Source organism: Crenobacter intestini, assembly GCF_004919095.1.
GTDB classification, from domain to species: Bacteria; Pseudomonadota; Gammaproteobacteria; order Burkholderiales; family Chromobacteriaceae; genus Craterilacuibacter; species Craterilacuibacter intestini.
In genome coordinates, this window is the sequence record NZ_STGJ01000002.1 from 1 (window position 1) to 55,610 (window position 55,610).

54 protein-coding genes (1 of these 54 running past the window's edge) are annotated in these 55,610 nt (G+C 69.1%); 24 read left to right on the forward strand and 30 right to left on the reverse strand.

Annotation, left to right across the window (positions count from 1 at the left end; translation table 11 throughout):
* The coding region (locus tag E5K04_RS02490) for an MFS transporter (RefSeq protein WP_136551337.1) at positions 1-244 on the forward strand (244 nt) is incomplete at its 5' end.
* A 63-nt stretch (positions 245-307) separates the two neighbouring features.
* Here E5K04_RS02490 and E5K04_RS02495 read toward each other — a convergent pair.
* A complete protein-coding gene (locus E5K04_RS02495; RefSeq protein WP_136551338.1) occupies positions 308-859 on the reverse strand; it encodes a YaeQ family protein in 552 nt (183 codons plus the stop codon).
* A gap of 86 nt (positions 860-945) precedes the next feature.
* Positions 946-3,651, reverse strand: coding sequence for a phosphoenolpyruvate carboxylase (ppc, locus tag E5K04_RS02500; protein WP_136551339.1), 2,706 nt, complete (start codon positions 3,649-3,651; stop codon positions 946-948).
* Positions 3,652-3,702: 51 nt separating this feature from the next.
* Here ppc and E5K04_RS02505 point away from each other — a divergent pair, with 51 nt between their 5' ends.
* From E5K04_RS02505 to E5K04_RS02515, 3 genes are read left to right on the forward strand one after another with little or no spacing between them, the layout of a single operon-like run.
* Positions 3,703-4,596: an AEC family transporter gene (locus tag E5K04_RS02505; RefSeq protein ID WP_136551340.1), complete on the forward strand. Its 894-nt coding sequence runs from the start codon at positions 3,703-3,705 to the stop codon at positions 4,594-4,596.
* Positions 4,597-4,656: 60 nt separating this feature from the next.
* Positions 4,657-5,583: a hydroxymethylbilane synthase gene (hemC, locus tag E5K04_RS02510; RefSeq protein WP_136551341.1), complete on the forward strand. Its 927-nt coding sequence runs from the start codon at positions 4,657-4,659 to the stop codon at positions 5,581-5,583.
* Positions 5,580-6,308 (forward strand): uroporphyrinogen-III synthase, encoded by a 729-nt coding sequence (locus E5K04_RS02515; RefSeq protein ID WP_136551342.1) that lies wholly within the window; start codon positions 5,580-5,582, stop codon positions 6,306-6,308. Before hemC ends, E5K04_RS02515 begins: the two co-directional genes overlap by 4 nt.
* A gap of 56 nt (positions 6,309-6,364) precedes the next feature.
* Here E5K04_RS02515 and E5K04_RS02520 read toward each other — a convergent pair whose 3' ends face one another.
* A complete protein-coding gene (locus E5K04_RS02520; RefSeq protein ID WP_136551343.1) occupies positions 6,365-7,180 on the reverse strand; it encodes a LysR family transcriptional regulator in 816 nt (271 codons plus the stop codon).
* A gap of 112 nt (positions 7,181-7,292) precedes the next feature.
* On the opposite strand from E5K04_RS02520, the gene E5K04_RS02525 reads away from it, so the two are divergent.
* The 4 genes from E5K04_RS02525 (at position 7,293) to E5K04_RS02540 (ending at position 11,355) form a co-directional block, all read left to right on the forward strand.
* Positions 7,293-8,015, forward strand: coding sequence for an SDR family oxidoreductase (locus E5K04_RS02525; protein ID WP_136551344.1), 723 nt, complete (start codon positions 7,293-7,295; stop codon positions 8,013-8,015).
* Between the two features lie 96 nt (positions 8,016-8,111).
* Entirely contained in the window at positions 8,112-8,978 is an 867-nt protein-coding gene (locus E5K04_RS02530) for an NAD(P)-dependent oxidoreductase (protein ID WP_136551345.1), read from the forward strand.
* A 110-nt stretch (positions 8,979-9,088) separates the two neighbouring features.
* On the forward strand, positions 9,089-10,156 hold the full coding sequence (locus tag E5K04_RS02535; protein WP_235844229.1) for a uroporphyrinogen-III C-methyltransferase: 1,068 nt from the start codon (positions 9,089-9,091) through the stop codon (positions 10,154-10,156).
* On the forward strand, positions 10,153-11,355 hold the full coding sequence (locus E5K04_RS02540; protein WP_136551346.1) for a heme biosynthesis HemY N-terminal domain-containing protein: 1,203 nt from the start codon (positions 10,153-10,155) through the stop codon (positions 11,353-11,355). Before E5K04_RS02535 ends, E5K04_RS02540 begins: the two co-directional genes overlap by 4 nt.
* Before the next feature lie 58 nt (positions 11,356-11,413).
* Here the strand turns inward: E5K04_RS02540 and aroG are convergent, their stop codons facing one another.
* From aroG to E5K04_RS02570, 6 genes are all read right to left on the reverse strand, one after another.
* Positions 11,414-12,484, reverse strand: coding sequence for a 3-deoxy-7-phosphoheptulonate synthase AroG (aroG, locus tag E5K04_RS02545; protein ID WP_136551347.1), 1,071 nt, complete (start codon positions 12,482-12,484; stop codon positions 11,414-11,416).
* A 244-nt stretch (positions 12,485-12,728) separates the two neighbouring features.
* The gene (dksA, locus tag E5K04_RS02550; RefSeq protein WP_136551348.1) at positions 12,729-13,139 is read right to left on the reverse strand and encodes an RNA polymerase-binding protein DksA; all 411 of its coding nucleotides are present in this window, start codon (positions 13,137-13,139) and stop codon (positions 12,729-12,731) included.
* A gap of 160 nt (positions 13,140-13,299) precedes the next feature.
* Entirely contained in the window at positions 13,300-13,605 is a 306-nt protein-coding gene (locus tag E5K04_RS02555; RefSeq protein ID WP_136551349.1) for a c-type cytochrome, read from the reverse strand.
* 53 nt (positions 13,606-13,658) lie between these two features.
* A complete protein-coding gene (locus tag E5K04_RS02560; RefSeq protein ID WP_136551350.1) occupies positions 13,659-14,240 on the reverse strand; it encodes a YggT family protein in 582 nt (193 codons plus the stop codon).
* Position 14,241: 1 nt separating this feature from the next.
* A complete protein-coding gene (proC, locus tag E5K04_RS02565) occupies positions 14,242-15,048 on the reverse strand; it encodes a pyrroline-5-carboxylate reductase (RefSeq protein ID WP_136551351.1) in 807 nt (268 codons plus the stop codon).
* The gene (locus tag E5K04_RS02570) at positions 15,045-15,770 is read right to left on the reverse strand and encodes a YggS family pyridoxal phosphate-dependent enzyme (protein WP_136551352.1); all 726 of its coding nucleotides are present in this window, start codon (positions 15,768-15,770) and stop codon (positions 15,045-15,047) included. Before E5K04_RS02570 ends, proC begins: the two co-directional genes overlap by 4 nt.
* Before the next feature lie 153 nt (positions 15,771-15,923).
* On the opposite strand from E5K04_RS02570, the gene E5K04_RS02575 reads away from it, so the two are divergent.
* From E5K04_RS02575 to thpR, 3 genes are read left to right on the forward strand one after another with little or no spacing between them, the layout of a single operon-like run.
* Entirely contained in the window at positions 15,924-16,961 is a 1,038-nt protein-coding gene (locus tag E5K04_RS02575) for a type IV pilus twitching motility protein PilT (protein WP_136551353.1), read from the forward strand.
* Between the two features lie 16 nt (positions 16,962-16,977).
* Positions 16,978-18,114, forward strand: coding sequence for a PilT/PilU family type 4a pilus ATPase (locus tag E5K04_RS02580; RefSeq protein WP_136551354.1), 1,137 nt, complete (start codon positions 16,978-16,980; stop codon positions 18,112-18,114).
* Between the two features lie 8 nt (positions 18,115-18,122).
* A complete protein-coding gene (gene thpR / locus E5K04_RS02585) occupies positions 18,123-18,686 on the forward strand; it encodes an RNA 2',3'-cyclic phosphodiesterase (RefSeq protein ID WP_136551355.1) in 564 nt (187 codons plus the stop codon).
* Here the strand turns inward: thpR and E5K04_RS02590 are convergent.
* Positions 18,640-20,076 carry an aminotransferase-like domain-containing protein gene (locus E5K04_RS02590; protein ID WP_136551356.1) on the reverse strand — a complete coding sequence of 479 codons (1,437 nt, stop codon included), beginning with the start codon at positions 20,074-20,076 and terminating at the stop codon, positions 18,640-18,642. The genes thpR and E5K04_RS02590 overlap by 47 nt on opposite strands.
* A 150-nt stretch (positions 20,077-20,226) precedes the next feature.
* On the opposite strand from E5K04_RS02590, the gene E5K04_RS02595 reads away from it, so the two are divergent.
* Entirely contained in the window at positions 20,227-20,817 is a 591-nt protein-coding gene (locus E5K04_RS02595) for a LysE family translocator (protein ID WP_136551357.1), read from the forward strand.
* An 8-nt stretch (positions 20,818-20,825) separates the two neighbouring features.
* Here E5K04_RS02595 and E5K04_RS02600 read toward each other — a convergent pair whose 3' ends face one another.
* The 4 genes from E5K04_RS02600 to edd all read right to left on the reverse strand — a co-directional run bounded on the left by E5K04_RS02600 (position 20,826) and on the right by edd (position 26,811).
* Positions 20,826-22,514, reverse strand: a complete 1,689-nt coding sequence (locus tag E5K04_RS02600) for an AMP-binding protein (protein WP_136551358.1) — start codon at positions 22,512-22,514, stop codon at positions 20,826-20,828.
* A 28-nt stretch (positions 22,515-22,542) separates the two neighbouring features.
* The gene (locus E5K04_RS02605; RefSeq protein ID WP_136551359.1) at positions 22,543-24,204 is read right to left on the reverse strand and encodes an AMP-binding protein; all 1,662 of its coding nucleotides are present in this window, start codon (positions 24,202-24,204) and stop codon (positions 22,543-22,545) included.
* Between the two features lie 128 nt (positions 24,205-24,332).
* The gene (gene eda, locus E5K04_RS02610) at positions 24,333-24,962 is read right to left on the reverse strand and encodes a bifunctional 4-hydroxy-2-oxoglutarate aldolase/2-dehydro-3-deoxy-phosphogluconate aldolase (RefSeq protein ID WP_136551360.1); all 630 of its coding nucleotides are present in this window, start codon (positions 24,960-24,962) and stop codon (positions 24,333-24,335) included.
* 19 nt (positions 24,963-24,981) lie between these two features.
* A complete protein-coding gene (edd, locus tag E5K04_RS02615) occupies positions 24,982-26,811 on the reverse strand; it encodes a phosphogluconate dehydratase (RefSeq protein WP_136551361.1) in 1,830 nt (609 codons plus the stop codon).
* A 136-nt stretch (positions 26,812-26,947) separates the two neighbouring features.
* Here edd and zwf point away from each other — a divergent pair, with 136 nt between their 5' ends.
* The gene (zwf, locus tag E5K04_RS02620; protein WP_136551595.1) at positions 26,948-28,408 is read left to right on the forward strand and encodes a glucose-6-phosphate dehydrogenase; all 1,461 of its coding nucleotides are present in this window, start codon (positions 26,948-26,950) and stop codon (positions 28,406-28,408) included.
* 1 nt (position 28,409) lies between these two features.
* On the forward strand, positions 28,410-30,065 hold the full coding sequence (gene pgi, locus E5K04_RS02625) for a glucose-6-phosphate isomerase (RefSeq protein ID WP_136551362.1): 1,656 nt from the start codon (positions 28,410-28,412) through the stop codon (positions 30,063-30,065).
* Between the two features lie 46 nt (positions 30,066-30,111).
* Here the strand turns inward: pgi and E5K04_RS02630 are convergent, their stop codons facing one another.
* The 9 genes from E5K04_RS02630 to cyaY form a co-directional block, all read right to left on the reverse strand.
* Positions 30,112-30,840 carry an amino acid ABC transporter ATP-binding protein gene (locus E5K04_RS02630; protein ID WP_136551596.1) on the reverse strand — a complete coding sequence of 243 codons (729 nt, stop codon included), beginning with the start codon at positions 30,838-30,840 and terminating at the stop codon, positions 30,112-30,114.
* A gap of 5 nt (positions 30,841-30,845) precedes the next feature.
* Positions 30,846-31,511 (reverse strand): amino acid ABC transporter permease, encoded by a 666-nt coding sequence (locus tag E5K04_RS02635; RefSeq protein WP_205700281.1) that lies wholly within the window; start codon positions 31,509-31,511, stop codon positions 30,846-30,848.
* Positions 31,511-32,257: an amino acid ABC transporter permease gene (locus E5K04_RS02640; protein ID WP_136551364.1), complete on the reverse strand. Its 747-nt coding sequence runs from the start codon at positions 32,255-32,257 to the stop codon at positions 31,511-31,513. The genes E5K04_RS02635 and E5K04_RS02640 overlap by 1 nt, the downstream gene beginning before the upstream one ends.
* A 58-nt stretch (positions 32,258-32,315) precedes the next feature.
* Positions 32,316-33,218 (reverse strand): glutamate/aspartate ABC transporter substrate-binding protein, encoded by a 903-nt coding sequence (locus E5K04_RS02645; RefSeq protein WP_136551365.1) that lies wholly within the window; start codon positions 33,216-33,218, stop codon positions 32,316-32,318.
* 262 nt (positions 33,219-33,480) lie between these two features.
* Positions 33,481-34,386 (reverse strand): glutamate/aspartate ABC transporter substrate-binding protein, encoded by a 906-nt coding sequence (locus tag E5K04_RS02650; protein WP_136551366.1) that lies wholly within the window; start codon positions 34,384-34,386, stop codon positions 33,481-33,483.
* 87 nt (positions 34,387-34,473) lie between these two features.
* Positions 34,474-35,202, reverse strand: coding sequence for an amino acid ABC transporter ATP-binding protein (locus E5K04_RS02655; protein ID WP_136551367.1), 729 nt, complete (start codon positions 35,200-35,202; stop codon positions 34,474-34,476).
* A gap of 179 nt (positions 35,203-35,381) precedes the next feature.
* Positions 35,382-36,152: a 16S rRNA (adenine(1518)-N(6)/adenine(1519)-N(6))-dimethyltransferase RsmA gene (gene rsmA / locus E5K04_RS02660; protein WP_136551368.1), complete on the reverse strand. Its 771-nt coding sequence runs from the start codon at positions 36,150-36,152 to the stop codon at positions 35,382-35,384.
* A gap of 115 nt (positions 36,153-36,267) precedes the next feature.
* Positions 36,268-36,684 (reverse strand): YqaA family protein, encoded by a 417-nt coding sequence (locus E5K04_RS02665; protein WP_136551369.1) that lies wholly within the window; start codon positions 36,682-36,684, stop codon positions 36,268-36,270.
* A gap of 4 nt (positions 36,685-36,688) precedes the next feature.
* On the reverse strand, positions 36,689-37,006 hold the full coding sequence (cyaY, locus tag E5K04_RS02670; RefSeq protein ID WP_136551370.1) for an iron donor protein CyaY: 318 nt from the start codon (positions 37,004-37,006) through the stop codon (positions 36,689-36,691).
* A 100-nt stretch (positions 37,007-37,106) separates the two neighbouring features.
* Here cyaY and lptM point away from each other — a divergent pair, with 100 nt between their 5' ends.
* Genes lptM through E5K04_RS02685 form a run of 3 tightly spaced genes read left to right on the forward strand, consistent with a single transcriptional unit; the run spans position 37,107 to position 38,955 of the window.
* Positions 37,107-37,226, forward strand: a complete 120-nt coding sequence (gene lptM / locus E5K04_RS02675) for an LPS translocon maturation chaperone LptM (RefSeq protein ID WP_136551371.1) — start codon at positions 37,107-37,109, stop codon at positions 37,224-37,226.
* Between the two features lie 26 nt (positions 37,227-37,252).
* Entirely contained in the window at positions 37,253-38,473 is a 1,221-nt protein-coding gene (lysA, locus tag E5K04_RS02680; RefSeq protein ID WP_235844246.1) for a diaminopimelate decarboxylase, read from the forward strand.
* Positions 38,470-38,955: a GNAT family N-acetyltransferase gene (locus E5K04_RS02685; RefSeq protein ID WP_235844231.1), complete on the forward strand. Its 486-nt coding sequence runs from the start codon at positions 38,470-38,472 to the stop codon at positions 38,953-38,955. Before lysA ends, E5K04_RS02685 begins: the two co-directional genes overlap by 4 nt.
* Here the strand turns inward: E5K04_RS02685 and E5K04_RS02690 are convergent.
* The 3 genes from E5K04_RS02690 to E5K04_RS02700 form a co-directional block, all read right to left on the reverse strand.
* Positions 38,945-40,366, reverse strand: coding sequence for a basic amino acid/polyamine antiporter (locus E5K04_RS02690; protein ID WP_136551373.1), 1,422 nt, complete (start codon positions 40,364-40,366; stop codon positions 38,945-38,947). The genes E5K04_RS02685 and E5K04_RS02690 overlap by 11 nt on opposite strands.
* A 93-nt stretch (positions 40,367-40,459) precedes the next feature.
* A complete protein-coding gene (ddaH, locus tag E5K04_RS02695; protein WP_136551374.1) occupies positions 40,460-41,221 on the reverse strand; it encodes a dimethylargininase in 762 nt (253 codons plus the stop codon).
* 339 nt (positions 41,222-41,560) lie between these two features.
* Entirely contained in the window at positions 41,561-43,441 is a 1,881-nt protein-coding gene (locus E5K04_RS02700; protein ID WP_136551375.1) for an RNB domain-containing ribonuclease, read from the reverse strand.
* Positions 43,442-43,602: 161 nt separating this feature from the next.
* Here E5K04_RS02700 and E5K04_RS02705 point away from each other — a divergent pair, with 161 nt between their 5' ends.
* The 4 genes from E5K04_RS02705 (at position 43,603) to E5K04_RS02720 (ending at position 47,857) form a co-directional block, all read left to right on the forward strand.
* Positions 43,603-44,400 carry a mechanosensitive ion channel family protein gene (locus tag E5K04_RS02705; protein WP_136551376.1) on the forward strand — a complete coding sequence of 266 codons (798 nt, stop codon included), beginning with the start codon at positions 43,603-43,605 and terminating at the stop codon, positions 44,398-44,400.
* Positions 44,401-44,542: 142 nt separating this feature from the next.
* Complete coding sequence (locus tag E5K04_RS02710; protein ID WP_136551377.1) at positions 44,543-45,904, forward strand: DEAD/DEAH box helicase; 1,362 nt, start codon at positions 44,543-44,545, stop codon at positions 45,902-45,904.
* A gap of 96 nt (positions 45,905-46,000) precedes the next feature.
* Complete coding sequence (locus E5K04_RS02715; RefSeq protein WP_136551378.1) at positions 46,001-47,119, forward strand: GGDEF domain-containing protein; 1,119 nt, start codon at positions 46,001-46,003, stop codon at positions 47,117-47,119.
* 27 nt (positions 47,120-47,146) lie between these two features.
* Positions 47,147-47,857, forward strand: coding sequence for a pseudouridine synthase (locus tag E5K04_RS02720; RefSeq protein ID WP_136551379.1), 711 nt, complete (start codon positions 47,147-47,149; stop codon positions 47,855-47,857).
* 64 nt (positions 47,858-47,921) lie between these two features.
* Here E5K04_RS02720 and E5K04_RS02725 read toward each other — a convergent pair whose 3' ends face one another.
* From E5K04_RS02725 to E5K04_RS02735, 3 genes are read right to left on the reverse strand one after another with little or no spacing between them, the layout of a single operon-like run.
* Positions 47,922-48,776 (reverse strand): septal ring lytic transglycosylase RlpA family protein, encoded by an 855-nt coding sequence (locus tag E5K04_RS02725; protein ID WP_136551380.1) that lies wholly within the window; start codon positions 48,774-48,776, stop codon positions 47,922-47,924.
* Positions 48,777-48,812: 36 nt separating this feature from the next.
* Entirely contained in the window at positions 48,813-49,277 is a 465-nt protein-coding gene (locus E5K04_RS02730; RefSeq protein WP_136551381.1) for a tRNA (cytidine(34)-2'-O)-methyltransferase, read from the reverse strand.
* A 39-nt stretch (positions 49,278-49,316) separates the two neighbouring features.
* Positions 49,317-50,054, reverse strand: a complete 738-nt coding sequence (locus E5K04_RS02735; protein WP_136551382.1) for a ComF family protein — start codon at positions 50,052-50,054, stop codon at positions 49,317-49,319.
* A gap of 29 nt (positions 50,055-50,083) precedes the next feature.
* Here E5K04_RS02735 and bioB point away from each other — a divergent pair, with 29 nt between their 5' ends.
* The 3 genes from bioB to E5K04_RS02750 all read left to right on the forward strand — a co-directional run bounded on the left by bioB (position 50,084) and on the right by E5K04_RS02750 (position 55,089).
* A complete protein-coding gene (gene bioB / locus E5K04_RS02740) occupies positions 50,084-51,067 on the forward strand; it encodes a biotin synthase BioB (RefSeq protein WP_136551383.1) in 984 nt (327 codons plus the stop codon).
* Positions 51,068-51,164: 97 nt separating this feature from the next.
* Positions 51,165-52,337, forward strand: coding sequence for an 8-amino-7-oxononanoate synthase (bioF, locus tag E5K04_RS02745; protein WP_136551384.1), 1,173 nt, complete (start codon positions 51,165-51,167; stop codon positions 52,335-52,337).
* A gap of 58 nt (positions 52,338-52,395) precedes the next feature.
* Positions 52,396-55,089, forward strand: coding sequence for a putative bifunctional diguanylate cyclase/phosphodiesterase (locus E5K04_RS02750; protein WP_136551385.1), 2,694 nt, complete (start codon positions 52,396-52,398; stop codon positions 55,087-55,089).
* Between the two features lie 63 nt (positions 55,090-55,152).
* On the opposite strand, the gene E5K04_RS02755 is transcribed toward E5K04_RS02750, so the two are convergent.
* Positions 55,153-55,610, reverse strand: partial view of a CHASE4 domain-containing protein gene (locus E5K04_RS02755; protein WP_136551386.1) — the final stretch only. 1,069 nt of this gene lie beyond the right edge of the window; only the last 458 of its 1,527 coding nucleotides appear in the window; its start codon lies off the right edge, out of view; its stop codon occupies positions 55,153-55,155.

Here is a 55,610-nt window from a genome sequence, read left to right on the forward strand (position 1 = left end):
GACCACCGCCGACTTCTACGGCCTGAAGAACTACGGCGCCAACTACGGCGTGCTGTACACCGCTTGGGGCGTGTCCGGCTTCGTCGGCCCGCTGCTGGCTGGCTGGGCGGTGGACACCACCGGCACCTACAGCCTGGCGTTCACGATCTCGGCAGGCCTGCTGGCCGTCGCCATCGTGCTGGGCTTCATGACCAAGCCGCTGAAGCTGGCCAAGGCGGAAGAAACCGCTGCCGCCAACGCTTGATTCAAGGCGCAGCCATGAAAAAAGCCGACCCGCGGGTCGGCTTTTTTTTGTCTGGTGCCAGGCTCACGCGTGGGCGGCAGACTTCAGGCGCACGCCCTCGACCAGCACGTTGTGCGTGCCGTCGGATAGCCACAGCTGGCCGTCCTGCAAGGTGGCGGAGAACTGCATGCTGCGCTCGGCCATCGCCGCCAGTTCGGACAGGGTCTCGGGGCCGATGCCGACCACCGACAGGTTGTCGAAGCGGGACACCTTGTTCTCCATAGCCTGCCACCACACGTCGGACGCGCGGCCACCGTGGCTGTACACGATCACCTGTTCTGCGCGCGAGCACGCCTTCTTGATGCGCTTCTCGTCAGGCTCGCCCAGGTCTATCCACAGCTCGATCTCGTCCGAATAGTTCTTCTGCCACAGCGCGGGCTCGTCGTCGGCGCAGATGTCCTTGGTGAAGGCCAGCGTCTCGCTCGCGTTGAGAATGAAAGCGACCATGCGCAGCATCATGCGCTCGACGGTCTCGGAGGGATGGCAGGCCAGGGTCAGGTTGTGGCTGGCGTAGTAGCTGCGGTCCATATCGGAGATGTCGATATCGGCCTTGTAGATGGTGGCTTTGAGTGCCATGGGCGCGTCCGCAAAAGCACGCAGTGTACCGCATCTCGCGGCCCCGGGCCGGCAGGGGCTTGTCGCCTTGCCGGCCCGCCTTGCGTTTAGCCGCTGTTGCGCAGCCCGGCGGCGACGCCGTTGATGGTCAGGTGGATCGCGTACAGCGCCTCGGCGTCGTCGCTCTCCTCGCGCAGGCGCCGCAACAGCTCGACCTGCAGCACGCCCATCGCGTCGAGGTAGGGCAGCCGGGTGTCCAGGCTGCGTGCCAGCGTCGGGTTGTGCTCGAGCAGGCGGCTTTGCCCGGTGATCGCGTAAAACGCGGCCAGCGTATGCTGCCATTCGGCTTCGATGGTCGAGAACACCGCGTCCGATAGCGCCCGGTCGGCGACCAGCGACGCGTAGCGGCGGGCGAGGTCGAGGTCGGCCTTGGCCAGCACCTGTTCCATGTTCGACAGCACCACGCGGAAGAACGGCGAGTCGCGGTACAGCGCGCGCAGCGCGTCGGCGCCGGCGTCGCCGTGCCGTTCGAGGTAGGCCTCGACCGCCGAGCCGACGCCGTACCAGCCCGGCAGCATCAGCCGCGACTGCGACCACGAGAACACCCAGGGGATGGCGCGCAAATCGCGGATCGAGGTCAGGCTCTTGCGCGAGGCGGGGCGGCTGCCGATGTTGAGCTTGGCAATCGCCGTCACCGGCGTCGCCTCGAGGAAGTACTGCATGAAGCCCGGCATCTCGACCAGCGCGCGGTACGCCGCGTAGGCGTCGGCCGACAGCTCGGACAACAGCGCGGTATCTGTGGCGTCGCGGCGGTCTTCGGCGAGCGTCGCCTCCAGCGTCGCCGCGACCAGCGCCTCCAGGTTGCGCGCAGCGATGTCCGGGTCGGAGAACTTGGCGGTGATCACCTCGCCCTGCTCGGTGATGCGGATGCGCCCGGCGACCGAGCCGGCCGGCTGCGCGATGATCGCCTCGTAGCTCGGGCCGCCGCCACGGCCGACCGAGCCGCCGCGGCCGTGGAACAGCTGCAGGCGCACGCCGGCGCCGGCGAACACTTCGACCAGTTGCTGCTCGGCGCGGTAGAGCTCCCACTGGCTGGTCAGGTAGCCGCCGTCCTTGTTGCTGTCCGAGTAGCCGAGCATCACTTCCTGCAGCATGCCGCGGCTTTGCAGAAGCTGGCGGTACCACGGCAGCGCGAACAGCTCGCGCATGATGCCGGCGCCGGCGCGCAAGTCGCCGATGGTCTCGAACAGCGGCACGATGTTGACGCTGCCGACCGGGCTGCCGTCGACGATGCGAAGCAAGCCGGTCTCCTTCATCAGCAGCGCCAGCGCCAGCAGGTCGCTGACTGCCGCGCAGTTGGAGATGATGCTCTGCGTGATCGCGCCGTCGCCAAGCGCCATCTTGACGCGCGCGGCCTCGCGGAAGATCGCCAGCTCTTTCTGTACCGGCGCGCTGTACTCGAGGAAGGGCGAGTACAGCAGGCGCGGCGTCGCCAGCTCGCGCCGGAGCACGCGCACGCGTGCCGCCTCGTCGAGCGCGAGGTATTCCTCGAGGCCGGCCTGCGCGAACAGCTCGGCGACGGTCGACGCGTGGATGTCGGCGTGCTGCCTGAGGTCGAGCGGCATCAGGTAGAAGCCGAACACGTCGAGCGCGCGGCGCAGCCTGAGCAGGCGGCCGCCGGCGAGGATGGCGCTGCCGTGCGCCTCGAGCGAGTCGGCGATCAGCGCGAGGTCGGCGATCACCGCCTGCGCGTCGGCGTAGGGCTCGCCCGCGCACCAGCGCCCGCCCACCGGCAGTTGGAGCGCGCGCGCGGTCGCGCCCAGGCGCCCTTCGATGGTCGCCAGCGCGCGGCGGTATGGCTCCTCGCGGCGGCTCTCGGCGTCGTCGGGCGACACCGCCGACAGCGCGTCGACCGCGGCCGACACGCTGACCATGCGGCTGGACAGCGACAGCTCGCGGTAGAGGCCGGAGAGTTCGTAGAAATAGTGGGCGAACGCGGTCTCGGCCTGGCGGTCGCTCGCCAGGCGCAGTACCGACGCGTCGACGTTGGGGTTGCCGTCGCGGTCGCCGCCGATCCAGCTGCCGACGCGCAGGAAGGACGGCAGGCGCGGGCGCTCGCCCCAGCGCTCGGCGATGCCGCGGCCGAGCGCGTCGTAGATGCGCGGCAGCGCGGTGAAGAACGACAGCGGGTGGTAGGCGACGCCGTTCTCGATCTCGTCGGCGACCGACATCCGGAAATGGCGGATCTCGGAGGTCTGCCACAGCGCGAGGATGGCGCGCCTCAGGCGCAGTTCGAGGTCGGCCTCGTCGTCGGGCGTCACGTCCGGGTAGTGCAGGCGGGAGAGGAAGCGGCGCACCGCGCGGTGCGCGTCGAGCACGCTCTGGCGCTGCACCTCGGTCGGGTGCGCGGTGAGCACGGCGGTGACGTTGGCATCGGCCAGCATCGCAGTCAGGCGCGCCAGCGGCAGGCCTGCGCCGTGCAGCGCCGACAGCGCCCGGCTCAAGCTACCCTGCTGCGGCGCGGAGCCGGCCTGGCGGTGCGCGCGGCGGCGGCGGGTGTGGTGCAGGTCTTCGGCGATGTTGTAGAGCTGCGCGTACAGGCTGCACGCACGCACCAGCGCGGTGGTCGCCGCCGGCGACAGGCGCTCGAGCATGGGCAGCGCGCCCGCGGTGGCGTGCACCTCGAGCGGGATCGCGCGCACTTCATGGTAGGTCTCGTCGCCGGCCTGCTCGCGCAGCACCTCGCCCAGCAGCCGGTCGAGCCGCGCGAGGTCTTCGCGCAGCGGTAAATCCTTGTCCAGTTCTTGTGTCATTGGCGTTTTCCACCCTTGAGTCGGCTTGCGGGGTCAGGCCATGATATATGGATGAATGCCGCCCATGTCCTGTTACCCGACTTCGCCCTGATTGTGTCCGGGTTCCTGTTGCGCCGCGCCCACGTGGTCGGCGGCGCCTTCTGGCCCGAACTGGAAAAATTCGTCTACTTCGTGCTGTTCCCGCCGCTGCTGTTCTGCGCGCTCGCGCGCGCCGAACTCGACGTCGCCTCCAGCGTGCCGATGCTGGCCGCCGGCGTGCTGTTCACCGTCGCCGGCTTCGTGCTGGCGATGCCGGCCGGCCGGCTGTTTGCGCTGCCGCCGCCTGCGTTTGCCGCCGGCCAGCAGGCGGCGTACCGCTTCAACTCCTACGTCGGCTTCGCGGTGATCAGCACGCTGGCCGGCGACGCCGGCATCGCGACCATCGCGCTGCTGTTCGGCGCGCTGATCCCGCTAGTCAACCTGATGGCGGTCTGGCAGCTCTCGCGTGCCGGCGACGGCCGCCTGCTCGCCGAGCTTGCGAGCAACCCGCTGATCTGGGGCATTGTCGCCGGGCTCACGGTCAACCTCGCCGGTGTCGCCGTGCCCGATCCGCTGTTCGACGCGGCGCGCCTGCTCGCCGACGCCGCGCTGCCGCTGGGGCTGATCGCGATCGGCGCCGGCCTGCGCTTTGCCGGCGCGCGCCGCCACCTGGCGCCCGTCGTCTACTGGACGGTGGTCAAGCTCGCGCTGCTGCCGCTGATGGCGTACGCGCTCGCCGCGTGGTTCGGCATCGGCGGCGTCTACCAGAGCGCGCTGATCGTGATGGCCGCGCTGCCGACCGCGACGTCGACCTACATCCTCGCCGTGCGCATGGGCGGCGACGGCCCGCTTGCCGCGCTCCTGGTCACCGTCTCCACGCTGTCGGCGATGCTGACGCTGCCGGTGGTGATCTCGACCCTGCTCTAGGCGGGGGCAAGCCCCTGCCATGCTAGAATCATCGCCAAATCCATACCTTCAGGAACGGCGATGAAAAAGATCGTGATCGCCAGCCGCGAGAGCCGGCTGGCCATGTGGCAGGCCGAGCATATCAAGGCCAGGCTCGAGGCACTGTACCCGGAACTGACGGTCGAGATCCTCGGCATGACCACCCGCGGCGACCAGATCCTCGACGTCACGCTGTCGAAGATCGGCGGCAAGGGTCTGTTCGTCAAGGAACTCGAGGTCGCGATGCTCGAGGGCCGCGCCGACCTGGCCGTCCATTCGATGAAGGACGTGCCGATGCACCTGCCCGAAGGCTTCGCGCTCGCCGCCATCTGCGAACGCGAAGACCCGCGCGACGCCCTCGTCTCCAACCGCTACGCGAGCCTCGCCGAACTGCCCGCCGGCGCCGTGGTCGGCACCGCCAGCCTCAGGCGCGAGTCGCAGATCCGCGCGCGCTACCCGCACCTGACGGTGAAGCCGCTGCGCGGCAACGTGCAGACCCGCCTCGCCAAGCTCGACGCCGGCGAGTTCGACGCGATCATCCTTGCCGCATCCGGCCTCAAGCGGCTGGGCCTCTCCGGGCGCATCCGCACCGAGCTTGCGCCGTCGGAGAGCCTGCCCTCGCCGGGGCAGGGCGCGCTGGGCATCGAGATCCGCGCCGACCGCGCCGACCTCGCCGAACTGCTCGCGCCGCTCGATCACGCCGACACCCGCGACTGCGTGACCGCCGAGCGCGCGCTGTCGCGTCAGCTGGGCGGCAGCTGCCAGGTGCCGCTGGGCGGCTTCGCGACGCTCAGCGACGACGTGCTCACCCTGGGCGGATTCGTCGCCCACCCCGACGGCTCGGTGATGCTGACCGCGACCGCCAGCGCGCCGCGCGGCTACGCCGACGCGCTGGGCCGCGCGGTCGCCAAGCGGCTGGTCGACGACGGCGCGCAGCAACTGGTCGACGCCGTCCTCGCCGGGGCATGAGCGGCCCGCTCGTCCTCGTCACCCGGCCGGCCGCGCAGTGCGCGGCGCTGGCCGCGCGGCTGGCGGCGGCCGGCTATACGCCACGGCCGTTCGCGCCGCTCGAACTTGTCCCCGACCCGGTGGCGCTCGCGCGCCTGCCGGCTCAGCTTGCCGATGCCGACTGGCTGATCCCGGTCAGCCCCGGCGCCGTCGACATCCTGTTTTCCATCCCGCAGCTGGCACTGCCCGCCACGCTCAGGCTCGCCTGCGTCGGCCGCGGCAGCGCCGCGCGGCTGGCCGAGTTCTCCGGCTGGCCGGTGCTGCACCCGGCCGCGGGCAGCGACAGCGAGGCGCTGCTCGCGCTCCCCGAACTGCAGGCGCTGGATGGCGCGCGCGTGCTGATCGTGCGCGGCGACAGCGGCCGTGCGCTCATGGCCGACACGCTGGCCGAGCGTGGCGCCGAGGTGACGTTTGCCGCGCTGTACCGGCGCGTGCCGGTCGACCCGGGCTGGGCCGTGCTTGCCGCCGAGCAAACTGTCGCCGCGCTGGTGGTGACCGCCAGCGAGATCGCGACCGCGCTGTTCGCGTCAGCGCCGCCGGCGCGCCGCGACTGGCTCGCCCGCCAGCGTTTCGTCGCGCTGCACCCGCGTGTCGGAGAATGCCTCTACGCGCTTGGCGCAGAGCAGGTGACGGTCGCGGCCCGTGCCGACGACGCGGCGCTGGTCGAAGCGCTCGACCGCGTTTGATTGTGCGGCAAGCGGCGCACGCCGGCGATACGGGTTGCCCCGCACCCGGGCGCACCTCAGGCGCCGGACTCCGCGAGCCTCGCCAGTAAGGCCGCCAGCGCCGGCTGAGCCAGCGCGTCCGGCGCGAAACACAGGCCGATGCGGCGCTTGAGTGGCGGCGCGTCAAAGCGCGCGCTGCCGCAGCCGGCCGGCAGCAGCCCCTCGGGCAGCCAGGCGACGCCGACGCCGGCACCGGCCATCGCGGCGGCGAGCGCGAGCGACGCCGCGCGTTGCGGGTGCGCCGGCGCGTACTCGCCCAGATGCGCGAGCAGCTTTTGCTGCGAGGCGTGTGGCGGACACATCACCCATTCCTCGCCGGCGAGCGCCGCGGGCGAGAGCACGCGGCCGGACAGCCGGTGGCCCGGCGGCAGCGCCAGCACGAATTCCTCCTCCCACAAGGGCTCGAACAGCTCGTCCTCGCAGCGCAGGCTCTCGCAGCCGACGCGCGCGTCGCCGGTGCAGCCGTCGGCCAGCGTCAGCAAGAGCGCGGGCGTGGCCGCCGCGACGCGGGCGAGTGCGCCGACCCGGCGCGGGTCGAGGTCGGCCTCGACGCCGAGCGTCAGCGCGAGGCAGGCGTCGTCCTCGCGGAAGCGGCGGGCGAGCGCGTCGGCGTCGGCGATCAGCCGCTTGGCCTGCGGGTAGAGGCGGCCGGCGGCGTCGGTCGGCGCGACGCCACGCGGCTGGCGGACGAATAGGCTGACGCCCAGCTCTTCCTCCAGCGCGCGCAGTGACGCCGACAGCGTCGGCTGCGTCAGGTGCAGCAGTTGCGCGGCCTGGGTGATGTTGCGCGCGTCGAAGACGGCGACGAAGGCGCGCAGGGCGCGAATATCCATAGAAAAATCCGATGGCAGGAAGCGAAACAAACGATTTTTCGCCGAGGCAAGCGCTGACTATAGTGCAGTGCGTGGCGCTTGCCATCCCGGATTTCTATTTCAGGAGACAATGATGGATAAACCTCTGGTCGTGATCACCGGTGCCAGCTCCGGTTTCGGCGAGGCCTGTGCCCGCCTGTTCTCGTCGCGCGGCTACCCCTTGCTGCTGCTGGCGCGCCGCCTCGAGCGACTCGAGGCGCTCGGCCTGCCCAATACGCTGTGCCGCCGCGTCGACGTGACCGACCGCGCGGCGCTCGCCGCGGCGCTGCTTGAAGCCGAGGCGCTGTACGGCCCGGCCGACCTGCTGGTCAACAACGCCGGGCAGATGCTGCTGGGCAAGCTCGCCGGGCAGGACCCGGCCGAGTGGGAGCGCATGCTCGACGTCAACGTGCTGGGCGTGCTCAACGGCATCCACACGGTGCTGCCGGGCATGCTGGCGCGCCGCCACGGCACCATCGTCAACATCAGCTCGATCGCCGGGCGCAAGACCTTCCCCAACCACGCCGCCTACTGCGGGACCAAGTTCGCCGTGCACGCGATCTCGGAAAACCTGCGCGAGGAAGTTGCGCTGCAGGACGTGCGCGTGATCACCATCGCGCCGGGCGCCGCCGAGACCGAACTGCTCAGCCACACCACCGACGAGGGGATCAAGCAGGGCTACGACGCGTGGAAGGAGCAGATGGGCGGCGTGATCTCGGCGGGCGACATCGCCGAGGCGGTGCGCTACGCGTACGAGCAGCCGCAGGACCTGTGCATCCGCGAGATCGTGCTGGCGGCGACGCGGCAGGAACCGTAAGGCAGGGCAAGCGGGCAGCCAAGCTGCCCCTTGCTACCCGGGCGGAGCGTTCCGCCCGTTTTTTTTTGCGGCGCCCAAGGGCGCAGGAGTCAGGAAATGCATGAAGTTTCGGTCATCGGCCTCGGGGCCATGGGGTCGGCGCTGGCGCACGTCATGTGCGCGGCCGGCTGGCAGGTGACGGTGTGGAACCGCAGCGCGGACAAGGCACGCGCCCTGCAGGCGCAGGGCGCACGGGTGGCCGGCACGGCGGCGCAGGCTCTCGCGGCCAGCCCGCTGACCCTGATCTGCGTCGACAACTACCCGGCCAGCTTGTCCACCCTGGAAACGGCGCAGGCCGCGGTGTCCGGCCGCCTGCTGGTGCAGCTGTCGACGGGGGCGCCGCAGGGCGCTCGCGAGCTGGAGGCCTGGGCGCATGCGCACGGCGCGTCCTACCTGGACGGCGCCATCCTCGCCTTTCCCGAGCAGATGGGAACGGCCGACGCGTCCATCATCGCCTCCGGCGCCGAGGCGGCGTTCCGGGCTGCCGAACCCTGCCTGCGCCAATTGGCGCCGGCGCTAGACTATCTGGGCACCGCCGTCGGCGCCGCGTCGGCGCAGGACTGCGCGGTGGCGACCTACTTTGCCGGCGGCCTGATCGGCGCGTTGCACGGCGCGCTGATCTGCGAGGCCGAAGGGCTGCCGGTGGACGCGTTTTGCGCGCAACTGGCCGAGTTGTCGCCGATTCTCGGCGGCGACGTCCGCCATCTGGGCGCGACGCTGGCGCGCGGCGAGTTTGACGCGCCTTACGCTTCGCTTAAAACGTGGAGCGCGGCCATTACCCGGCTGCGGGTGCACGCCGAGAGCAGCGGCATCAATGCGGACTTCCCGTCGTTTGCCGCCGCCCTGTTCGAGCGCGGGGTTGCCGCCGGTTACGGCGCACAGGAGGTCTCGGCGCTGATCAAGGTGTTGCGCGCGCAAGGCTGAGCGCCCGGCGGCCGCGCCCGTGCTGGCCGCTGGCGCGGCCTTGAAGTTACAATGACATAACCGCGCGGACGCCTGCGCCGCGATGTCGAACTTCAGCATGGGCCCGTAGCATGAGCGACACTCCGATGACCGACCCCACTCCTTCCGCCGGCCAGAGTGCCCCTGCGGCACAGCCCGCACCTCGTCACGGCACGCTCAACGTCGCGCTGCTGGTCGCGCTGGCCGCGCTGGGCGTCTCCGGCTGGCAGTTCTACCAGACCCAGACCCAGCTGGCCGAAACCCGGCTCGAGCTCGCCCGCCAGATCGCCAGCAGCGGCATCGGCGAGCGCGCGCTCAAGGTGCAGGCCGACGCGACCGCCAAGGCGCTGCGCGACACCGAGACCCGCCTCGTCCAGATCGAGGCGCGCGTCAACGAGTCCGCCGGCCAGTATGCGACGCTCGAGGGCATGTACCAGTCGCTGACCAACAACCGCAGCGACTGGCTGCAGGCCGAGGTCGAGCATTCGCTGACCATCGCCAGCCAGCAGCTCCTGCTGGCCGGCAACGTCGGCGCCGCGGTGTCGGCGCTGGAAATGGTCGAGGCGCGGCTCGCCCGCTTCGACAACCCGCAGCTGATCGCGCTCAAGCGCGCGGTCAGCAAGGACCTCGCCTCGCTCAAGTCGCTGCCCTACGTCGACAGCGTCGGCGTCACCCTCAAGCTTGACCAGCTGATGCTGGCCGTCGACGCGCTGCCGCTGGCGGTCGACCACCACCGGCTGGGTCCGGCCAAGGTCGCGCAGCGCGCCGCGCTGCCTCAGACCGCGCCGTGGTGGGAGCGCGCGCTGTCCGACTTCACGCACAGCATCGGCGAGCTGGTCAATATCCGCCGCATGGACAAGCCCGAGGCGCTGCTGCTGTCGCCCGAGCAGGCCTTCTTCCTGCGCGAGAACCTGAAGATGCGTTTGCTGGACGCGCGCATCGCGCTGATGGCGCGCCAGGGCTCGACCTTCGCCACCGACATCGCGGCGGCCGAGAGCTACGTCGCGCGTTACTTCGACCGCGACGCGCCGGCGACCCGCCAGTGGCTGGCCACGCTCGCCACCCTCAAGGATGTGCCGCTCGACGTCGAGCTGCCCGAGCTGACCGGCAGCCTCAAGGCCGTGCATGACCTGCAGGGACAGGCGGAGGTGAAACCGTGAAATTCGTCCTGTGGATCGTCGGCCTGTTCGCGCTGGCCGTGCTGCTCGGCCTCGCCGCGACCGTCAACAACGGCTACGCCATCCTGTTCTTCCCGCCTTACCGGCTGGAGGTGTCGTTCAACCTGATGATCATCTCGGTCTTCGTGCTGATCGCCGTCGCGCACGCGCTGCTGCGCCTGCTGTCGCTGGCGGTGCGCCTGCCCGAGGAGGTGCGCCAGTTCCAGCGCCAGAAGAAGCTGAAGGCGTCGCGCCACGCGCTGCGCGAGGCGGCGCTGTCCTTCTTCGAGGGGCGTTACCAGAAGGCCGAGCGCGAGGCTGCGCGCGCGATGGAGGACGAGTTCGCCGTCGAAAACCGCGCGCTCGCGCTATTGATCTCGGCGCGTTCTGCCGCGCAGACGCAGGACAAGGCCCGGCGCGACGCCTGCCTCGAGCGCCTGGGCGAGCTGCCCGAGCGCCTGCAGCTGGCCCGCCACATGCTGGAGGCCGAGCTGCGCTACGAAGACCGCGATACGCTCGCTGCGCTATCCGCCGTCGAGCGCGCGCGCGCGCTGTCGCCCAACCTGACTTCCGCGCTGCGCCTGGAACTGAAGATCCGTCTGCAACTGGGCCAGCCGGAGGCGGTGCTGCAGCTGACCGAGAAGCTCCTGAAGGCCGACGCGCTGGACGCTTCGCAGGCGCGCCGCTACCGGGTCGCCGCGTACCGCCAGCAGCTGGCCGCGCTGGTCGACGGCGAATCGCTGCTGCGCTGGTGGGGCAAGGTGCCGCAGGTCGAGCGCGGCAACGACGAGCTGCTGCTCGAAGTCGCCGAACGGCTGTCCGCCCTGGGCGAGGCCGACCGCGCCGCCAGCCTGCTCGCCGAACGGATCCCGGACAGCGAGGACACCGCGCTGGTGCAGGCGCTGGCCAGGTTCGCACCCGCGCTGTCCGACGAGCGGCGCAAGGGGCTGCTGCGCGACGCCGAGGCCTGGCTGCGCGATCGCCCGCGCGACGCCGCCCTGCTGTTCGCGCTGGGCAGCCTCGCGCAGACGCAGCAGCTGTGGGGCAAGGCGCAGAGCTACTACGAGGCCAGCCTGTCGGTGGCGCCGTCGCTGCAGGCGACGGCCGCGCTGGCCGCCCTGCTCGAGTCGCTCGACAAGCCGGAAGCCGCCGAGCGTTACCGGCAGCAGGCGCTGCAAATGGCGCTGGCCGCCGAGTCCTGAGCCGTTCAGGCGTAAAAAAGCCCACCCGAGAGGGTGGGCTTTTTTGTGCGCGGGGTGCTCAGTTCGCCTGCTCCCGGCGCGCGCGGCGGGCGAGCACCGCTTCGGAGAGCATCGCGAGCAGCTGTTCGGTGTCGTTCCAGCCGATGCAGGCGTCGGTGATGCTCTGGCCGTAGGCCAGGTCGCAGCCGGATTTCAGGTCCTGGCGGCCTTCGACCAGATGGCTCTCGACCATCACGCCGTAGACATGCTCCTCGCCGCCGGCGAGCTGGGCGCAGACATCCTGGCCGACTTCCATCTGCCGGCGGTAGTCCTTGCGGCTGTTGGCGTGGCTGAAGTCGACCATCAGGCGCGGTGCGAGGCCGACCGCGGCGAGTTCGGCGGTGGCGGCGCGCACATGCGTGGCGTCGTAGTTCGGCTCCTTGCCGCCGCGCAGGATCACGTGGCAGTCCGGGTTGCCGCCGGTTTGCACGATCGCCGAGTGGCCGGCCTTGGTCACCGACAGGAAGTGGTGCGGCACGCTGGCGGAGCGGATCGCGTCGATCGCGATCTTCAGGTTGCCGTCGGTGCCGTTCTTGAAGCCGACCGGGCAGGACAGGCCGGACGCGAGTTCGCGGTGGACCTGGCTCTCGGTGGTGCGCGCGCCGATCGCGCCCCAGCTGATCAGGTCGGCGAAGTACTGCGGGGTGATCATGTCGAGGAATTCGGTCGCCGCCGGCATCCCCATGTTGTTGAGGTCGAGCAGCAGTCGGCGCGCGATGCGCAGGCCGGCGTTGATGTCGTACGACTCGTCGAGGTGCGGGTCGTTGATCAGGCCCTTCCAGCCGACCGTGGTGCGCGGCTTCTCGAAGTAGACGCGCATCACGATGATCAGCGAGTCGGCGTACTGCTCGCGCAGCTTCATCAGGCGGGCCGCGTATTCCTTCGCCGCGCCGATGTCGTGGATCGAGCAGGGGCCGACCACGACCAGCAGGCGGTCGTCCTCGCCGTGCAGCGCGGCGGCGATGTCGCGGCGGGTGTTGTACACCACCTCCGACGCCGGCTCGTTCAGCGGCAGCTCGTACATATGGGCGATCGGGGGCAGCAGTTCCTTGATCTGGCGGATCCGGACGTCGTCGGTCTGTCTTTGCATGGGCGGGCTCTCTGGTTTGCGTTCCTTTGCACAGACAATACCCGCTATGACGCCGTGCGCCAAGCCCTGCTCGCCAATGTCATGAAGGCGCCGCGCAATATAAATGCTGCATATCATGCATCCAGATTTCAGATTGGCATTAAGTTGCGCGCCGTCCGCGCTGATCGCTGGCCGCGTGTCGCGCTGCACCGTCAAAGCAAAGGGCACCCCGTGGGGTGCCCTTTGCCGGATGCGCAAGCGCGGCTCAGTCGGCGTACTGGCGCTTCATGCGCTCGCGGCGTTCCTGCGCCTCGACCGACAGCGTCGCGGTCGGACGCGCCATCAGGCGCTTGAGGCCGATCGGCTCGCCGGTGTCCTCGCAGTAGCCGTAGGAACCGTCGTCGATCTGGCGCAGCGAAGCCTGGATCTTCTGCAGCAGCTTGCGCTCGCGGTCACGGGTGCGCAGCTCCAGCGCGTACTCTTCCTCGAGCGTCGCGCGGTCGGCGGGATCCGGCGTCGACTCCTGTTCCTGCAGGTGGCTGGCGGTCGCGTTGGCGTTGTTGACCAGCTCCTGCTGCGTCTGCAGCAGCAACTCCTTGAAGAACTCGAGCTGGTCGGCGTTCATGTAGTCGTCGCCATTCCAGTTGAGGATGTCCTGTTCGGTCAGTTTGGCCATATTGGGGTTCTTCCAGCTGAGTGTGGGCGATAGGCGTGGAAGATTACCGACGGCATGGTCAAAAGGCAACTCTGTTGGCGAGCCTGCCTGCACGCCGGTGCAAATCCTGCCCGAAGTTATAGCCAGCAGGGCACAGCGCGGCAAGATCCTCCCCGGGGGCTTATTTCTGCCCGAGGATCCACTTGGAGAGCGCCTTGAGGTCGGCATCCGGGATCGCCGGGTTCGGCGGCATGGGCACCGGGCCCCAGCTACCGGCGCCGCCGGCCTTGATGCGGGCGGCCAGCTTGGCCTCGGCGCCCTTGTCGGCCGCGTAGCGGCGGGCGATGTCCTGGTAGGACGGGCCGACCACCTTGCGGTCGGTCGCGTGGCAGGCGGTGCAGGTGTACTTCTGCGCGAGCGCGATGCTCGCGAAGGCCGGGCTGCTGGCCGCGGCCAGCAGCAGGCTGAGCAACAGGGTGTTTTTCATTTGATGCCTTTGTCCTGGGTTGGGCCGTTCGGCCGATTGTGCAATGTTCCCGTCTATAGCGCCAGTTGCAGCTGGGAGAGGAAGGTGCCCTCCAGCACGCGCACCGGCAGCATCAGGATCACCTGCACGATGAGCAGCAGCACCAGCGGCGACAGGTCGACGCCGCCGACGCGCGCGCGGGCGAACGGCGCGAGGAAGGGGCGGGTGAGCGCCGACAGGATGGGCGCGAGCCCGTTGTACGGGTTGACCCAGCTCATGATCGCCTGCACCAGCACCGCACCCATCAATAGATAGAGCGACTGCGAGAACAGCGTGAGCACGGCGAGCAGCGTCAGCATCAGCCAGTTGTGCGGTGACGCGAAGCTGTACGGCATCGGCCCCAGCAGCAGGATGGCGACGATGGCCAACAGGCTGGCCAGCCACGCGCAGGCGATGGTCGCGCTGTCGTAGCCGCGCACGCTGGGCAACACGCGGCGGACCGGCAGCACCAGCCAGTTGGTGCAGGCCATCACGAACTGCGCGAGCGGGTGGCGGAACGGGATGCGCGCCACCTGCAGGTAAAAGCGCAGCAGCAGCACCAGCACGAACAGGTCGGAAATGGTGCGGATCAGGAACTGTAGCGTCTGCACCAGCATGTCAGTCGCGCCCCAGTTCGTTGCCCATCTCGATCGAGCGCAGCCGGCAGTCCTCGGCGCCGGCCTTGATCGCGGCCTTCACGCCTTCGGCGTCGAAACGCGCGATCGCGCGCTCGGTGGTGCCGCCCTTGGACATCACGTTCTGGCGCAGCGTGGCTACCGGCAGCAGGCTGTTGCGGGCGAGCTCGACCGCGCCGTCGAAGGTGGCGAGCACCAGGCGGCGCGCCTCGGCCTCGTCGAAACCGGCGGCGGTGGCCGCTTCCATCATGCTCTCCATGAAGTAGAACACGTAGGCCGGGCCGCTGCCGCTGATGCAGGTAATGTCGTCGATGCCGGCCTCGTCGTCCAGCCACAGCGTGTCGCCGACCGCGCGCATCACCGTTTCGGCCGCCGTGCGATCCGCCTCGTCGACTGCCGGCGCGGCGAACAGGCCGGACATGCCCTTGCCGACCATCGCCGGCGTGTTCGGCATCACGCGCACGATGCGGCTGTGGCCGGACAGCCAGCGCGATAGCGCGTCGGCGCGGATGCCGGCGGCGATCGAGACCACCAGCGCGCCGTCCAGCTTGCCCGCCAGTTGGGTGCAGACCTCGCGCAGCACCTGCGGCTTGACCGCCAGCACGACCACTTCGTCCTGCCCGAACGCTGCCGGGGCACTCTCCAGCGCGGCCACGCCGTAATCGGCGGCCAGTTGCGCGCCCTTGGCGGCGTCCGGCTCGACGACGCGGATGCGGTGGCCGCCCTCGCGGGCGAGGCCGGCGACGATGGCCGCGGCCATATTGCCGCCGCCGATAAAGGTGATGTTCATGGGGTGCTTCCTTCCTGGGGGGCTTCAGTTTGCGGATAGGTGCGCGCGCCGAAGACGGCGGTGCCTACCCTGACCATGGTACTGCCGGCGGCGACCGCGGCTTCGAGGTCGGCCGACATGCCCATCGACAGCGTGTCGACGGCGTATCCTTCCGCCTGCAAGGCGGCCTGCAGGCGGGTGAGCGTGCCAAAGCGCGCGGCGAGCACCGCCGCGTCGTCGCTCGGCTCGGGGATGCACATCAGCCCGCGCAGGCGCAGGCCGGGCAGGCGGGCGACCGCACGCGCGAGTTCGAGCGCCGTATCCGGCGCGCAGCCGCTCTTGCTCGCCTCGCCCGAGACGTTGACCTGCACCAGCACGTTCAAGGGCGGCCGCCCGGCCGGACGCTGCGCCGACAGGCGCCCGGCGATCTTCAGCCGCTCGACCGAGTGCACCCAGTCGGCGGTCTCGGCGACCGGCCGCGTCTTGTTCGATTGCAGCGGGCCGATGAAGTGCCATTCGAGGCCGCGGCCCGCGAGCGCGTGCGCCTTGTCGACCATCTCCTGCACGTAGTTCTCGCCGAACGCGCGCTGCCCGGCGTCGGCGGCCGCGGCGACGGCGGCGGCCGGCTGGGTCTTGCTGACCGCGAGCAGCATGACCGCCCCTGCCGGCCGGCCGGCCTCGCGGCAGGCGCTGCCGATCCGCGCGCGGACCTGGGCGATGGCGTCGGCGATGGTCTGTGGCATGTGGCGGGTCCTCGGGTTGGGGCGTGGCATCTTTGGTCGCACGCGGGCGTCGGTGCGGGGTGCCGGCGTATCCAACGCCGGTGGCAACCCTTACAATCGTCCCGAGTCCGGCGCGGGGGCGCCATGCGGGCGGCAAAACTTAGGGGATTATAAATGCAAATATCCGAGCTTCTGGCATTCACGGTGAAGAACAAGGCGTCCGACCTTCACCTGTCCGCCGGCCTGTCGCCGATGATCCGCGTGCACGGCGACGTGCGGCGGATCAACCTGCCGCCGATGGAACACGCCGACGTACACGACATGGTGTACGACATCATGAACGATTACCAGCGCAAGGCGTTCGAGGAGAACTACGAGTGTGACTTCTCGTTCGAGCTGCCGGGTGTCGCGCGCTTCCGTGTCAACGCCTTCCTGCAACACCGTGGCATCGCTGCTGTGTTCCGGGTGATCCCGTCCAAGGTGCTGACGCTCGAGGAATTGAATGCGCCGAAGATCTTCCGCGACATCGCCGAGTTCCCGCGGGGCCTGGTACTGGTGACCGGGCCGACCGGCTCGGGCAAGTCGACCACGCTGGCGGCGATGGTCGACTACGTCAACGACAACCACTACTCGCACATCCTCACCGTCGAGGACCCGATCGAATTCGTCCACGAGAGCAAAAAGAGCCTGGTCAACCAGCGCGAACTCGGCCTGCAGACGCACAGCTTCGCCAACGCGCTCAAGAGCGCGCTGCGCGAGGACCCGGACGTGGTGCTGGTCGGCGAGATGCGCGACCTGGAGACGATCCGCCTCGCGCTGACCGCGGCGGAAACCGGCCACCTGGTGTTCGGCACCTTGCATACCAGCTCGGCGGCGAAGACCATCGACCGTATCGTCGACGTGTTCCCGGCCGGCGAGAAGGAGATGGTGCGCTCGATGCTGTCCGAGTCGATCCGTGCGGTGATCTCGCAGACGCTGCTGAAGACGCGCGAGGGCAACGGCCGCGTCGCCGCGCACGAGATCATGCTGGGCACGCCGGCGATCCGTAACCTGATCCGCGAGAACAAGATCGCGCAGATCAACTCGATGATCCAGACCGGCCAGCAGCACGGCATGCAGACGCTGGACCAGTGCCTGCAGGAGCTGGTGCGCCGCGGTCTGGTGAGCAGCGCCGAGGCGCGCGCCAAGGCCGCCCAGAAAGACCTGTTCTGAGACCGGGAGACTGACGATGCAAAAAGACCAGGCGTCCAAGTTCATCAACGAGCTGCTCGCGCACGCGATCGCGCGCAACGCGTCGGACATTTTCATCAGCGCCGACTTCCCGCCGGCGATGAAGGTCGACGGCAAGATCACGCCGGTGTCGCCGCAGCCGCTGACCGCGCAGCACACCCGCGAGCTGGTGCGCGCGGTGATGAACGACCGGCAGACCGAGGAGTTCGAGTCGAGCAACGAGGCCAACTTCGCGATCAGCCCGCCGGGCGTCGGCCGCTTCCGCGTCAGCGCCTTCATCCAGCAGGGCCAGGCCGGCATGGTGCTGCGCAAGATCAACACCGAGATCCCGTCGTTCCAGAAGCTCGACCTGCCGCCGGTGCTCGCCGACATCTCGATGATCAAGCGCGGGCTGGTGATCTTCGTCGGCGGGACCGGCTCGGGCAAGTCGACCTCGCTGGCGGCGCTGGTCGACTGGCGCAACACGCACGCGGCCGACCACATCATCACCATCGAGGACCCGGTCGAGTACGTGCACCCGCACAAGAAGTCCATCGTCACCCAGCGCGAGGTCGGCACCGATACCGAAAGCTGGGACGTCGCGCTGAAGAACACCCTGCGCCAGGCGCCGGACGTGATCCTGATGGGCGAGATCCGCGACCGCGAGACCATGGGCTACGGCCTGCAGTTCGCCGAGACCGGCCACCTGTGCCTGGCGACCCTGCACGCCAACAACGCCAACCAGGCGCTCGATCGCATCCTCAACTTCTTCCCCGAGGAGCGCCACCAGCAGGTGTTGATGGACTTGTCGCTGAACATGAAGGCCATCGTCTCGCAGCGGCTGATCCCGCACGCGTCGGGGCAGGGCCGCGTCGCGGCGGTCGAGATCCTGCTCAACACGCCGCTGATCTCGGACATGGTGTTCAAGGGCGAGGTGTCGGGCATCAAGGAGGTGATGGCGCGCTCGCGCGAGCAGGGCATGCAGACCTTCGACCAGGCGCTGTTCGAGCTCTACGAGGCCGGCAAGATCAGCTACGAGGAGGCGCTGAAGAACGCCGACTCGGTCAACGACCTCAGGCTGAAGATCAAGCTGTACGGCGAGGGCGGCAAGCAGCACGACCCGCTGTCGGGGATCGACCACCTCGATATCGTATAATCCGGCGCATGTCAGCCGCCCCCGCCTACCGCCTGTTCTTCGCCGCCTGGCCCGACGACGCCTGCCGGCACTGGCTCGACCAGCAGGTCGAGCGCCTGCACGACGCCTGCCGCGGCCGCCAGGTGCCGCCGCGCCAGTTGCACCTGACGCTGGCCTTCGTCGGCGAGGTCGACCCGGCGCGCCTATCCGACGTATACGCGGTCGGCGAGCGGGTGGCGGCCGGGGCCGAGGCCTGCCAGCTCAGGCTCTCCCGGCTCGCGGTCTGGCCGAACGGCATCGGCTGCGCGCTGCCGGCGCGGGTGCCGGGCAGGCTCGCGCGTCTGGCGCGTGCACTCAACGGTGCGCTCGCCGACGCCGGCCTGCCGCACGAGGCGCGCGCGTTCAAGCCCCATCTGACCCTGCTGCGCAAGGCGCAAGCGGACGAGGCCGGCGTGCCGCATCCGGACGCGCCTGCGCTGTTCGCCGTCGACCACCTGTCGCTGGTGGTGTCGCGGCTGACCCGCTCGGGGCCGATCTACCAGGAACTCAGGCGCTGGCCGCTGCCTGCGCCTGCGCCAACGCCCCCAGCCTGACCAGCGCCGCGACAAAACGCTCGTCGAGCGCGCGGCAGCAGGTCAGCCGGAGGCAGTGCCGGTAGCGGCTGCCGGCCGAATAGAGCGTGCCCGGCATCACCACGATGCGTTCGGCGAGCGCGGCCTCGGCGAGCCGCGCGGTGTCGACCGAAGGCGGCAGCTGCAGCCAGAGCAGGAAGCCGCCGGAGGGCCGCGTCGCCGTGGTGCCTGCCGGGAAGTGGCGGGCGACGAGCCCGCGCACGGTATCGACCTGCTGCGCGTACAGCCTGCGCAGCGCGCGCAGGTGGCGGTCGTAGCCGCCATTCTCCAGGAACTCCCCGACCACCTCACCGAGTAGCATTGGCTCGGCGATGCTGCTGGCGAATTTCAGCCGGCGCACCGCGTCGCCGAAGCGCCCCGCCTCCAGGTAGCCGACCCGGTAGTCCGGCGCCAGCGTCTTGCTGTAGCTCGCGCACACCATCACCCAGCCCGCTTCGTCGAAGGCCTTGACCGCCGGCGAGGGCACATCGGCGAACTGCAGCTCGGCGTACAGCGCGTCCTCGATCAGTGGCACCCGGTATTGGTTGACCAGCCGCGCCAGCCGCTGCTTGGCCGGCAGCGGCATGGTGCAGCCCAGCGGGTTGTGCACGGTCGGCATCGCCACCAGCGCCGCGAGGCGCCCCTCCGAGAGCAGCATCTCCAGCGCGTCGAGCGACAGCCCCTGCTGCGGGTCGGTCGGCAGCTCGAGCACCTTCAGCCCCAGGCTCTCCAGCAGCGGGTAGAGGTTGAAGTAGGTCGGCGACTCGACGCCGACGGTGTCGCCCGGCCGGGTGACTGCCCTGAGCGCGAGCTGCAGCGCTTCCATGGTGCCGTGGGTGAGCACAATGTCGTCCGGCGACAGCCGCATGCCGAGGTCAAGCGCGCGGCGGGCGATCTGCGCGCGCAGCCGCGGCGAGCCCGGTGGCAGCGCGTAGCGGCCGATCAGGCCGGGCGCCTGGCGCAGCAGCGTACCGGTCAGCCGCGCCAGCCGCTCGACCGGGTAGAACGGCGCGCCGTGCGGGCAGGCCAGCGCGAGGTCGAGGTGGTCGTCTCGTCCTTGCGCGGCGAGGACGCCGTCGACCAGCGTCTGCTGCGTGGCCGGCGGTGCGTCCCGCAAGGCCGGCCGGGCGTTCAGCGGCCCGGGCGGCGCGGCCAGCGCGCTTCTCACGTAATAGCCGGATTGCGGCCGCGCTTCGACCAGCCCCTGGTCTTCGAGCAGGCGGTAGGCGGCGGTCACCGTGTTGAGGCTCAGCGCGTGGCGGCCGGCACAGGCGCGCACCGACGGCAGGCGGCTGCCGGCGCCGAGGGTGCCGCCTTCGATGGCGGCGGCCAGTTGGGCGGCCAGTTGCTGGTAGCGGGGCAGGGGATGCATGGCGATAGGTGCAGTCGAGGGGCGGATGGAAGGTGACAGTTGTCAGAATATCGCATCTGTCACCCATGCAAATCGTTATTTCTGCATCTGTCACCATCCGGGCGCCCGCCCTAGCATGGAGGCCTGACTTTCATCGATCGGGAGACGATCATGTTCGACGCGCTGGCCTTTGCCACCTATATGGGGGTGATGTCGGTCACCCCCGGCCCCAACAACCTGATGCTGGCCACCTCCGGCGTGAACCACGGTTTCCGGGGCACGTTGCCGCACATGCTGGGCATCAGCGCGGGCTGCGCGCTGCAGCTGGTGCTGACCGTCGCTGGCTGGGCGTGGCTGACGCGCGGGCTCGAACAGTGGCGGCTGCCGCTGGCCTTCGCCGGCTGCGCTTATCTGATGTGGCTGTCGTGGCAGCTGTGGCGTTCGGCGGCGCCGGGTGCGCGCGAGGCGGGTCGGCCGCTGGGTTTTGTCGGCGCCGTGCTGTTCCAGTGGGTGAACCCGAAGGCCTGGCTGATGACGGTCAACGCGGCGCTGGTGTTCGCGCCGGGTGACGGGGCGGGGACGCTGGCGATGGCTTTGCTGGCCGCCGCGGTGAACCTGCCGTGCATCGCGGTGTGGGCGCTGTTCGGCGACCGCCTGCGCACGGCCTTGCAGGACGCGCGCCGCCTGCGCCGCTTCAACGCGGCGATGGCGTTGCTGCTCGCCCTCACCGCGTTGTGGTTGCTCGCCGATGCGGCCGGCTGAACGGCTGCTTAGGCGGCGACCGCGTCGTCTTCCTGGGAGCGGGCCGTTTCGCCGCGCAGCTCGCGGCGCAGGATCTTGCCGACGTTCGAGCGCGGCAGGTCCTCGCGGAACTCGATCTCGCGCGGCACCTTGTACGCGGTGAGTTTCCCGCGGCAGTAAGCGAGCAGCGCGTCGGCGTCGAGCGCGCCGTCGCGGCGGACCACGAACAGCTTGACCGCTTCGCCGGTGCGCGGGTCGGGGACGCCGACACAGGCGACCTCGAGCACGTCCGGGTGCAGCGCGACCACGTCCTCGATCTCGCTGGGGAACACGTTGAAGCCGGAGACGATGATCATGTCCTTCTTGCGGTCGACCAGCTTGAAGTAGCCCTCCGGCGTGCGGTACGCGATGTCGCCGGTGGCGAGGAAACCGTCGGCCTGCACGACGCGGGCCGTCTCCTGCGGACGCTTCCAGTAGCACTTCATCACCTGCGGGCCGCGCACGCACAGCTCGCCCGGCTCGCCGTCGGCGACCGGCAAGCCGTCCGGCCCGCGCAGTTCGACTTCGGTGCCCGGCACCGGCAGGCCGATGGTGCCGGTATACGCGTGGCTGTCGATCGGGTTCACGCAGACCAGCGGCGAGGTCTCGGTCAGCCCGTAGCCTTCGATCAGCGGCAGACCGGTCACCTGCAGCCACTTTTCGGCGACCGCCTGCAGGATCGCGGTGCCGCCGCCGACGGTCAGCCGCCAGCGCGAGAAGTCGAGCTTGGCGAAGTCGGGGTTGTTGGCCAGCGCGTTGAACAGCGTGTTGACGCCGATCATGCAGTTGACCGGGGTGCGCGCGAGGTCCTTGATCAGCGTGGGCAGGTCGCGCGGGTTGGTGATCAAGAGCGCGGTGCCGCCCATGCGGGTGATCAGCAGGCAGCTCATCGTCAGCGCGAGGATGTGGTAGAGCGGCAGCGGCGAGGCCATCACCACCGGGTCGATGTCCTCGAGCACCGGCTCGATGGTCATATGGGTCTGCTCGAGGTTGGACAGCACGTTGCCGTGGGTGAGCACCGCGCCCTTGGACAGGCCGGTGGTGCCGCCGGTGTACTGCAGCAGCGCGATGTCTTCCAGGCGCAGCGCCGGGTCGCGCCACGGCAGCGCACCGCCTTCCTTCAGCGCGGCCTTCAGCGTGATCGAGCCGGGCAGCCACCACGGCGGCACCAGCTTCTTGAAGTGGCGCAGCACCGCGTTGACCAGCGTGCCCTTGACCAGCCCCAACAGGTCGCCGACCGAGGTGACCAGCACGTTCTGCACCGGGACGTTGCCGAGCACTTCCTGCAGCACGCCGACGAAGTTCTCGAGGATGACGATGGTCGACGCGCCGGAGTCCTGCAGCTGGTGCTCGAGCTCGCGCGGCGTGTAGAGCGGGTTGATGTTGACGACGATCAGCCCCGCGCGCAGCGCGCCGTACAGCGCGACCGGGTATTGCAGCAGGTTGGGCATCATCAGCGCGATGCGGTCGCCCTTCTTCATGCGCAGCGCGCCGGTCAGGTAGGCGGCGAACGCGGCGGACTGGCGGTCGAGCTCGCGGTAGCTGAGCTTGACGCCCATGTTGACGAAGGCGGCGCGCTCGGGGTGGCGGCGGGCGGCGTCGGTCATCATCGCGCCGAGCGAGGCGTGTTCGAGCGGGCGCAGGGCGCGGGCGCGGCTGTTGTGCTGGGTCTCTTGCATGATCTGTTCTCCCTGGCGGCTTGGCGGATCAGGCCGCGCGCGCTTCGTTTCTGAGGTCTCGGCGCAGGATCTTGCCGACGTTGGACTTGGGCAGCGCGTCGCGGAACTCGACCTGGCGCGGCACCTTGTACGCGGTCAGGCGGTCGCGGCAGTGCGCGAGCAGCGCGGCCTCGTCGAGTTTCGGGTCGCGGCGCACGACGAACACCTTGACCGCTTCGCCGGTGCGCGCGTCGGGCACGCCGACGCAGGCGGATTCGACCACGCCGGGGTGCAGCGCGATCACGTCCTCGATCTCGTTCGGGTACACGTTGAAGCCGGAGACGATGATCATGTCCTTCTTGCGGTCGACCAGCTTGTAGAAGCCTTCCGCAGTGCGCAGCGCGATGTCGCCGGTGGCGAGGAAGCCGTCGGCGTGGAACACCTTGGCCGTCTCGTCGGGGCGCTGCCAGTAGCCCTGCATCACCTGCGGGCCGCGCACGCACAATTCGCCCGGCTCGCCGTCGGCGACGATGCGGCCGGCGTCGTCGCGCAGCGAGATCTCGGTCGCGGCGACCGGCAGGCCGATGGTGCCGGTGTAGCGGTCCAGCGTGACCGGGCTCGCGCTGACCAGCGGCGAGGTCTCGGTCAGCCCGTAACCTTCGATCAGCGGCAAGCCGGTCACCTTGCGCCACTTCTCGGCGACCGCCTGCTGGATCGCCGCGCCGCCGCCCACCGTCAGCCGCCAGCGCGAGAAGTCGAGGCGGATGAAGTCGGGGTGGTCGGAGAGCGCGTTGAACAGCGTGTTGACGCCGGTCATGCAGCTGATCGGGTAGCGGCCGAGGTCCTTGATCACCGCCGGCAGGTCGCGCGGGTTGCTCATCAGCACCGAGGTGCCGCCGGCACGGTTGACCAGCAGGCAATTGATGGTCAGCGCGAGGATGTGGTAGAGCGGCAGCGGCGTCGCCATCACCACCTGGTCGTTTTCGCCGAACACCGGGCGCACCAGCGCCAGCGTCTGCTCGATATTGGCGAGCACGTTGCCGTGGGTGAGCACCGCGCCCTTGGACAGGCCGGTGGTGCCGCCGGTGTACTGCAGGAAGGCGATCTCGCCAAGGCTCACCGCCGGGTCCTGCCAGCGCCTGGCAAAACCCTGCGCGAGCGCGTCGTTGAAGCGCACGGCGCCGGGCAGCGACCACGGCGGCACCATCTTCTTCACGTGGCGCAGCACCAGGTTGACCAGCGCGCCCTTGAGCGTGCCCAGCAGGTCGCCGACCGCGGTGACGACCACATGTTCGAGCGGGGTGCGCGCGCGCACCTCGTCCAGCGTCGCCGCGAAATTCTCGACGATGACGATGGCGCGCGCGCCCGAGTCCTTCAGCTGGTGCTCGAGTTCGCGCGCGGTGTACAGCGGGTTGACGTTGACGACGACGAGGCCCGCGCGCAGCACGCCGTACAGCGCGACCGGATACTGCAGCAGGTTGGGCATCATCAGCGCGACGCGGTCGCCGCGCCTGAGCTGCAAGGTGCCGGTCAGGTAGGCAGCGAACGCCGCGGACTGGCGGTCGAGTTCGCGGTAGCTGAGCGCGGCCCCCATATTGCAGAAGGCATCGCGCTGCGGGTAAAGGCGGACGCTGTCGGCGAACATCGCGCCGAGCGAGGGGAAACGGCCGATCTCGGCCGCGGGGGCCGTCTCGTGCACACTGCTCGTCATCTTGTTGTGCTCCTCGTGTTTTTTCCGGCCCTGCAGGGCTCTGCCGAAGATTCTATGCACAACAAATAACAAGTAAAGCACTATTAGCCGTATGAGCTTTCGTGTGACGGGGCTACAACACCTTGCCGCTATTTGAAGATCGCCAGCGCGCGCGTCGCGTTGGCCAGTTCCGTGATGCGCGGCCAGTCGCGCGCGGCGATCGCGTCGCGCGGGGTCAGCCACGAGCCGCCGACCGCCAGCACGTTGGGCAGCGAGAGGTAGTCCGGCGCGTTGCCGGCGTGGATGCCGCCGGTCGGGCAGAAGCGCAGCGCCGGCAAGGGGCCTGCCAGCGCGCGCAAGAGGCGGGTGCCGCCGACCGCCTCGGCCGGGAACAGCTTCTGGATCAGGAAGCCTTCGTCCTGCGCGTGCATCGCCTCGGACGGGGTGGCGACGCCGGGGATGAACGGCAGTTCGGTGGCGCGCACGGCGGCGGCGATCTCGGGCGTCAGCCCGGGGCTGACGCCGAACATCGCGCCGGCGTCGGCGGCGGCCTCGACCTGCGCGCGGTTGCGCAGCGTGCCCGCGCCGACGATCACGCCGGCGACCTGTTCGCGGATCAGGCGGATCGCCGCCAGCGCGGCCTTGGTGCGCAGCGTGACCTCGAGCACGCGCACGCCGCCGGCCATCAGCGCGTGCGCGAGGTCAACCGCCAGCGCGGCGTCGTCCAGTTCGATCACCGGTACCACCGGGCCTTGTCTGAGCAGGGTCAGTTCGTCCATTAGCAAAGCTCCAACAGTCTTAATTCCAAAGCGGGTGCGGGAAGGACAGCGCGCCCAGATCGGCGCGCTCGGCGTTCTGCCGCGCGCCGGCGAACAGTTCACGGCCGCAGCCGAAGTCGCTCGGCGCAACCGGCGCGGGGGCGCGTGCCGCCCACTCGTCGGGCGCGACGTCGACGTCGAGCACGCCGGCGTCGGCGTCGACGGTAATCAGGTCGCCGTCGCGCACCCGCGAGAGCGCGCCGCCGTCGGCGGCTTCCGGGCAGACGTGGATCGCGGCGAGCACCTTGCCCGACGCGCCCGACATCCGCCCGTCGCTGACCAGCGCGACCGCGTGGCCCCTGTCCTGCAGCACCGACAAAGTCGGCGTCAGCTGGTGCAGCTCGGGCATGCCGTTGGCGCGCGGCCCCTGGCCACGCACCACGGCGACCATGTCGCCGGTGAGCGCGCCCCCCTTGAACGCCGCGAGCAGCGCGTCCTGCGAGTCGAACACCCGCGCCGGCGCCGTGACGCGGCGCCGTTCGGGCGGCACCGCCGACACCTTGACCACCGCACGGCCAAGCCGGCCGGTGACGACCCTGAGGCCGCCGTCGGCGGCGAACGGCGACGCCGCGCAGCGCAGCACCGCGCTGTCGGCGCTGGCGGGAATCGCGTCGTCCCAGACAAGGCGGCCGTCTGCGTCGAGCGCGGGCGAGCGGCACTGGCGCGCGAGGCCATGGCCGGAGACGGTCACGACGTCGGGGTGGAGCAGGCCGGCGTCCATGAGCTCGCGCAGCAGGAAGCCGCAGCCGCCGGCGGCGTGGAAGTGGTTCACGTCGGCCTTGCCGTTCGGGTAGACGCGCATCAGCGAGGGGACGACGGCGGACAGTTCGGCGAAGTCGTCCCAGTCGAGCGCGATGCCGGCCATGCGGGCGATCGCCGGCAGGTGCAGCGTGTGGTTGGTCGAGCCGCCGCTGGCGAGCAGCACGACCACCGCGTTGACGATCGCGCGTTCGTCGACCAGCTCGCCGACCGGCGTGAAGCGCGGCCCCTGCGCCGAGATCTCGACCGCCACGCGCGCCGCCTCGCGGGTCAGCGCCTCGCGCAGCGGCGTGCCCGGCGGCACGAAGGCGGCGCCGGGCAGGTGCAGGCCCATCGCCTCCATCATCAGCTGGTTGGAGTTGGCGGTACCGTAGAAGGTGCAGGTGCCCGGCGCGTGGTAGCTCTGCGCCTCGGATTCGAGCAGCACGTCGCGGCCGACCAGGCCCTGCGCGTAGAGCTTGCGCACCTCGGCCTTTTCGTCGTTGGACAGGCCCGACGGCATCGGCCCGGCCGGCACGAACACCGCGGGCAGATGGCCGAAGGCGAGCGCGCCCATCAACAGGCCCGGCACGATCTTGTCGCACACGCCAAGGTAGAGCGCGGCGTCGAACATCGCGTGCGACAGCGCGACGGCGCTCGCCTGCGCGATCACGTCGCGCGAGAACAGCGACAGCTCCATGCCAGGCCGGCCCTGGGTCACGCCGTCGCACATCGCCGGCACGCCGCCGGCGAACTGCGCGCTGGCGCCGGCGGCCTGCGCCGCCTCCTTGATCCATTTCGGGTAGCTGGCGAGCGGCTGGTGGGCGGACAGCATATCGTTGTACGCCGAGACGATCGCGAGGTTGGGCGCCTCCAACAGCTTCAGGCGCAGCTTGGACACGGGCTCGCTGGCGGCGAAGCCGTGCGCGAGGTTGGTGCAGGCGAGCTCGGCGCGTGCGACGCGGCCGCGCTCGGCCGCCGCGCGGACCTGTTCGAGGTAGCGCGCGCGCGTCGGCGCGCTACGCTGGGCGATGCGCGCGGTGACGGCGCTGACGACGGGGTGCAGGGACATGGTCGGTAGACGTGCGGGATACCCGGTCATGCTAGATGCGGTGGCGCTTTCCAGCAAGGGTAGTGTCCGCTCGCGTATCCGGCGGCGCGGCGATGCCGGTGTTAAGATGAAGCGCAAGTCTTACGGAGTCCGCATGATGAACCCGACCCCCGCTTTCGACATGCTGCTGTTCGGCGGTACCGGCGACCTGGTGATGCGCAAGCTGTTGCCGGCGCTGTTCGGCGCGCACGCCGCAGGCCTCTTACACCCGCAGGGCCGCGTGTTCGCGCTCGGCCGCCAGGCCTTGTCGCGCGACGACTACCTCGCGCTCGCCGCGCGCGACGCGCGCGCGCACTGCGAGGGCGCCGACGACGCGCGCTGGGCGGCGTTTTGTGCGCGCATCGACTACCTGCAGGTCGACGCGACGCGCGCGGCCGACTTTGCCGCGCTGGCCGAACGGCTGTCCGGCGACGACGCCGGCCGGGTGCGCGTGGTGTACCTCGCCACCGCGCCCAGCCTGTTCGTGCCGGTGTGCGAGCACCTGGCGGCGGCCGGCCTTGCCGATACGCGCACCCGGCTGGTGCTGGAGAAGCCGCTGGGGCACGACCTCGCGTCGGCCGACGCGATCAACGACGCGATGTCGCGGCACTTTGCCGAGGACCAGCTGTACCGGATCGACCATTACCTCGGCAAGGAGTCGGTGCAGAACCTGCTCGCGCTGCGCTTCGGCAACACCCTGTTCGAGCCCCTGTGGCGGCGCGAGTGGGTCGAGAGCGTGCAGGTCACGCTGGCCGAGGAGATCGGCGTCGCCGGGCGCGGCGAATTCTACGAGCGCACCGGCGCGCTTCGGGACATGGTGCAGAACCACCTGCTGCAGCTGTTGTGCATCGTCGCGATGGAGCCGCCGGCCTCGCTCGACGCCGACGCGGTGCGCGACGAGAAGCTCAAGGTCGTGAAGGCGCTCGCGCCGTTCGACGCGGCGTCGGTCGCGCGCGATGCGGTGCGCGGCCAGTACCAGGCGGGCGCCAGCGGCGGGGCCGCGGTCGAAGGCTACCGAGCGGAGGAGGGCGTCTCCGCCGACAGCCGCACCGAGACCTACGTCGCGCTGAAGACGTCGATCGGCAACTGGCGCTGGGCCGGCGTGCCGTTCTACCTGCGCACCGGCAAGCGGCTTGCCGAGCGCAAGGCCGAGATCGTGATCACCTTCCGCGACGTGCCGCACAAGCTGTTCGACGTGCCGCCGATGTGCCGCAACGCCAACCGGCTGGTGATCGAGCTGCAGCCGGAGGAGAGCATCCGCCTGTGGTTCCGCGCGAAGACGCCGGGCGACGGCATGGACCTGCAGCCGGTGTCGCTCAACCTCGATTTTCACGAGACCTTCCGCGGGCGGCGGGTCGACGCGTACGAGCGCCTGCTGCTCGACGTGATCCGCGGCCGCCTCGCGCTCTTCATGAGGCGCGACGAGCAGGCCGCCGCCTGGCGCTGGGTCGAGCCCCTGCTTGCGGCGTGGGCGGCCGACGCGTCCGGCCCGCGCCCGTACATGGCCGGCAGCTGGGGGCCGGCGGCGGCGAGCACGCTCATCGCGCGCGATGGCCTCAGCTGGCCGGAGGAGTGCTGAGATGGCGCACCTGACGACCCTGCCCGCCTGGCACGCGCTGCACGCGCACTTTGACGCGGTACGCGACCGGCAGATGCGCCAATTGTTCGAAGAGGACCCGTCGCGTGCCGAACGCTATTCGCTGTCGGTCGGCGGGCTGTTGCTCGACTACTCGAAGAACCGCGTCGACGACGAGACGCTGCGGTGCCTGTTCGCGCTGGCGGCCGAGGCCGGCGTGCCGGCGCGCATCGCCGCGATGTTCGCGGGCGAGCGGATCAACCGCACCGAGGACCGCGCCGCGCTGCACGTCGCGCTGAGGAACCGCGCGAACACGCCGGTGCTGCAAGGCGGCGTCGACGTGATGCCGGCCGTCAACGCGGTGCTGGACAGGATGGCGCGCTTCGCGCACGCGGTGCGCTGCGGCGACTGGCTGGGCTATACCGGGCAGCCGGTCACCGACATCGTCAATATCGGCATCGGCGGGTCGGACCTCGGCCCGCAGATGGTGTGCAAGGCGCTCGCGCCGTTCGGCCACCCGCGCCTGCGCATGCACTTCGTCTCCAACGTCGATGGCGAGCAGCTGAGGCAGACGCTGGACCGCGTGCACCCGCAAAGCACGCTGTTCGTCGTCGAATCGAAGACCTTCACCACGCAGGAGACGCTGACCAACGCGCTGACCGCACGCGAGTGGTTCGTCGCGCGCAGCGGCGAGCCCGCCGCCGTCGCCCGCCACTTCGTCGCGGTGTCGACCAACCGGCAGGCGGTCGCCGCTTTCGGCATCGACCCGGACCACATGTTCGAGTTCTGGGACTGGGTCGGCGGCCGCTTCTCGCTGTGGTCGGCGATCGGTCTGCCCATCATGCTGTACCTGGGCGAGGCGCACTTCGCGGCCCTGCTCGAGGGCGCGCACCGCATGGACGAGCATTTCCGGCACGCGCCGCTTGATGCCAACATGCCGGTGATCCTCGCCATGCTGGGGGTCTGGTACATCAACTGCTACGGCGGCGGCAGCCACGTGATCGCGCCCTACGACCAGCTGCTCGAACGCTTCCCGGCGTTCATCCAGCAACTCGACATGGAGAGCAACGGCAAGAGCGTGACCGCCGACGGCGCGCCGGTCGGCGTCGAGACCGCGCCCATCATCTGGGGCGAGACCGGCATCAACGGCCAGCACGCGTTCTTCCAGCTCCTGCACCAGGGCACGCACATCTCGCCGATCGACCTGATCGCGTCGCTGCGCACCCGCTCGGGCCTCGCCGGCCACCACGACATCCTGCTGGCCAACCTGCTCGCGCAGGCCGAGGCGTTCATGCGCGGCAAGACCGAGGCCGAGGCGCGCATGGAACTCACGGCGCAGGGCCTGGACGAGGCGCGGGTAGCCGCGCTGCTGCCGCACAAGGTGTTCGGCGGCAACCGGCCGTCCAACCTGTTGTTGCTCGACGCGCTGACGCCGCACAACCTGGGCAGCCTCGTCGCCCTCTACGAGCACAAGATCTTCGTGCAGGGCGTGGTGTGGGGGGTGAACAGCTTCGACCAGTGGGGGGTCGAGCTGGGCAAGCAGCTCGCGCGCGGCATCCTTGCCGAGTTGCGTGGCGAGGCGCCGCCGGGCGGGCACGACAGCTCGACCGCCAGGCTGATCCGGCTGATCCGCCGGGTGAGGGGTGGATCCGGCGCATGAAAAAAGCGGGGCTTTCGCCCCGCTTTGCCGTTCCGCTACCCGCCGCTCAGTGCTGCAGGATCTTGGAGAGGAACTGCTGCGCGCGTTCGGAGCGCGGGCTGCCGAAGAACGCGTCCTTGTGGCAGTCCTCGACGATGTGGCCGCGGTCCATGAAGATCACGCGGTCGGCCACGCGGCGGGCGAAGCCCATCTCGTGGGTCACGCACATCATGGTCATGCCTTCCTGCGCGAGCTCGGTCATCACGTCGAGCACTTCGTTGATCATTTCCGGGTCGAGCGCCGAGGTCGGTTCGTCAAACAGCATGCAGATCGGGTCCATCGCCAGCGCGCGGGCGATGGCGACGCGCTGCTGCTGGCCGCCGGAGAGCTGGCCCGGATGCTTGTGCGCGTGCGCCTTCAGGCCGACGCGTTCGAGCAGCGCGAGGCCCTTGGCTTCGGCTTCGTCGCGGCTGCGGCCGAGCACCTTGACCTGGGCGATCGCCAGGTTCTCGGTGATGGTCAGGTGCGGGAACAGCTCGAAGTGCTGGAACACCATGCCGACCTGGCTGCGCAGCTTGGGCAGGTTGGTCTTCGGGTTGCCGACCGAGGTGCCGTTGACGATGATCTCGCCCTTCTGGAAGGGCTCGAGCGCGTTCACGCACTTGATCAGCGTCGACTTGCCCGAACCGGACGGGCCGCACACCACCACCACCTCACCCTTGGCGACGCTGGTGGTGCAATCGGTCAGCACCTGGAACTCGCCGTACCACTTGCTGACGTTCTGGATGGAAATCATCTCGCTCATACTGCCAACCTTTTCTGCAAACGCTTCACCATCTGCGAAGCGAAGAAACTCACCATGAAATAGACCGCGCCCGCGAACAGCAGGAATTCATGCGGCAGGCCGAGGATGTCGCCGCGCGAACGGGCGCTGCTCAGGAAGTCCATCAGGCCGACCGCGTAAACCAGCGAGGTATCCTGGAACAGGATGATCGACTGCTGCAACAGCAGCGGCATCATCTTGCGGAACGCCTGCGGCAGGATCACCAGGCGCATCGCCTGGCCGTAGGTCATCCCCAGCGCGTACGCGGCGTTGGCCTGGCCGCGCGAGATCGACTGGATGCCGGCCCGCACGATTTCGCAGTAGTACGCGGCCTCGAACATCATGAACGCGACCAGGCACGAGGCAAACGCGCCGACCGGCACGAAGTCGCCGGTGATCCAGTTCAGCAGCATCGGCACCGCCAGGTAGAACCAGATGATGACGAGCAGCAGCGGGACCGAGCGGAAGATGTTGACGTAGCCCTTGGCGAAGCCGGACAGCAGCGGGTTGCTCGACAGGCGCAACAGCGCGAGCACGGTACCCAGTGCGATGCCGCCGACCACGGCCATCACCAGCAGCTCGAGGGTGAGCTTCATGCCCTCCCACAGGTCGGGCAGGGCAGGAACGATCTGCGAAAAGTCCATCACTTACCTCCCTCGACCATCAGGCCGGGGATGCGCACGCGCTTCTCGACCCAGCCCATGAACTTCATGATGCTCATGTTGAGCGTGAAATAGATCAGCGTCGCCAGCGTGAACGCCTCGAAGATGTTCGCCGAGAATTCGGCGGTCTGCTTGGCCTGCGCCAGCAGTTCCATCAGTCCGATCAGCGAGGCGACCGACGAGTTCTTGAACACGTTGAGGAACTCGGAGGTGAGCGGCGGGATCACCACGCGGAACGCCTGCGGCAGCAGCACGTGGCGGTACACCTGCGGCAGCGTGAAGCCGACCGCCATCGCGGCGTTGGCCTGGCCCTTGGGCAGCGCCTGGATGCCGGTCCGCACCTGTTCGCACACGCGCGCGGCGGTGAAGAGGCCCAGGCAGAGGGTGACCGAGATGTACGCGGACACCATCGGGTTCAGTTCCTGCTTGAACCAGATCTGCGTCTGTTCCGGCAGGTAGTCGGGGACCACGAAGTACCAGATGAACAGCTGGACGAGCAGCGGCACGTTGCGGAACAGCTCGACGTACGCGGTCGCGAAGCCCGACAGCCACTTGTTGGGAAGCGTGCGCATCACGCCGAGCAGGCCGCCGATGACGAGGGCGATCGCCCACGCCGCCAGCGCCAGCGCGATGGTCCAGCCCAGACCGCTGATGAACCAGTCGAGGTAGATCTCGTCGCCGATCCCGGTGGACTTGAAGAAAATATTCCAGTCCCAGTTGTAATTCATGTTTGCTCCATCAAAGAAAGGGGGCGAGGCGCCCCCTTCGTTAGCCTGGCGATGGGGTTCAGCTTGCCGCCGGCTTGTCGGTAGGCTTGGCGATCAGCGCCTTGACCTCCGGCGACATCGGGAAATTGAGGTTGAGGTTCTTCGGGGCGATCGGCTTCATGAACCACTTGTCGTAGATCTTGTTGATCTGGCCCGACTTGTAGGTCGCGACGATCGCCTGGTCGACCACCTGTTTGAACGGCGCGTCACCCTTGCGCACCATGCAGCCGTACACCTCGGCCGACTGCGGCTTGCCGACCACCACCCAGTCCGTCGGCTTGCGCGCCTTGGCGCGTTCGCCGTACAGCATGGCGTCGTCGGTCATGAACGCAACGGCACGGCCGGACTCGAGCATCAGGAACGACTCGCCGTTGTCCTTGGCGGCGACGATGTTCATGCCCAGCTTGTCGCGGGCGTTCATCGCGCGCATCAGGCGCTCGCCGGTGGTGCCGGCGGACACGACCACGTTCTTGCCCTTGAGGTCGGCGAAGTCCTTGATGCCGGAATCCTTCTTCACCATCAGGCGGGTGCCGATCTCGAAGATGCCGACCGAGAAGTCGACCTGGCGCTGGCGCTCGACGTTGTTGGTCGTCGCGCCGCACTCGATGTCGATCGTGCCGTTCTGCAGCAGCGGGATGCGCGTCTGGCCGGTGACCATGTTGTAGCGCACCTGCAGGTTCGGCATGTTCAGCTCTTTCTTGACCGCGGCGACGATGTTCTGCGCGAGGTCGATCGAGTAGCCGACCGGCTCGCGGCCGCCCGCCAGGTAGGCGAATGGGATCGCGGAGTCGCGGTGGCCGAGCACGATCACGCCGGAATCCTTGATCTTCTTCAGGGTTCCGGTCGGTTCGGCGGCGACGGCATGGCCGGCGACGAGGGCGCAGGCGATGGCTGCGGGCAGCAAGCGGGTGAAGCGGGTCATGACTCTATTTCTCCAGATCTGGATGGATGGAAACGGCCGGTATGGCCTGCCTGCGTGGCGGTACCGTTCTGTGCGGTGCCTGCCGGCAGGACTTTGTCTACGGCGATGCGCAGTGTATCCGGCTAAAATATTAGTAAATACTAAAGCGTCATCACGTTTGCCTAGTTTCCGACAAATCCGGGCACATGGCCTTTGATCTGGCTCAAATTCCCTGAACAGGGCCGCGCACCGGCGCGGCCCGTGATCCCCATTTCCGGGTGGCTTACAGTTGGTCGGCCGCCTTGTCGGTCGGGCGCTTGATCAGGCCCTTGACCGCGCCGGACATCGGGAAGCCCAGGTTCAGGTTCTTCGGCGGAACCGGCTTCATGAACCACTTGTCGTAGATCTTGTTGATCTCGCCGGACGCGTAGGTCGTCTTGATCGCGTCGTCGACGGTCTTCTTGAACGCGGTATCCCCCTTGCGCATCATGCAGCCGTACACCTCGTACGATTGCGGGGTGCCGACCACCACCCAGTTGCCCGGGTTCTTGGCCTTGGCCATTTCACCGAACAAGAGCGCGTCGTCCATCATGAACGCGGCGGCGCGGCCGGATTCGAGCATCAGGAAAGACTCGCCGTGGTCCTTGGCGGAGATGATGTTCATGCCCAGGCTCTTGGACGCGTTCATCGCCTTGAGCAGGCGTTCGCTGGTGGTGCCGGCGGTGGTCACCACGTTCTTGCCCTTGAGGTCGGCGAAGTCCTTCACGCCCGAGGTCTTGGCGGTCAAGAGGCGGGTGCCGATCTCGAAGATGCCGACCGAGAAGTCGACCTGGCGCTGGCGTTCCGGGTTGTTGGTGGTCGAGCCGCACTCGAGGTCGACGGTGCCGTTCTGCACCAGCGGGATGCGGGTCTGCGAGGTCACCAGGTTGTAGCGGACCTGCAGGTTCGGCATGTTCAGGTCCTTCTTCAGCTTCTCGACGACCTTCATCTGCAGGTCGTGCGAGTAACCCATCGGCGTGGTGCCGCCGGCGAGGTAGGAGAAGGGGATCGAGCTGTCGCGGTGGCCGAGCACGACCACGCCCGAGTCCTTGATCTTCTTCAGGGTACCGGTCAGTTCGGCGGCGACGGCGGGTGCGGCGACAAAGGACGCGGCGACGGCCAGGTTCAGGGCACGTACGGCAAGACGCATGGTGGGTTTCTCCTGTCTTCGGGTTTGCAAAGGTGGACGCACGTCGAGCCCCCGCTCGCTAGGCGTCCGGTCTGGGTTTTGTTGTATTTAGTGCGAGCGCAGCTGGCGCAGGAACTGCTTGGCGCGTTCGTGCTGCGGGTTGCTGAAGAATTCTTCCGGTTTCGCCTGCTCGACGATCTGGCCGTGGTCGACGAAGACCACGTAGTCGGCGACCTCGCGCGCGAAGCCCATCTCGTGGGTCACGCACATCATGGTCATGCCGGACTTGGCAAGGTCGCGCATCACCTGCAGCACTTCGCCGATCATTTCCGGGTCGAGCGCCGAGGTCGGCTCGTCGAACAGCATCACCTTGGGCTGCATGGCGAGCCCGCGCGCGATGGCGACGCGCTGCTGCTGGCCGCCGGAGAGCTGGGCCGGGAATGCGTCCTTCTTGTGGGCGAGCCCGACGCGGTCGAGCAGCTCGACCGCCCGCTGTTCGGCGGCGGCCTTGTCCATCTTCTTGACGCGGATCGGCGACAGCGTGATGTTGTCGAGGACCGAAAGGTGGGGGTAGAGGTTGAAGTGCTGGAACACGAAGCCGACTTCGGCGCGCAGCGCGTTGAGGTCGGTCTTGGGATCGGTGACGTTCTTGCCGTCGACCCAGATCTCGCCTTCGCTGATGGTTTCCAGCTGGTTGATGGTGCGGATCAGCGTCGACTTGCCCGACCCGGACGGGCCGCACACGACGACGACTTCGCCCTGGTGGACGTTGAGGTTGACCCCGTTGAGAACGTGCAGGTCCTTGAACCACTTGTGGACGTTGGTGAGCCTGATCATGCCGCGCTTCCCCTGCTAGGCAGTTGTTTCTCCGGCCCCGGCAGGCAGCGGCGCGCAGCCGTCGCACGGCCGCCCCCCCTGCCCGCACGCCGCGGGCCGCTCTTTGTTCGTTCTCTCGTTATCCGCCGCGTCATCGCGGTCTTGATCTTGTGCTGACCTTTGGCGCAAGCGCCCTGGCGTCAGCTGGCCAGGTGGTTGGCGATGGCGACGTACTCGGCCACCGTCAGGTTTTCGGCCCGAAGGCCCGGGTCGATGCCGAGCAGGGCGAAGCCCGCGTCGTCCAGCACGCCCTTGAGGTTGTTGCGCAGCGTCTTGCGCCGCTGCGCGAACGCCTTGAGCACCACGTCCGCGAACAGCGCCTCGTCGCGGGCGATGCCGCAACGGCCCGGCGCCGGGATCATGCGCACCACGGCCGAGTCGACCTTCGGCGGCGGCCAGAACGCGCCGGGCGGCACCGCGAGCACCTGCTCCATCTCGAAGCGGTACTGCAGCATCACGCTCAGACGGCCATAGTCGGCAGTGCCCGGTTCGGCGACCATCCGTTCGACCACTTCCTTCTGCAGCATGAAGTGCATGTCGACCACCCGCTCGGCGTACGTCGCCAGGTGGAACAGCAGCGGCGTCGAGATGTTGTACGGCAGGTTGCCGGCCACCTTGAAGCGCTCGCCCAGTTCCGAGAAGTCGTACGCCAGCGCGTCGCCCTCGTGGATCGTCAACTGACCCGGCGCGAACGTCGACTTCAGCCGCGAGATGATGTCGCGGTCGATCTCGACCACGTGCAGGTGGCCTGCGCGCTCGAAGAGCGGGCGCGTCAAGGCGCCGAGGCCCGGGCCGATTTCGACGATGGTCTCGCCCGGTAGCGGCCGGATCGCGTCGACGATGTCCTCGATCACCTTCGTGTCCTGCAGGAAGTTCTGACCGAAGCGCTTGCGTGGGATGTGTTGGCTCATGTTGTCGTACGGTGCTTACGATTGTCGATTGTAAACTGCCCGACAAGCAGGATGCCAACCCTTGCTGCCGAAAAGCAGGCAAAAATTGCTGCAACCTCCGATGCCGCGCGCATTTTTACCCGGTTCCACCCGCCAGCGCCAGCCCTCCGACCAGTAGCGCGTAACGCAGCGACTTGCCGAGCACGATCCATGCCAGGCATTTTAGCCACGGCAATCGCAGCCAGCCGGCGGCCAGCGGCAGCGCGTCGCCGACGAGGGGCACCCACGCGAGCACCAGCGCGGCCGGCCCGAAGCGCCCGAACCAGCGCGCGGCGCGTGCGGGCAGCTCCTTGCGCGGCGCGCGCCGGCCCAGCCACAGGCTGGTCGCGCTGCCCGCGCTGTTGGCGAGGCTGGCGGTCAGCCACGCGGTCAGCGAGAGCGACGGCCATTTCAGCAGCAGCGCGGCGAGCGCCAGTTCGGAATTGCCCGGCAGCACGGTCGCCGACAGGAAGGCCGACAGCGCGAGCGCAGCGAGCGCGGCGGCCTCGTCCACGGACTCAGGCTTCGAAGGCGAAGCCGTCGCCGCCGCCGGCGCGCACCGCAGCGCAGAGCGTCGCGCCGAATTCGGCGCCGTCGCGCGCGGCGATCCACTGCGAGCCTTGGCGCGCGAAGTGGTAGCCGCCGCTGCGCGCGGCGATCCACACCTCCTGGTTGGCGGCGTGGCGGTTGACGACGATCTTGTCGCCGCTGTCGAACTCGATCTCCAGCACGTTGCCCGCGCGCAGGGTGTCGGCGTCGACGCCGGCCGCGTCGATGGCCGCCTCGATTCTTTCGAACAGCGCGTCGGTCAGCGCCAGGAATTCGCTCTCGTTCATGTCGTTTTTTCCACAAAGGGTTATCCCCAGCCGGGGCGCGATGGGCGCACGCGGACGGGTTTGCTAGTATGACGATTTTGCCACATTCGGACCCAACGATATGCGAACCGTGATCTGCCTGATGGTGCTCGCGCTGTCCGTCAGCGCCTGCGGCTACAAGGGTGGCCTCTACCTGCCCAAGGACGGTGCCGCGCCCAGCCAGGAAAGCCGCCAGCCGTGAACCATTTCCCCTTCCGTAACGACGCGCTGCAAGTCGAGGACCTGCCGCTGACCGAGGTGGCCGCGCGTTTCGGCACGCCTTGCTACGTGTATTCGCGCGCGGCGCTGACCGGGGCGTTCGCCGCCTACCGCGACGCCTTCGCCGGGCTTGACCCGCTGATCTGCTACGCGGTCAAGGCCAACGCCAACCTGTCCATCCTGCAACTGTTCGCCTCGCTTGGCGCCGGCTTCGACATCGTCTCCGGCGGCGAACTCGCGCGCGTGCTCGCCGCGGGCGCCGACGCGGGCAAGGTGGTGTTCTCCGGCGTCGGCAAGTCCGAGGCCGAGATGGAGATGGCGCTGCAGGCGGGCATCCACTGCTTCAACGTCGAGTCGGTCAACGAGCTTATCCGCCTGAACGCGGTCGCCGGCCGGCTGGGCAAGCGCGCGCCGGTCAGCCTGCGCGTGAACCCGGACGTCGACGCGCAGACCCATCCGTATATCTCGACCGGCCTCAAGGGCAACAAGTTCGGCATCGCCTACGACATCGCCTTCGACGTTTACCGCGAGGCCGCGGCGCTGCCCAACCTCAGGGTCACCGGCATCGACTGCCATATCGGCTCGCAGCTGACCGACGCGGCGCCGCTGGTCGAGGCGCTCGACCGCCTGCTCCTGCTGATCGACCGCCTGCAAGCGGCCGGCATCGCGCTTGAGCATGTCGACATCGGCGGCGGCCTCGGCATCCGCTACCACGACGAGACGCCGCCCGACCTGTCCGCATACGCGCGCGCGGTCGCCGAGCGCCTCGCCGGGCGCGGCCTGCGCTTGGTGATGGAGCCGGGCCGCTCGCTGGTCGGCAACGCCGGCGTCCTGTTGACCCGCGTCGAGTACATGAAGCTGGGCGAGGGCAAGAACTTCGCGGTGGTCGACGCGGCGATGAACGACCTGCTGCGCCCGTCGCTGTACTCCGCCTACCACGCGATCGTGCCGGTGACGCGCGTGGCGGGCCTACCCGCGCTCACCTGCGACGTGGTCGGCCCGATCTGCGAGTCGAGCGACTTCCTCGGCAAGGACCGCGAGCTAGCGGTCGCCGAGGGCGGCCTGCTCGCGGTGTTCTCCGCCGGCGCGTACGGCTCGACGATGTCGAGCAACTACAACACGCGCCCGCGCGCGGCCGAGGTGCTGGTCGACGGCGCCGACGCCCGCCTGATCCGCCGCCGCGAGACGCTGGACGAGCTGCTCGCCAACGAGCGGGAACTGCTCGCGTGAGCGTGACCGTCCGCCTGGCCGACCTCTCGTCGGCGGCCGAGCGCGAATTGCTGGTGGCCTTGACCGACGTGTACGCGCGCGACCCGATGGGCGGCGGCGCGCCGCTGCCCGCGGACACCCGCGCACGGCTCGCCGACGCGCTGCTCCAGTACGCCGACCGGCTGTTCGTGCTGGTCGCCGAAGAAGACGGGCAGGCCGTCGGCCACGCGCTGTGCGTGGAGGGCTTCTCCAGCTTCAAGGCGGCCGGCACCTGCAACCTGCACGACCTGTCGGTCGCGCCGCGCGCGCGCGGGCAGGGCGTCGGCCGCAGGCTGCTCGCCGCGGCCGAGGCCGAGGCCGCCCGGCGCGGCCTGTGCCGGGTGACGCTCGAGGTGCGCCCCGACAACGAAACCGGCCGGGCGCTGTACGCGTCGGCCGGTTTCGAGCCGGCCGCGCTCGGCGGCCAGGCCTACCTGATGATGGAAAAGCCGCTTACAGGCTGAAGCTGCCGCTGGCGACCAGGTACAGCGCGGTCAGCGCGAGGCCGACCACCAGCGCCGCGCACACGCGCTCGCCGTGGCTGCTGAACACCACCAGGCCGCGTTCCTGGCGTGCCCTGGCGTAGAACGCGATGCCCGGCGCGTAGAGGATCATCGACAGCAGCAGGTAGGACAGCCCGCCCGCGTAGATCAGCCACAGCCCGTACACGGTGCCCAGCGCGGTCAGCCCGACCAGCGTGCCCGAGCGCACCCGCGCGGCGAGCGCGAGCTTGAGGCCGAACGCCGCGCAAAGCAGGTAGGGGATCAGCGCCATCGACGACGCCAGCTGGATCAGAATGTTGTAGCCGGCTTCGTTGAAGTGGTTGATCACCAGCACCAGCGCGATCAGGCCGTTGGTCAGCCACAGCGCGTTGGCCGGCGTGCCGTGCGCGTTGAGGCGGCCGAAGCAGCGCGGCGCGGTGTTGTGTTCGCCGCGGGCGGCCAGGTACAGCATCTCGCTGGAGATCAGCGTCCACGCCAGCAGCGCGCCGCCGACCGACAGGATCAGCCCGATATTGATCAGCACGCCGCCCCACGGGCCGACCGCGCGGGCCATCACCGCCGCCATCGACGGGTTCTTCATCTGCGCCAGTTCCGCTTGCGGCACCACGCCCAGCGACAACACCGACACGCAGATCAGCAGCAGCACGGTGATCAAAAAGCCCAGGATGGTCGCGCGGCTGACGGTGGCCATGTCGCGCGCGCGGTTCGCGTAAACCGTCGCGCACTCGATGCCGAGGAACACCCACACCGTGTACAGCATGGTGTTTTTCACCTGGTCGGCGACGCTGCCCAGCTCGGCGCTGCCCCAGAAGTCGATCTCGAAGGTCTCGACCTTGAACGCCAGCAGCACGCACAGGATGAAGAGGCCGAGCGGGACGATCTTGGCGACGGTCACCACCAGGTTGAGGAAGGCGGCCGACTGCACGCCGCGCAGCACGAAGCCGTGCAGCATCGCGAGCACGAGCAGCCCGCAGGCGAGCGCGGGCAGCGTGCTGCCCTCGCCGAAGAAGCCCAGCGCCTGGAACGAGCCCAAGGCGCTGAACATCACCACCAGGTAGCCGACGTTGCCGATCCACACCGACATCCAGTAGCCCCACGCGGCGTTGAAGCCCATGTAGTCGCCGAAGCCCGTACGCGCGTAGCCGTACACGCCGTCGCCGATGTCCGGTCGGTTGACCGACAGCCACTGGAAGATGCGGGTCAGCGCGAGCATGCCGACGAAGGTGACCGCCCACGCGATCAGGATGGCGCCGGCGCCGGCCCCCTCCGCCATGTTCTGCGGCAGGCTGAAGATGCCGCTGCCGACAATCGCCCCGACCACCAGCGCGGTCATCGCCACCGTGCCCAGTTTTTTTCCCTGAGTCGTACTCATGCCAAGTCCCCCTTGGACAAAAAGCGGGCGGCCCTGGCCCCCTCGGGGCCGGGAGCCGCCCGGTCAATCACGGATGCTGGAGTAGGTGTCGGATCAGAAACGCAGCGACATGCAGCTGACTCCGCCGTCGACCTTGCGGTACTCGGAGGTGTCGACCTCGATCACCTCGTAGCCGAGCGCGGCGATCTTGGCGGCCGTCTTCGGGTAGCCGGAGGGCATGATCACCTTGCCGTTGACCCAGATGCAGTTGGCCGCGTAGATCTCGTCTTCCGGCAATTCGATAATGTTGTACTTCTGGAACTCGGGCTTGGTCAGGAACTCGCCGGCGCACATCAGGTTGTTGTTTTCCAGGTAGGCGAGGCCGGTCTTCAGGTGCAGCACTTCCTTCATCTCGACCACCGAGCCGGTCATGCCGTACTTCTCGAGGATGGCGATCAGCTGGCGGGCGCCTTCGGCGTTGGTGCGCGCCGACTGGCCGATGTAGTAGTGGTCGCCGACCATCATCACGTCGCCGGCGTCCAGCGTGCCCGGCGCCTCGATGCGCTCGACGTGCTCGTAGAAGCGGTGTAGCACCGGCTCCATCAGCGCGGCCTCGCCGCGGCGGCTGTCGGCGCCCGGGCGGGTGACGATCGCGCAATGCGGGGTGCACAGCGCCGGGTCTTCGACGAACACAGAGTCCGGGAATTCTTCGGCCGGCGGCAGGATGGTGATGTCGACGCCGCAAGTCTGCAGCGCGCGGATATAGGTGTTGTGCTGCTCGATCGCCTTCTCGTAGATCGGCTTGCCGAGGTCGGATGCGGACAGGCCGTCGACCAGGGCGCGGCAGGGGGTACGGGCGATGATGTGCTTGAACATGGCTGGAACCTTTCGATGGTGGATACGGTGACAGCCTGTCTACAGCGAGAAGCGTGCCAGCTTTTTTGGCTGGTTTTGCTCTTCACAGGCGTTTTTCGGGTGTTTTATGGCGGTTTTGTACCGTTGTCTGCCTGATTTTTGCCATGGATCGTCTGTTTTTCGACACATGTCGGTTTTTCGACGCATGGCAGGATGCGGCTGGTGGCCCAGCTGTCGGTTTTTCGACAGCGAGGCCGTGAAGCGAACACAGGACCCGCACGCAGGCCCGCCAATCTCCGTGGAGCACCACAAAAAAATCGGCCCGCGCGTGCGGGCCGATGTGGCGGGGCAGGGGAGGGCTCAGCCTTCTTCTTCCTCGCCGTTGCCCTCCACCTCGACATGGTCGAGCTGGCCGACGCAGCGGAACTCGATTTCCAGCAGCAGCTCGTCGATGCGGATCACCTGCAGGCGCACGCGGTCGCCGCGCGCGAGTTCCGGCAGGCCCGGGATGCGGGTGCGCACCGGCAGGCTGTCGAGGCGGACCAGGTCTTCCTTGATATAGGTCGCGGTCACCTCGCTGACGCCTTCCTGGCTGAACCAGCGCAGGCACCAGAAGAACTCCATGCGGTCCTGGAAGCCCAGGTAGGCCGAGTAGGTGGTGTCGAAGTCGCGCATCAGCGCGAACAGCGTGGCGTCACCCTGCGCGAACTCGGGCTTGTCGCCGCGGATCAGCGCTGTGAGCTGGCGCTGGTTGATGAAGTCCGCCGCGCGGCGCAGCGGCGAGGTCGCCCACGCGTACTGCGGCACGCCGAGGCCGACGTGCGGCTCGGGGCGGGTGGTCATCCTGACCTTGCCCATGCTCTGCGCACGGTAGAGCGCGGGGATGCCGGCCTCGCCCAGCTGGCGGCCCCACTCGCAGTTGGCGAGGATCATCATCTCGGAGACCAGCTTGTCGATCGGCGAGCCGCGCTTGCGCTCGCTGATGACGACGCGGCCGTCCTCGATCGCGAAGTTGAAGTCGACGCCCTGCGGGCGGGTCGGGTCGTATTTGCCGCGCGACTTCTCGCGGGCGATCGCGAAGTCGTGCAGCCACATGAGTTCCCGCTTGAACGGGTAGTCGACGCCGGGGTCATTGGCGATGGTCGCCTCGTTGAACAGCGGCTCCAGCGTGTGGTGGCGCAGGTTGGCGGCGATGGTGACGTTCTCGATGCGGTTCTCGAAGCCGACGATCTCGAATCCGGGCGTCACTTCGGCGTACAGGCTGACCGACGGGCAGGGCTTGCCCTCGTCCAGCGTGAACATCTGCACCACGTCGTCCGGCAGCATGGTGATCTTGTCGCCGGGGAAGTAGACGGTCGACAGGCGGCGGTAGACCAGCTTCTCGATGTCGGAGCCGACCGGCACGCCGAGCGTCGGCGCGGCGATATGGATGCCGACGCGGCGGTTACCGTTGGCCAGTTCCGTCACCGATAGCGCGTCGTCGATCTCGGTGGTCGCCGCGTCGTCGATCGAGAAGGCGGTCACCTCGGCCAGCGGCAGTTCGGGGTGCGCCTCGGCCGGCGCGTACTTGCCGAAGCCGGTGCCGTTCGGGAAATGCTCGAGCCTGAAGCCGGCCATCAGGTAGTCGGGCACCGACGGCAGGCCGCCGGCGTCGCGCAACAGCTTCAAGGGCGAGGTCGACAGCGCGCGGCACGCGGCGTCGAGCGCCTTGTACTCGAGCGCGTTCTTGTCCGGCCGCCACAAAAGCGTCATCAGCTGCGCGCGGATCTCGTCCGGCAGGCGGTGCGCCTTCAGCTCTTCGGCCCACGCGTCGACCTGCGCCTGCTCGCGCTTCTTCTTCTCGATGCCGGCGAGCGCCGCCTTCAGCGCGTCCTCCGGCGCTGCCTTGAAGCGGCCCTTGCCCTTCTTGTAGAAGTACATCGGCGCGCCGGCGAGGCGGATCAGCGTCGCGGCGAGTTGCGCCGCGGTCGGCTTGTCGCCCCAGTACTCGCGGGCGAGCGCGTCGTAGTCGAATTCGTCGGCGCCTGCGACTTCCCACAGGAAGTCGAGGTCGAGCTCGGCGGCGAGCGCCTGCGCGTCGTCGAGGAAGCTCTGCAGTGGCGTGGAAAATTCGAGGAAGACGTTGGCGAGCTTGATCTTGGCGCGCTTGCCGTGCTGGGTGTCGACCTGCAAGGAGGCGTCGTTCTTGGAGACGATGGCGCCGACCTTGAAGCTGCCGCTTTCTTCGTAAAAAACATTCATGGCTGAGGCAGGCGGCCCGCGCCCGTCCGGTCTGTTGGCAAGGGCGCGATTATAGCAGAGCGCATCCTGGTGGCAGCCGCCCGCGCTTTGCCCGCCCGCGTCCTATGCTGGCTTAGCCGGCTGCGTCCGGCCTGTCTGCCAACTCGCTAGGGAGTGTGTCCATGCCGCAAGTCAACTGGAGCAACTGGACCGAGATCGCCATCGCGATCGGTCTGAACCTGCTCGCCGCCGTCATCCTGTGGTTCGTCGGGCGCTGGCTGATCCGCCTGGCCTGCCGGCTGGTCGACGACCAGCTCGCACGGCGCAAGGTCGACCCGACCATCGTGCGCTACGTCAATTCCTTCCTGTCGGTCTCGCTGACCATCGTGCTGATCGTCGCCATCCTCGGCTACTTCGGTGTCGAGACGACGACCTTTGCCGCGGCGATCGCCGCCGCCGGCGTCGCCATCGGCATGGCGTGGAGCGGCCTGCTGTCCAACTTCGCCGCCGGCGCCTTCCTGGTGGTGCTCAGGCCGTTCAAGGTCGGCGACTTCATCACCGCCGGCGGCGTCACCGGTACCGTCCGCCATATCGGCCTGTTCGTCACCGCGATCGACACGCCGGACAACGTGCTCAACCAGGTCGGCAACAACAAGATCTTCTCCGACACCATCCAGAACTTCAGCGCCAACCCGTACCGCCGGGTCGAACTGAAGGCGCAGCTCGCCGCCGCCGCCGACGTCCCCGCCGCGCGCCGCCTGCTCACCGAGCGCCTGAAGGAAATCCACAACGTGCTGCCCGACCCGGCGCCGGACGTCGAGATCCTCGAGTTCACGCCGATGGGGCCGGTGCTCGCGGTGCGCCCGTACTGCCATAACGAGCACTACTGGCAAGTCTACTTCGACGGCAACCGCGCCATCGTCGAGGCGCTGGCCGGCTTCCCGCGGCCGGACCAGGCGATGGCGGTCCACCAGCGCTAGCCGCGGCACCGCCGCCTGCGCTTTCGCGTATACTCGCCCGCTCGCGCCGGCTGCCATCCGCCGGCGCGCCTCTCCGATTCACCGCTTTGACGTCGGCGCGGGATGGATGCCGCCTCGCGGCTCGCCGCCGCAAGGAAACCGCATGACCACCTTCGCCGAACTCGGCCTGATCGAACCCCTGACCCGCGCCGTCACCGACGCCGGTTACTCCACCCCGACCCCCATCCAGCTGCAGGCGATCCCGCAGGTACTGAAGGGCGGCGACCTGATGGCGGCCGCGCAGACCGGCACCGGCAAGACCGCCGGCTTCACGCTGCCGCTATTGCAGCGCCTGGCCACCACGCCGCCGGAAAGCGCACGTCCGGGCCGCCCGCGCGCGCTGGTGCTGACGCCGACCCGCGAGCTGGCCGCCCAGGTCGGCGAGTCGGTCGACACCTACGGCAAGTACCTGTCGCTCAAGTCGATGGTTATGTTCGGCGGCGTCAACATCAACCCGCAGATCCGCCAGCTCGGCCACCGCCTCGACATCCTGGTCGCGACGCCGGGCCGCCTGCTCGACCACGCGCAGCAGAAGACGGTCGACCTCTCCGGCGTCGAGATCCTGGTGCTCGACGAAGCCGACCGCATGCTCGACATGGGCTTCATCCGCGACATCCGCAAGGTGCTCGCGCTGTTGCCGGCGCGCCGGCAGAACCTGCTCTACTCGGCGACCTTCTCCGACGAGATCAAGACGCTGGCCGACGGCCTGCTCGACAATCCGCAGATGGTGGAAGTGGCCCGCCGCAACACCGCCAGCGAGCTGGTCGGCCAGCGCGTGCACCTGGTCGACCGCGACAAGAAGACCGACCTGCTGATCCGCCTCGCCCAGGACGGCCACTGGCAGCAGGTGCTGGTATTCACCCGCACCAAGCACGGCGCCAACCGTCTGGCCGAGAAGCTGGACAAGGCCGGCATCCGCGCCGCGGCGATCCACGGCAACAAGAGCCAGAACGCGCGCACCGCCGCGCTGGCCGGCTTCAAGTCGGGCGAATTGCAGGCGCTGGTCGCCACCGACATCGCCGCGCGCGGCCTCGACATCGACCAGCTGCCGCAGGTAGTCAACTTCGAGCTGCCCAACGTGCCGGAAGACTACGTGCACCGCATCGGCCGTACCGGCCGCGCCGGCAGCTCCGGTGAGGCGGTGTCGCTGGTGTGTGTCGACGAGTTCAAGCTGCTCAAGGACATCGAGAAGCTGATCAAGAAGGACATCGAGCGTTTCGTGATCCCCGGTTTCGAGGCCGACCTCAGCGTCAAGCCCGAGCCGATCATGAAGCAGCGCGGCCAGCGTCCGCCGCAGGGCGGCCAGCCGCGCAGCGCGCATGCGCCCAAGGGCGGCGCAGCCGGCAAGCAGCCGCGCGCCGCGCACGCACACCAGAGCAAGCCGCAGGGCGCGCCGCGCGGCGGGCAGGGGCGTGGCAACGGTGGCAGTGGTAGCGGCAACACGCGCCGGGACGGACGCCGTTAATCCTGCCTGGATTTAATCCGCCCCGCTTCTAGTATTATTGGGTAAAGCATCGCCGCGCGGGCGTTCCGCCCCGCGGCGTCCTGCCGGAGCCCTGCCATGCCTCCTTCCCGCCGCCTGTGGCGCACGCTGCTGCTGTGTTGCCTGCCGGTCCTACCGGCCCTGCCCGGCGTGTTTGTCGCCACGTGGCGGCTGCCATACCCCGTCTTGCTGTTGCTGCTGGCCGGCAGTGTTGCCGCCGCCTGTGCGTTCGCGCGCGCGCTGCACAAGGCTGGCGTGCGGCAGGAGAGCCGGCAGGCCGGGCAGGACTGGACGCGCGCGGTGGTCGACGCCGCGCCCTTGCCGCTGCTGGTCAGCCAGCTGGACGACGGCACCATCCGCTACGCCAATGCCCGTGCGCGCCAGCTGCTCGGCGACGTCGACGGCCAGCCGCTGCACGCGCTGCTTGCCGACGGCGCGGCGCGCGCGCGGGTCGGCAGCCTGACCTCGCCCGGCAAGGACGGCGAACGCGAGCTGGTGGGCGCCAAAGGCCGCTGCTTCCCGGCGCTGGTGTCGACCAGCCTGTTGCGCGACGCGCATGGCCCGCGGGTGCTGACCGGCCTGTTTGACATCGGCGACCGCAAGCGGCTGGAGGAGCGGGTGCTGGCCGGGCAGGCGGCGCTGCGCCGCGAACTGGCCGAGGTCGAGCGCCTGCGCGCGCAGCTCGCCGAGCAGGCGGTACGCGACGGGCTGACCGGCGTGTTCAACCGGCGCTACCTCGACGGCTTCCTGCCCGGCGCGCTGGCGCTGGCCAGGCGCGAGGGCGGCGTGCTCAGCGTGCTGCTGATCGACGCCGACCACTTCAAGAAGATTAACGACGGTTACGGCCACGCCAGCGGCGACCGGGTGCTCAAGGCGATCGGTGCCGAACTTTCGGCCATGTTCCGCGACTCCGACATGGTCTGCCGCTACGGCGGCGAGGAGTTCGTCGTTGTGCTGCACGACGCGGACGCGCCCAGCGCCGAACTGCGCGCGGGGCGGTTGCGCCGCCAGCTCGCCGCGCTGGCGCTGGCGGCCGAAGACGGGCGGCCGCTACGCTTCACCGTCTCGGTCGGCGTCGCCGCCTTCCCGTTGCACGGCACGAACGCGCAGGCGCTGCTGAATGCCGCCGACGCCGCGCTGTACCGCGCGAAGGCCGACGGCCGCGACCGTGTGTGCGTCGCCGCGCTGCCGGCGTAAGCCCAGCGGCGTGCTAACATCGGCGCCATGGAACTCTACCGCTTCTTGCACCAACAAGGCTTCGGCAGCCGCAAGGAATGCCGCCAGCTGGTCGAGTACGGGCTGGTCGAGCTCTCCGGCTCCGTGTGTGACGACTGGCGCCTCGACGTCGACCCTGCCGCGTTGGCCTGCCTGGTCGTCGACGGCGAGCCGTGGACGCCGCAGGCCGGCCCGCTCTACCTGCTGCTCAACAAGCCCGCCGGCTACGAGACCTCGCACAAGCCGATGCACAACCCGACCGTGTACGGCCTGCTGCCCTGGCAGTTCGTCAACCGCGGGGTCAGCGCGGTCGGCCGCCTCGACGTCGACACCACCGGTTTGCTGCTGTTCTCCTCCGACGGCCAGTTCGTCCACGCGCTGACTTCCCCCAGGCGGCATGTGCCCAAGTGCTACCTGGCGACGGTCAAGCATCCGCTCACCGACGCGCAGCTGGACGCCTTGCGCGCGGGCGTCTACCTGAAGGACGACGACGAGCGGGTGGTGGCCGACGAGGCGGTGGCGGACGATGCGCACACGCTCAGGCTGACCATCAGCCAGGGCAAGTACCACCAGGTCAAGCGCATGGTCGCCGCCGCCGGCAACCGGGTGACCGCCCTGCACCGGGTGTCGCTTGGAGGGCTGGCGCTGGGCGGGCTGCCCGAGGGGCAGTGGCGCCACCTTGCCGCCGACGAGCTCGCCGCGCTCGGGCTCCCTCGCTGACACGCCCCTGGCAGACGCAAAAAAGCCGACCCTCGGGTCGGCTTTTTGACGGCTGGCGCGCGCGTCAGCTCATCACGATGCTGGACGTAGACGGCAGGTGCTCGGCGGCCTCGCGCGCGGCGTTTTGCGCGGCGTTCGCGTCGCGGAACGGGCCCATGCGCACGCGGTAAGCGCCCAGCTGGTTGACGATGTCGAGCTTGTCGTCGTGGTGGTCGGGCAGCTTGCGGCTGAGCTTGCGCACGCGCGCCTGCGCGCCGGACAGCGACGAGTACGAGCCCAGCTGCAGGTAGATCGGCTTCTCCGACTTGACGAGCAGCTTCTCCGGACGGGTCGCGATCTGCTCGCCGCCGTCGACCGGGAACACCCGCTCGACCAGCACGTCGGCACTGCCGGACTTGACGAAGCCCAGCTGGTGCGCGGCGGCGTACGACAGGTCCATGATGCGGCCCTTGTGGAAAGGCCCGCGGTCGTTGATGCGCACGATCACCATCTTGCCATTCTTCAGGTTGGTGACCTTGGCGTAGGACGGGATCGGCAGCGTCGGGTGCGCGCCGGTCATCGCGAACATGTCGTAGCGTTCGCCCGAACTGGTCTTGCGACCGTGGAACTGCTTGCCGTACCACGACGCCTTGCCGCGCGCCTGGAAGGAGGCGTAGCTGGTGTCGGGGCTGAAGCTCATGCCCAGTGCCTTGTACGGGCGGTTGGCCGAGCGGATCAGCGGTTCGTCTTGCGGAACCGCGTGCGGGACCAGGTCGAGGTTGGCCGGCGTGACACGGGCCGGGCCGTCGTTCTGGAAGTAGCCGCCCTTGGCGGCGTTCCTGGACTGGGTTTGTGCGTGGGCCAGGAGGGGTTGAAGGGAGAAGACCATGAATAGCAGGCTGGTAGCCGCTAGCCATAACCGTCGAAGTACAGGTTGCATCGGAGCTCCTTTATGCGGAGTGCCAGACTGCGAACCTCAGCTTCCCCCGACGAAGTCGAGCTGACGCCAGGCCTCGAAAACCAGGACGGCGACGGCGTTGGACAGATTCATGCTGCGGGATTCGGGCCGCATCGGCAATCGCACCCGTCGCTCGGCGGGAAAACCTGCGAGCAGGTTCTCCGGCAGCCCGCGCGACTCGGGGCCGAACAGCAGCACATCGTCTGTCTGGAAGCTCACCCGGTCGTGCCTCGTGGCACCCTTGGTGGTCGCGGCGAAGATTCGCCGACCTGCCAAGGCCGCCTGGCATGCTGCCCAATCTTCGTGGACGACCATGCGTGCGTACTCGTGGTAGTCGAGTCCTGCACGCTTGAGTTTCGCGTCCTCGAGGGGAAAGCCAAGCGGTTTGACCAGATGCAGTTCACAGCCGGTATTGGCACATAAACGGATCACGTTGCCAGTATTTGGCGGTATTTCCGGCTGGAAAAGAACAACTGTCAACATAGTTGCGGTTCGGATTGTTCCAAGGAATCAATGCTTTGGTCAAGTTTTCGAGTAAAAAACCCTCGCCAGCACCCACGCGTCGACCCTGTGCGCACCCTGTTTCTTCAGCGCTGCGGCGAGCGCGTCGAGGGTCGCGCCGCTGGTGGCGACGTCGTCGATGATGGCGACTGCAAGCCCCGTCACCGCTCGCTTTACGACGAAAACATCGGCGACGTTGCGGGCCCTTTCTGCGCGTTCGAGCCGGGCCTGCGGCGGGGTGTTGCGAACCCGCACGCACAGCGTGTCGTCGAGCGGGGCTGCCATTCTAACAGCGAACGCGCGGGCGAGCTCCAGGCTCTGGTTGAAGCCGCGTTCGGCGAGCCGGGCCGCAAACAGCGGCACCGGCACCACCAGGTCGGGCCGCACGGGACCATCCGGCGCCTCGCGGGCGAACAGCGAGGAGAGCGCGTGCGCCATGTCGAGGCGGCGTCCGTACTTGAAGGCGTGGATCAGCGCGTTCAGCGGCCACGCGTAGATAAACGGCGCGTGCAGGGTGTCGAAGGCGGGGCGGCGGCGCCGGCAGTGCGGGCAGGGCAGGCCGGCGGGGGCGGTGTCGGCGCAGATGGGGCAGTGTGCAGCCGGCAGCGGCGCGAGGTCGGCGCGGCACGCCGTGCAGAGGCCGTCGCTGCCGCCGTCGCCGGCGCACAGCAGGCACGTCTGTACAAATAATGCACAGTTGTCAAGCGAGTGCCTCGTCAGGTTTGACAGGACGGCGAGGCGGGATCGATGATTCTCCATCCTGTTACCATAGTTTCTCAGCCAAGCCGATGACGACCACGACGCTACACTTCACCCGCCCGCCGACCCCGCACCCCGAAACCGAGCTGTGGCAGGTGGCGGACGTCGAGGCGCTGTTCGCCCTGCCGTTCATGGAACTGGTGTTCCGCGCCGCCGAGGTGCACCGCCAGTTCTTCGACCCGAACAAGGTGCAGCTCTCCACCTTGCTGTCGATCAAGACCGGCGGTTGCTCCGAGGATTGCGGCTACTGCCCGCAGTCGGTCCACCACGACACGGCGGTGGCCGACGAGCCCATGCTGTCCTGCGACGAGGTGGTCGCCAAGGCGCGCCAGGCCAAGGCCGCCGGCGCCGGCCGCTTCTGCATGGGCGCCGCGTGGCGCGGGCCGAAGGACGCCGACCTCGAGCGCACGCTCGCCATGATCGCCGACGTCAAGGCGCTGGGGCTGGAGACCTGCGCGACCTTCGGCCTGCTCGCCGACGGGCAGGCCGAGCGGCTGAAGGCGGCCGGGCTCGACTATTACAACCACAACCTGGACACCGCGCCGGACAAGTACGGCGACATCATCAGCACCCGTGCCTACGAGGACCGTCTCGATACGCTGGGCAAGGTGAGGGCGGCCGGCCTCAATGTCTGCTGCGGCGGCATCGTCGGCCTCGACGAGACGCGGCCCGACCGCGCCGCGCTGATCTGCCAGCTGGCGAACCTCGACCCGCAGCCGGAGTCGGTGCCGATCAACAACCTGGTCAAGGTCGACGGCACGCCGCTTTCCGACGCCGAGGAGATCGACTGGACCGAGTTCGTGCGCGCGGTCGCGGTGGCCAGGCTGACGATGCCGAAGAGCTACATCCGCCTGTCCGCCGGCCGCCGCGCGATGCCGGAGGCGATGCAGGCGCTGTGTTTCCTCGCCGGCGCCAATTCGGTGTTCTACGGCGACAAGCTGCTGACCACCGGCAACCCCGATGTGACCGCAGACCGGGCGCTGATGGCCAAGCTAGACTTGCAACCCCTTTGAGCTGGCGCAAGGCCCGGCGCGGCGGTGCTTGCAATAGGAATGCTTTTTACTTATAAATTGACGATTAATTATCTATCGACAATTTCAGGTAGCAAGCATGCGGGCAGACGAACTGGCGCCGGCGCTCTGTGCGCTGGAAGCGGCGCACCGGCGGCGGCGACGTCCCTGCCTTGAATCCGCGCAGGGCGCCCGTGTCGTCGTCGACGGCCAGCCCCTGCTGGCCTTCGCCAGCAACGACTATCTGGGCCTTGCCGCCCATCCGCATCTGGCCGACGCCGCACAGGCGGCGATCGGCCGCTTCGGCGTCGGCGCCGGTGCCTCGCATCTGGTGTGCGGGCACGGCACGCTGCACGAGGAGGCCGAACGAGGGCTCGCCGCGTGGACCGGCTGTCCGCGCGCGCTGCTGTTCGGCTCGGGCTATGCGGCCAACCTCGCGGTGATCACCAGCCTGCTCGGCCGTGACGACGAAGTGTTCGCCGACCGCTTGGTGCACGCGTCGCTCAACGACGGCTGCCAGCTCTCCCGCGCCCGCTTCACCCGTTTCCCACACAACGACCTTGCCCGCCTTGCGGCGCAACTGGCCGCGTCGCGCGCGCGCAGCAAGATGATCGTGGTCGACGCCGTCTACAGCATGGACGGCGACGAGGCGCCGCTGACCGCGCTGCTGGCGCTGGCGCGGCAGCACGACGCCTGGCTGTTCGTCGACGACGCGCACGGCTTCGGGCTGACCGGCGGCGGACGCGGCGCGCTCGCCGAACACGCGCTCGCCGACGAGCGGCTCATCTATATGGGGACGCTGGGCAAGGCGGCCGGCGTCGCCGGCGCCTTTGTAGCCGGCAGCGAGACGCTCATCGAATGGCTGGTCAACCGCGGCCGCAGCTATATCTACACGACCGCGTTGCCGCCCGCGCTGGCCGCGGCGACGCTGGCCGCGCTGGACGTGATGGCCAGCGAACCGTGGCGGCGCGAGCGCGTGTTCGCGCACGCGCGCGCCGTGCAGGCGGCAGGGCGGGCATGGCCAATGCCGCAGGTGCGGTTGGCGATTCATCCCGTTATCATTGGAGGCGACGCCGAAACGCTGGCCGTTTCGCAGGCGTTGCGCGAGCAGGGCATCTGGGTGCCGCCGATCCGCCCGCCGACCGTTCCGGCCGGGCAGGCGAGGCTGCGCATTTCCTTGTCCGCCGCGCATGAGGACGGGGACGTGGCGCAGCTGCTGGCGGCGCTGGGGCAGCTTGCCCCGTGCACGGACCCGAATGAGAGAGGCGCATAGCCCGGGGCGGACGATGACAGTTGCGGTACAAGGGTGGGGCGCCTCTTTGCAGGCGACGGTGGACGAGGCCCTGGCGCAGGCGGCCAGGCAAGGCGGCGGGCTGTCCGTGTGGCAGACCACTGCCGATGGTTGGCGCGCGCTGGGCTGCTGCGGGGCGGTGCCGGCCTTGCCGGCTGCGGCCAGGGAGGTGTCCTGCGACGCCTACGCGGGCGCCATCCGGCTGTTGCGGGTGGTGCACGGCGGTGACGCGCTGTCAGCGGCGCTCGCCGGCCTGCTCGCCGCACGCGTCGAGGCCGAGTGGCTGCGCGAGGAGCAACGCTTCGCCGGACAGTTGCGCGACATCATGGTCACGGTCGGCCAGCTGGCCGACGAGGTCCCCTCGCTCGAGGCCTTCCTCTCCCGGCTGTACGCGGTGTTGTCTCCCTTGTTGCCCGACGGCGCGCTGACGCTGGGCCTGACCGACGACGAGGGCGGTTGCCTGCGTTTTCCCGTCAACGCCTGGCCGGCCGGTGCGGACACGTTCGTGCACGCCGAGCCGGCCCTGCTTGCAGCGGCCGGCCGCCGCCAGCGCCTGTGGGTGCACGGCCGCCGCCGCCTCGCGACGCTGTGCCCGGGCGTACCTGCCGGGCAACTGCCTTTGTTGTGGGTCGCCGTGCCCTTGCTGGACGAGGGGGGCCGGCTGCTCGCCATCGCCAGCGCGCGCGTCGACGCGCTCTACCCGGGCGACACCCGCGTCGCAAGGCGCAGGCTCAGCCAACTCGCCCGCCACCTGTGCAGCCAGCTCGGGCAACTGGGCCGGCGCCTGCAACTGCTGGGCCAATTGCGCAGGGTCCGCGTCGAGCTCGACGGCTACGCCGCGCGGCTGAACGCCGAACTGGCCGAGCGGCGGCGCAACGAACAGCTGGTGCAGGCGCTGGGTGAGGTCAATACGCTCGCCAACAGCCTGCTGCCGTTGCCGGCGGTGCTCGCCGGCGTGCGCCGCACCCTGGGTAGGCTGGTCGAATTCGATACGCTGACCGTCGCGCTCTACGCGGGAGACGACGGGGACCTGGCCTTTCACTACCGCAGCGAAGGCATTGCGCAACAGCCTGCTGCCGCCGAGCGCGCCCTGTTCGAGCAGGTGCTGCACAGCGGCCGGCCGGTGCTGAGCGGCCGCCCTGCGCAGGCAGGGGAGGATGGGGCGACGCTGCGCAGCTGGCTGGGCGTGCCCCTGTTTGACCAGCAAAGGCTGCTCGGCGTGATCGCGATCGGTTCGCACGCCGAGAGCCGGCGTTTCGGCCTGCGCGAGCAGGAAACGGTCGAGTTCGTCGCCGGCCATGTCGGCGGGGCGGTCGCCCGCCTGCAGGCGACGCAGGCGCTGTACCAGGTCAACAGCCAGCTCGAGGTACGCGTGCAGCAGCGCACGCGTGCGCTGGACGAGGCCAACGCGCGGCTCAAGTACGAAAGCCTGCACGACACGCTGACCGCGCTGCCCAACCGCGCGTACTTCGGCCAGCGCATCCTGCAGTTGTGGCAGCAGTACGCGCTCGACGAGAGTTGCCCGTTCGCGCTGATGCTGATCGACATGGATCGCTTCAAGCTGGTCAACGACACGCTGGGCCACGCCGCCGGCGACGCGCTGCTGGTCGAAGTCGGCGAGCGAATCCGCGCCTGCCTGCGCCCGGACGACTTCCTGGCCCGCCTGGGCGGCGACGAGTTCGCGCTGCTGTTGCCCGGGCCGGTCAGCTACAAGAGCTGCGACCGGGTCGCCCGCCGCATCGTCGACGCGTTCCGCACGCCGGTGGTCGTCGAAGGCCGCGAACTGTTCACCACGCTGAGCCTCGGCGTCGTGCTGTCCGACGGCCAGTACCACGTCGGCTGCCAGGACATGCTGCGCGACGCCGACCTCGCGATGTACCATAGCAAGCAGCAAGGCCGCGACGGCTACACCGTCTACAACCACGCGCTGCGCCAGGGCAAGGCCGACCAGCTGGCACTGGAGGCCGAGCTGCGTCATGCGCTGGAGGGCGAACACGAGCTGGTGCCGTACTTCCAGCCCTTCGTCGACGCGGCCAGCGGCGCGGTGACCGGTTTCGAGACGCTGGTGCGCTGGCGCCACCCCGAGCGCGGCCTGATCCCGCCGGCGCTGTTCCTGCCGATGGCGCAGGAGTCCGGGCTGATCCGCCGCCTCGACCGCTACATGATCGTGCGCGCGTGCGAGCAGCTGGCGCGCTGGCGCACCGAGGGGCGCGCAAACGCGCAGTGTTCGCTGCACATCAACCTGTCATCGGAGAACCTGCGCGACGACGACCTGGCCGGCTGGATCGCCGGCGTGCTGCAGCGGTGCGGCCTGCCGCCGCACCTCGTCTACCTCGAGGTGACCGAGAGCGCGCTGATCGACGTGCCCGGGCAGGCGCAGCGGGTGATGCAGGCCTTGCACGACGTCGGCGTGCGCCTCGCGCTCGACGACTTCGGCACCGGCTACTCGGCGCTGTCCTACCTGCACCGTTACCGTTTCGACCTGCTGAAGATCGACCAGGCCTTCGTGCGCGAGGTCGGCGTGAACGCCGAGTCGACCGCGATCGTGCGCGCGATCCTCGCGCTGGCGCAGGCCCTGCAACTGGAGGTGGTCGCCGAGGGGGTGGAGACCGCAGAGCAGGTCGACGCGCTGCGCGCGCTCGGCTGCCCGCGCCTGCAGGGCTACTACTTCTCGCCGCCGCGCCCGGCAGGCGAGGTGTACTGGGGGGCGCCGGCAAGCGTCCTGGCCGGCTGAACGGCCGCCTGACCAAAGCAAACGGCCCGCTGACGCGGGCCGTTCCGTTTGGGTGCCTGCCGTTCAGGCGTGGCGCGGGGCGAGACGGTCGCTGATCGAGATCAGGCGGCCGCCGTGCTCGGCGCCTCCCGAGGCGGCCTGCTCGCCGGCGAGCGGGCTGATGAACAGGTAGAGCGTTGGCTTGCCCGGCAGCGGCAGGCGCAGCGCCTTGATGTCGCAGGAGATCAGGCTGCCGTCCAGTGCATGCACGCGGCACAGCAGCGGCGGGATTTCACCGTCCAGCTGGCGGGACTGGGTCAGCAGCAGCAGGCGGCGTGCGGTCGCGTCCGAGCTTTCGACGATGTCGGACAGGTGCTTGCCGACCAGGGTCGCCGAGTGTTGTGCCTTCAGGAGCGCGGTCGCCGCGGCATTGGCGTCGGAGAGCTGGCCGTCGCGGACCAGCAGCATCGCCGACGGCGATTGCGCGAACACCAGGTCGAGCTGGTGTTCGACCTGGCGCAGCGCCTCGATCGAGGTGTTCT

Coding starts and splice junctions, on each gene's coding strand:
- cyaY (WP_136551370.1), bottom strand. CDS start 37,006: ATGAACGAGAGCGAATTCCTGGCGCTGACCGACGCGCTGTTCGAAAGA.
- thpR (WP_136551355.1), top strand. CDS start 18,123: ATGTCAGCCGCCCCCGCCTACCGCCTGTTCTTCGCCGCCTGGCCCGAC.
- E5K04_RS02530 (WP_136551345.1), top strand. CDS start 8,112: ATGCATGAAGTTTCGGTCATCGGCCTCGGGGCCATGGGGTCGGCGCTG.
- E5K04_RS02580 (WP_136551354.1), top strand. CDS start 16,978: ATGCAAAAAGACCAGGCGTCCAAGTTCATCAACGAGCTGCTCGCGCAC.
- E5K04_RS02655 (WP_136551367.1), bottom strand. CDS start 35,202: ATGATCAGGCTCACCAACGTCCACAAGTGGTTCAAGGACCTGCACGTT.
- E5K04_RS02715 (WP_136551378.1), top strand. CDS start 46,001: ATGCCTCCTTCCCGCCGCCTGTGGCGCACGCTGCTGCTGTGTTGCCTG.
- proC (WP_136551351.1), bottom strand. CDS start 15,048: ATGAACATCACCTTTATCGGCGGCGGCAATATGGCCGCGGCCATCGTC.
- E5K04_RS02720 (WP_136551379.1), top strand. CDS start 47,147: ATGGAACTCTACCGCTTCTTGCACCAACAAGGCTTCGGCAGCCGCAAG.
- E5K04_RS02560 (WP_136551350.1), bottom strand. CDS start 14,240: ATGCTGGTGCAGACGCTACAGTTCCTGATCCGCACCATTTCCGACCTG.
- edd (WP_136551361.1), bottom strand. CDS start 26,811: ATGTCCCTGCACCCCGTCGTCAGCGCCGTCACCGCGCGCATCGCCCAG.
- ppc (WP_136551339.1), bottom strand. CDS start 3,651: ATGACACAAGAACTGGACAAGGATTTACCGCTGCGCGAAGACCTCGCG.
- E5K04_RS02575 (WP_136551353.1), top strand. CDS start 15,924: ATGCAAATATCCGAGCTTCTGGCATTCACGGTGAAGAACAAGGCGTCC.
- dksA (WP_136551348.1), bottom strand. CDS start 13,139: ATGGCCAAACTGACCGAACAGGACATCCTCAACTGGAATGGCGACGAC.
- E5K04_RS02555 (WP_136551349.1), bottom strand. CDS start 13,605: ATGAAAAACACCCTGTTGCTCAGCCTGCTGCTGGCCGCGGCCAGCAGC.
- E5K04_RS02590 (WP_136551356.1), bottom strand. CDS start 20,076: ATGCATCCCCTGCCCCGCTACCAGCAACTGGCCGCCCAACTGGCCGCC.
- hemC (WP_136551341.1), top strand. CDS start 4,657: ATGAAAAAGATCGTGATCGCCAGCCGCGAGAGCCGGCTGGCCATGTGG.
- E5K04_RS02640 (WP_136551364.1), bottom strand. CDS start 32,257: ATGAATTACAACTGGGACTGGAATATTTTCTTCAAGTCCACCGGGATC.
- zwf (WP_136551595.1), top strand. CDS start 26,948: ATGAACCCGACCCCCGCTTTCGACATGCTGCTGTTCGGCGGTACCGGC.
- E5K04_RS02525 (WP_136551344.1), top strand. CDS start 7,293: ATGGATAAACCTCTGGTCGTGATCACCGGTGCCAGCTCCGGTTTCGGC.
- E5K04_RS02520 (WP_136551343.1), bottom strand. CDS start 7,180: ATGGATATTCGCGCCCTGCGCGCCTTCGTCGCCGTCTTCGACGCGCGC.
- aroG (WP_136551347.1), bottom strand. CDS start 12,484: ATGCAAAGACAGACCGACGACGTCCGGATCCGCCAGATCAAGGAACTG.
- E5K04_RS02650 (WP_136551366.1), bottom strand. CDS start 34,386: ATGCGTCTTGCCGTACGTGCCCTGAACCTGGCCGTCGCCGCGTCCTTT.
- E5K04_RS02730 (WP_136551381.1), bottom strand. CDS start 49,277: ATGTTGACAGTTGTTCTTTTCCAGCCGGAAATACCGCCAAATACTGGC.
- lptM (WP_136551371.1), top strand. CDS start 37,107: ATGCGAACCGTGATCTGCCTGATGGTGCTCGCGCTGTCCGTCAGCGCC.
- eda (WP_136551360.1), bottom strand. CDS start 24,962: ATGGACGAACTGACCCTGCTCAGACAAGGCCCGGTGGTACCGGTGATC.
- E5K04_RS02645 (WP_136551365.1), bottom strand. CDS start 33,218: ATGACCCGCTTCACCCGCTTGCTGCCCGCAGCCATCGCCTGCGCCCTC.
- E5K04_RS02535 (WP_235844229.1), top strand. CDS start 9,089: ATGAGCGACACTCCGATGACCGACCCCACTCCTTCCGCCGGCCAGAGT.
- E5K04_RS02690 (WP_136551373.1), bottom strand. CDS start 40,366: ATGAGTACGACTCAGGGAAAAAAACTGGGCACGGTGGCGATGACCGCG.
- E5K04_RS02605 (WP_136551359.1), bottom strand. CDS start 24,204: ATGACGAGCAGTGTGCACGAGACGGCCCCCGCGGCCGAGATCGGCCGT.
- ddaH (WP_136551374.1), bottom strand. CDS start 41,221: ATGTTCAAGCACATCATCGCCCGTACCCCCTGCCGCGCCCTGGTCGAC.
- E5K04_RS02505 (WP_136551340.1), top strand. CDS start 3,703: ATGAATGCCGCCCATGTCCTGTTACCCGACTTCGCCCTGATTGTGTCC.
- pgi (WP_136551362.1), top strand. CDS start 28,410: ATGGCGCACCTGACGACCCTGCCCGCCTGGCACGCGCTGCACGCGCAC.
- E5K04_RS02635 (WP_205700281.1), bottom strand. CDS start 31,511: ATGGACTTTTCGCAGATCGTTCCTGCCCTGCCCGACCTGTGGGAGGGC.
- E5K04_RS02710 (WP_136551377.1), top strand. CDS start 44,543: ATGACCACCTTCGCCGAACTCGGCCTGATCGAACCCCTGACCCGCGCC.
- E5K04_RS02735 (WP_136551382.1), bottom strand. CDS start 50,054: ATGGAGAATCATCGATCCCGCCTCGCCGTCCTGTCAAACCTGACGAGG.
- E5K04_RS02495 (WP_136551338.1), bottom strand. CDS start 859: ATGGCACTCAAAGCCACCATCTACAAGGCCGATATCGACATCTCCGAT.
- bioB (WP_136551383.1), top strand. CDS start 50,084: ATGACGACCACGACGCTACACTTCACCCGCCCGCCGACCCCGCACCCC.
- E5K04_RS02725 (WP_136551380.1), bottom strand. CDS start 48,776: ATGCAACCTGTACTTCGACGGTTATGGCTAGCGGCTACCAGCCTGCTA.
- E5K04_RS02705 (WP_136551376.1), top strand. CDS start 43,603: ATGCCGCAAGTCAACTGGAGCAACTGGACCGAGATCGCCATCGCGATC.
- E5K04_RS02700 (WP_136551375.1), bottom strand. CDS start 43,441: ATGAATGTTTTTTACGAAGAAAGCGGCAGCTTCAAGGTCGGCGCCATC.
- E5K04_RS02600 (WP_136551358.1), bottom strand. CDS start 22,514: ATGCAAGAGACCCAGCACAACAGCCGCGCCCGCGCCCTGCGCCCGCTC.
- bioF (WP_136551384.1), top strand. CDS start 51,165: ATGCGGGCAGACGAACTGGCGCCGGCGCTCTGTGCGCTGGAAGCGGCG.
- E5K04_RS02595 (WP_136551357.1), top strand. CDS start 20,227: ATGTTCGACGCGCTGGCCTTTGCCACCTATATGGGGGTGATGTCGGTC.
- rsmA (WP_136551368.1), bottom strand. CDS start 36,152: ATGAGCCAACACATCCCACGCAAGCGCTTCGGTCAGAACTTCCTGCAG.
- E5K04_RS02570 (WP_136551352.1), bottom strand. CDS start 15,770: ATGCCACAGACCATCGCCGACGCCATCGCCCAGGTCCGCGCGCGGATC.
- E5K04_RS02515 (WP_136551342.1), top strand. CDS start 5,580: ATGAGCGGCCCGCTCGTCCTCGTCACCCGGCCGGCCGCGCAGTGCGCG.
- E5K04_RS02630 (WP_136551596.1), bottom strand. CDS start 30,840: ATGATTTCCATCCAGAACGTCAGCAAGTGGTACGGCGAGTTCCAGGTG.